The sequence below is a fragment of the Corynebacterium vitaeruminis genome (assembly GCF_001054325.1).
GTDB lineage: Bacteria > Actinomycetota > Actinomycetes > Mycobacteriales > Mycobacteriaceae > Corynebacterium > Corynebacterium vitaeruminis_A.
On the sequence record NZ_JVVM01000025.1, the window covers coordinates 1 to 57671 of the forward strand.

General features: G+C 55.7%; 53 protein-coding genes and 3 tRNA genes (1 of these 56 running past the window's edge). 43 read left to right on the forward strand and 13 right to left on the reverse strand.

Annotation, left to right across the window (positions count from 1 at the left end):
* On the reverse strand, positions 1–325 hold a 325-nt coding region (locus ADA16_RS11015), incomplete at its 3' end, for a transposase-like zinc-binding domain-containing protein (RefSeq protein ID WP_422647617.1).
* 421 nt (positions 326–746) lie between these two features.
* Here ADA16_RS11015 and ADA16_RS07465 point away from each other — a divergent pair.
* From ADA16_RS07465 to ADA16_RS07525, 13 genes are all read left to right on the forward strand, one after another.
* Positions 747–819, forward strand: a tRNA-Thr gene (locus ADA16_RS07465).
* A gap of 39 nt (positions 820–858) precedes the next feature.
* Positions 859–932 (forward strand) — tRNA-Met (locus ADA16_RS07470).
* A gap of 103 nt (positions 933–1035) precedes the next feature.
* A tRNA-Trp gene (locus ADA16_RS07475) sits at positions 1036–1108 on the forward strand.
* 468 nt (positions 1109–1576) lie between these two features.
* Positions 1577–1885, forward strand: a complete 309-nt coding sequence (gene secE / locus ADA16_RS07480; protein WP_048760585.1) for a preprotein translocase subunit SecE — start codon at positions 1577–1579, stop codon at positions 1883–1885.
* Between the two features lie 191 nt (positions 1886–2076).
* Complete coding sequence (gene nusG / locus ADA16_RS07485) at positions 2077–2952, forward strand: transcription termination/antitermination protein NusG (RefSeq protein ID WP_048760586.1); 876 nt, start codon at positions 2077–2079, stop codon at positions 2950–2952.
* A gap of 305 nt (positions 2953–3257) precedes the next feature.
* Positions 3258–3695: a 50S ribosomal protein L11 gene (rplK, locus tag ADA16_RS07490; RefSeq protein WP_048760588.1), complete on the forward strand. Its 438-nt coding sequence runs from the start codon at positions 3258–3260 to the stop codon at positions 3693–3695.
* Positions 3696–3799: 104 nt separating this feature from the next.
* A complete protein-coding gene (gene rplA / locus ADA16_RS07495; RefSeq protein WP_048760590.1) occupies positions 3800–4504 on the forward strand; it encodes a 50S ribosomal protein L1 in 705 nt (234 codons plus the stop codon).
* Positions 4505–4757: 253 nt separating this feature from the next.
* Positions 4758–5390, forward strand: coding sequence for a hypothetical protein (locus ADA16_RS07500; protein WP_048760592.1), 633 nt, complete (start codon positions 4758–4760; stop codon positions 5388–5390).
* 388 nt (positions 5391–5778) lie between these two features.
* Positions 5779–6291 (forward strand): 50S ribosomal protein L10, encoded by a 513-nt coding sequence (gene rplJ, locus ADA16_RS07505; protein WP_048760594.1) that lies wholly within the window; start codon positions 5779–5781, stop codon positions 6289–6291.
* Between the two features lie 124 nt (positions 6292–6415).
* Entirely contained in the window at positions 6416–6799 is a 384-nt protein-coding gene (gene rplL / locus ADA16_RS07510; RefSeq protein ID WP_048760596.1) for a 50S ribosomal protein L7/L12, read from the forward strand.
* 220 nt (positions 6800–7019) lie between these two features.
* Complete coding sequence (locus ADA16_RS07515; protein ID WP_048760598.1) at positions 7020–7985, forward strand: DUF3068 domain-containing protein; 966 nt, start codon at positions 7020–7022, stop codon at positions 7983–7985.
* A 435-nt stretch (positions 7986–8420) separates the two neighbouring features.
* Positions 8421–11909, forward strand: a complete 3489-nt coding sequence (locus ADA16_RS07520) for a DNA-directed RNA polymerase subunit beta (protein WP_048760599.1) — start codon at positions 8421–8423, stop codon at positions 11907–11909.
* A gap of 148 nt (positions 11910–12057) precedes the next feature.
* Entirely contained in the window at positions 12058–16029 is a 3972-nt protein-coding gene (locus tag ADA16_RS07525; protein ID WP_048760602.1) for a DNA-directed RNA polymerase subunit beta', read from the forward strand.
* A 238-nt stretch (positions 16030–16267) separates the two neighbouring features.
* Here ADA16_RS07525 and ADA16_RS07530 read toward each other — a convergent pair whose 3' ends face one another.
* On the reverse strand, positions 16268–16915 hold the full coding sequence (locus tag ADA16_RS07530; protein ID WP_048760604.1) for an SDR family oxidoreductase: 648 nt from the start codon (positions 16913–16915) through the stop codon (positions 16268–16270).
* A gap of 295 nt (positions 16916–17210) precedes the next feature.
* On the opposite strand from ADA16_RS07530, the gene ADA16_RS07535 reads away from it, so the two are divergent.
* The 27 genes from ADA16_RS07535 (at position 17211) to ADA16_RS07665 (ending at position 42886) form a co-directional block, all read left to right on the forward strand.
* Entirely contained in the window at positions 17211–18749 is a 1539-nt protein-coding gene (locus tag ADA16_RS07535; RefSeq protein ID WP_048760605.1) for an FAD-binding oxidoreductase, read from the forward strand.
* Positions 18750–18840: 91 nt separating this feature from the next.
* Positions 18841–20145, forward strand: a complete 1305-nt coding sequence (locus ADA16_RS07540) for a class I SAM-dependent methyltransferase (RefSeq protein ID WP_048760608.1) — start codon at positions 18841–18843, stop codon at positions 20143–20145.
* Positions 20146–20533: 388 nt separating this feature from the next.
* Positions 20534–20905: a 30S ribosomal protein S12 gene (gene rpsL / locus ADA16_RS07545; RefSeq protein ID WP_005509887.1), complete on the forward strand. Its 372-nt coding sequence runs from the start codon at positions 20534–20536 to the stop codon at positions 20903–20905.
* 3 nt (positions 20906–20908) lie between these two features.
* On the forward strand, positions 20909–21379 hold the full coding sequence (rpsG, locus tag ADA16_RS07550) for a 30S ribosomal protein S7 (protein WP_048760610.1): 471 nt from the start codon (positions 20909–20911) through the stop codon (positions 21377–21379).
* A 299-nt stretch (positions 21380–21678) separates the two neighbouring features.
* Positions 21679–23811: an elongation factor G gene (fusA, locus tag ADA16_RS07555; RefSeq protein WP_082150680.1), complete on the forward strand. Its 2133-nt coding sequence runs from the start codon at positions 21679–21681 to the stop codon at positions 23809–23811.
* Positions 23812–24307: 496 nt separating this feature from the next.
* Entirely contained in the window at positions 24308–25498 is a 1191-nt protein-coding gene (tuf, locus tag ADA16_RS07560) for an elongation factor Tu (protein ID WP_048760611.1), read from the forward strand.
* A gap of 701 nt (positions 25499–26199) precedes the next feature.
* Positions 26200–26505 (forward strand): 30S ribosomal protein S10, encoded by a 306-nt coding sequence (rpsJ, locus tag ADA16_RS07565; protein ID WP_003938093.1) that lies wholly within the window; start codon positions 26200–26202, stop codon positions 26503–26505.
* A gap of 31 nt (positions 26506–26536) precedes the next feature.
* Positions 26537–27193, forward strand: coding sequence for a 50S ribosomal protein L3 (gene rplC / locus ADA16_RS07570; RefSeq protein ID WP_048760613.1), 657 nt, complete (start codon positions 26537–26539; stop codon positions 27191–27193).
* Positions 27190–27837: a 50S ribosomal protein L4 gene (gene rplD / locus ADA16_RS07575; protein ID WP_048760615.1), complete on the forward strand. Its 648-nt coding sequence runs from the start codon at positions 27190–27192 to the stop codon at positions 27835–27837. Before rplC ends, rplD begins: the two co-directional genes overlap by 4 nt.
* On the forward strand, positions 27837–28142 hold the full coding sequence (gene rplW, locus ADA16_RS07580) for a 50S ribosomal protein L23 (RefSeq protein WP_048760617.1): 306 nt from the start codon (positions 27837–27839) through the stop codon (positions 28140–28142). The genes rplD and rplW overlap by 1 nt, the downstream gene beginning before the upstream one ends.
* A 37-nt stretch (positions 28143–28179) precedes the next feature.
* Positions 28180–29022 carry a 50S ribosomal protein L2 gene (gene rplB, locus ADA16_RS07585; RefSeq protein WP_048760619.1) on the forward strand — a complete coding sequence of 281 codons (843 nt, stop codon included), beginning with the start codon at positions 28180–28182 and terminating at the stop codon, positions 29020–29022.
* 14 nt (positions 29023–29036) lie between these two features.
* Complete coding sequence (gene rpsS, locus ADA16_RS07590) at positions 29037–29315, forward strand: 30S ribosomal protein S19 (protein ID WP_005509882.1); 279 nt, start codon at positions 29037–29039, stop codon at positions 29313–29315.
* A gap of 3 nt (positions 29316–29318) precedes the next feature.
* Positions 29319–29681: a 50S ribosomal protein L22 gene (gene rplV, locus ADA16_RS07595; protein ID WP_048760620.1), complete on the forward strand. Its 363-nt coding sequence runs from the start codon at positions 29319–29321 to the stop codon at positions 29679–29681.
* Positions 29681–30421, forward strand: coding sequence for a 30S ribosomal protein S3 (rpsC, locus tag ADA16_RS07600; protein WP_016422058.1), 741 nt, complete (start codon positions 29681–29683; stop codon positions 30419–30421). Before rplV ends, rpsC begins: the two co-directional genes overlap by 1 nt.
* A gap of 3 nt (positions 30422–30424) precedes the next feature.
* Positions 30425–30841, forward strand: coding sequence for a 50S ribosomal protein L16 (gene rplP / locus ADA16_RS07605; RefSeq protein ID WP_048760621.1), 417 nt, complete (start codon positions 30425–30427; stop codon positions 30839–30841).
* Positions 30841–31077 carry a 50S ribosomal protein L29 gene (gene rpmC, locus ADA16_RS07610; protein ID WP_005509851.1) on the forward strand — a complete coding sequence of 79 codons (237 nt, stop codon included), beginning with the start codon at positions 30841–30843 and terminating at the stop codon, positions 31075–31077. The genes rplP and rpmC overlap by 1 nt, the downstream gene beginning before the upstream one ends.
* Positions 31074–31352, forward strand: coding sequence for a 30S ribosomal protein S17 (gene rpsQ, locus ADA16_RS07615; RefSeq protein WP_048760623.1), 279 nt, complete (start codon positions 31074–31076; stop codon positions 31350–31352). Before rpmC ends, rpsQ begins: the two co-directional genes overlap by 4 nt.
* Before the next feature lie 260 nt (positions 31353–31612).
* Complete coding sequence (locus tag ADA16_RS07620) at positions 31613–32050, forward strand: hypothetical protein (RefSeq protein WP_048760625.1); 438 nt, start codon at positions 31613–31615, stop codon at positions 32048–32050.
* A 123-nt stretch (positions 32051–32173) separates the two neighbouring features.
* Positions 32174–33523 carry a magnesium transporter gene (gene mgtE / locus ADA16_RS07625; protein WP_048760627.1) on the forward strand — a complete coding sequence of 450 codons (1350 nt, stop codon included), beginning with the start codon at positions 32174–32176 and terminating at the stop codon, positions 33521–33523.
* Between the two features lie 176 nt (positions 33524–33699).
* Entirely contained in the window at positions 33700–34614 is a 915-nt protein-coding gene (locus ADA16_RS07630) for a hypothetical protein (protein ID WP_048760628.1), read from the forward strand.
* 310 nt (positions 34615–34924) lie between these two features.
* Positions 34925–35722: an RDD family protein gene (locus ADA16_RS07635; protein WP_048760630.1), complete on the forward strand. Its 798-nt coding sequence runs from the start codon at positions 34925–34927 to the stop codon at positions 35720–35722.
* A 42-nt stretch (positions 35723–35764) separates the two neighbouring features.
* Positions 35765–37804 (forward strand): hypothetical protein, encoded by a 2040-nt coding sequence (locus tag ADA16_RS07640; RefSeq protein WP_048760631.1) that lies wholly within the window; start codon positions 35765–35767, stop codon positions 37802–37804.
* Positions 37805–38214: 410 nt separating this feature from the next.
* Positions 38215–38667, forward strand: a complete 453-nt coding sequence (locus tag ADA16_RS07645) for a hypothetical protein (RefSeq protein ID WP_152680741.1) — start codon at positions 38215–38217, stop codon at positions 38665–38667.
* A 102-nt stretch (positions 38668–38769) separates the two neighbouring features.
* A complete protein-coding gene (locus ADA16_RS07650; protein ID WP_048760635.1) occupies positions 38770–39198 on the forward strand; it encodes a hypothetical protein in 429 nt (142 codons plus the stop codon).
* On the forward strand, positions 39198–39743 hold the full coding sequence (locus ADA16_RS07655) for an RNA polymerase sigma factor (RefSeq protein WP_048760637.1): 546 nt from the start codon (positions 39198–39200) through the stop codon (positions 39741–39743). Before ADA16_RS07650 ends, ADA16_RS07655 begins: the two co-directional genes overlap by 1 nt.
* Positions 39744–39753: 10 nt before the next feature.
* Positions 39754–41502: a GTPase domain-containing protein gene (locus tag ADA16_RS07660; protein ID WP_048760639.1), complete on the forward strand. Its 1749-nt coding sequence runs from the start codon at positions 39754–39756 to the stop codon at positions 41500–41502.
* Positions 41492–42886 carry a dynamin family protein gene (locus ADA16_RS07665; RefSeq protein ID WP_048760640.1) on the forward strand — a complete coding sequence of 465 codons (1395 nt, stop codon included), beginning with the start codon at positions 41492–41494 and terminating at the stop codon, positions 42884–42886. The genes ADA16_RS07660 and ADA16_RS07665 overlap by 11 nt, the downstream gene beginning before the upstream one ends.
* Here the strand turns inward: ADA16_RS07665 and ADA16_RS07670 are convergent.
* The 10 genes from ADA16_RS07670 to ADA16_RS07710 form a co-directional block, all read right to left on the reverse strand.
* Positions 42860–43372 carry a hypothetical protein gene (locus ADA16_RS07670; protein ID WP_048760642.1) on the reverse strand — a complete coding sequence of 171 codons (513 nt, stop codon included), beginning with the start codon at positions 43370–43372 and terminating at the stop codon, positions 42860–42862. The genes ADA16_RS07665 and ADA16_RS07670 overlap by 27 nt on opposite strands.
* Complete coding sequence (locus tag ADA16_RS07675; RefSeq protein WP_048760645.1) at positions 43369–43602, reverse strand: hypothetical protein; 234 nt, start codon at positions 43600–43602, stop codon at positions 43369–43371. The genes ADA16_RS07670 and ADA16_RS07675 overlap by 4 nt, the downstream gene beginning before the upstream one ends.
* A 236-nt stretch (positions 43603–43838) precedes the next feature.
* Positions 43839–45131 carry a hypothetical protein gene (locus ADA16_RS07680; protein WP_048760647.1) on the reverse strand — a complete coding sequence of 431 codons (1293 nt, stop codon included), beginning with the start codon at positions 45129–45131 and terminating at the stop codon, positions 43839–43841.
* 55 nt (positions 45132–45186) lie between these two features.
* On the reverse strand, positions 45187–46536 hold the full coding sequence (locus tag ADA16_RS07685) for a protein phosphatase 2C domain-containing protein (protein ID WP_048760648.1): 1350 nt from the start codon (positions 46534–46536) through the stop codon (positions 45187–45189).
* Between the two features lie 11 nt (positions 46537–46547).
* Entirely contained in the window at positions 46548–47234 is a 687-nt protein-coding gene (locus tag ADA16_RS07690; protein WP_048760650.1) for a vWA domain-containing protein, read from the reverse strand.
* A gap of 90 nt (positions 47235–47324) precedes the next feature.
* Positions 47325–47804 carry a hypothetical protein gene (locus tag ADA16_RS07695; protein ID WP_048760651.1) on the reverse strand — a complete coding sequence of 160 codons (480 nt, stop codon included), beginning with the start codon at positions 47802–47804 and terminating at the stop codon, positions 47325–47327.
* Positions 47805–48077: 273 nt separating this feature from the next.
* On the reverse strand, positions 48078–49268 hold the full coding sequence (locus ADA16_RS11145) for a hypothetical protein (RefSeq protein ID WP_152680743.1): 1191 nt from the start codon (positions 49266–49268) through the stop codon (positions 48078–48080).
* A gap of 293 nt (positions 49269–49561) precedes the next feature.
* A complete protein-coding gene (locus ADA16_RS07700) occupies positions 49562–51331 on the reverse strand; it encodes an Hsp70 family protein (protein ID WP_048760653.1) in 1770 nt (589 codons plus the stop codon).
* Positions 51332–51404: 73 nt separating this feature from the next.
* Positions 51405–53060: a hypothetical protein gene (locus tag ADA16_RS07705; protein ID WP_048760654.1), complete on the reverse strand. Its 1656-nt coding sequence runs from the start codon at positions 53058–53060 to the stop codon at positions 51405–51407.
* The gene (locus ADA16_RS07710; protein ID WP_152680744.1) at positions 53060–54322 is read right to left on the reverse strand and encodes a hypothetical protein; all 1263 of its coding nucleotides are present in this window, start codon (positions 54320–54322) and stop codon (positions 53060–53062) included. Before ADA16_RS07710 ends, ADA16_RS07705 begins: the two co-directional genes overlap by 1 nt.
* 239 nt (positions 54323–54561) lie before the next feature.
* Between ADA16_RS07710 and ADA16_RS07715 the strand changes: the two genes are divergently transcribed.
* Positions 54562–55449: a hypothetical protein gene (locus ADA16_RS07715; RefSeq protein ID WP_048760657.1), complete on the forward strand. Its 888-nt coding sequence runs from the start codon at positions 54562–54564 to the stop codon at positions 55447–55449.
* A gap of 74 nt (positions 55450–55523) precedes the next feature.
* Positions 55524–56180, forward strand: a complete 657-nt coding sequence (locus ADA16_RS07720) for a class I SAM-dependent methyltransferase (protein WP_082150682.1) — start codon at positions 55524–55526, stop codon at positions 56178–56180.
* Between the two features lie 24 nt (positions 56181–56204).
* Here ADA16_RS07720 and ADA16_RS07725 read toward each other — a convergent pair whose 3' ends face one another.
* Positions 56205–57101 (reverse strand): carbohydrate kinase family protein, encoded by an 897-nt coding sequence (locus ADA16_RS07725; RefSeq protein WP_048760658.1) that lies wholly within the window; start codon positions 57099–57101, stop codon positions 56205–56207.
* Between the two features lie 286 nt (positions 57102–57387).
* Between ADA16_RS07725 and ADA16_RS07730 the strand changes: the two genes are divergently transcribed.
* Positions 57388–57671, forward strand: partial view of a formate/nitrite transporter family protein gene (locus tag ADA16_RS07730; protein ID WP_048760660.1) — the beginning only. The gene runs 499 nt beyond the window's last position; only the first 284 of its 783 coding nucleotides appear in the window; it begins with the start codon at positions 57388–57390; its stop codon lies off the right edge, out of view.

Sequence of the window (57671 nt, forward strand, 5' to 3'; positions counted from 1 at the left end):
TGCCGTCGATGAAGATTTGGTCGTAGATGCGGTTGGGGTCTGGGGTATTGGGCACATCGATAAGCCACAACGAGGTGAACCGGCGGTCGAGCGTGCGCCGGGAGACGTTCAAGGTGTTGGCCACGTCGGTTAAAGAAGCAGTGCCGGTGACGTAGGCGTGAAACGCTTTGAAATCCCGGGTGTGGGTCTGATCGGGGCGGTGGCGTGTGGTGGAGGTTCCGCAGTCAGGGTTTTTACACCTCCATCTGGTTGTCCCTTTGGTTGTGGTGCCGTTTTTCTTCATTTGCCCAGCGCATACGGGGCATCGGGGTCTGTTATGAGTCACCCGGAAAGACAACCAAGACCCTGCTACCACATGCGGGTGCCATTCCGATGGATTGAACAAGAAACGGGCTTGAATAAGGTCTAGGACCCTATTCAAGCCTGTTTTATGCGTCCTGATCAGTAGATATCCTGAAAATCAGACACACTTTTTGTCACTTAACCCGGTTCGGGCTAGGGGCGGCCACCCATCGATGAGCTATTCACTTATGGTTCCGCTGAGGCTCATCGATAAGTGAATAGATCATCCATAAGTGCGAGCCAAAATGTCGGCAGACGTGACAAGAAATACCGCTGCCTACCTGCTGATTTGTGCTTAGCGGTGATTTCGGGTTAATCTTTGCAAGGCTTCACGGAGAGCACAGAGCGAAACGAACGGTCAATTATTGGCCCGCAGTTACGTGCTGAGTTCAACGGATGCTGATGCCCCCTTAGCTCAGTCGGCAGAGCGTTTCCATGGTAAGGAAAAGGTCGACAGTTCGATTCTGTCAGGGGGCTCTGTTCTTTTATACGGACTTATGTCCGGTAGAGAATAGGGGCGATGTAGCTCAGATGGTGAGAGCGCACGACTCATAATCGTGAGGTCGGGGGTTCGATCCCCCCCATCGCTACTACGGACAGTGATGTTCGTCGAACCCCGCCTTGATAACGCTGCAATGCAGTAAGGTGGGACATTGTCAGCTAAGGACTGGAAAGTTCTTTTGCTGGTGGTGAAGGGGCGTGGCTCAATTGGTAGAGCAGCGGTCTCCAAAACCGCAGGTTGCAGGTTCGAGTCCTGTCGCCCCTGCAAGTACCCGTCATCCAAGGCGTATGAAAATGCGGCTGGGTGGCGGGTTTTTCGTTTATGTTCGGCGGCGATGGGCCAATGCGAGTTACTGACTGCGGTTATGACAAAAATCGCCCGAAAAATGGCCTGAAAGTGTCATAAACTCGCACAGTTTCACATCTGCAGCCCAAGCTTGTAGCTCGAGCTTGCAGGCCGAGCTAGGGCGAAGGAGCAGTGAAGTGGCCGTCAGGGAGTATCGCCGCAAGGCCAACAGTGGAATCGAATCTCGAAGCCTGCGGTTCCCACGAGGGGCGTTTCTTCGATAAGGTGGATAACCGGCTAGAATTTACGCACTGAACCAGACTTGCTCTGCGCAGTGGGACTGAGCTTCGGAAGTCATCTCCGGAGTTCGTCCTTGAAGGATTCACGCTTGAGTTTCACTGTGCAGTATCTTTAGTTCTCATATGCACGAAGTAGCGAAGGAGCATCGTGGCTGAGGAAAACCAGACTTTCCAGGCAGCGGCTCGCCCGACCGGTAAGCGCCAGGCGACGGGCGCGCAGACCACCGTGGCGAAGAAGCCTGCGCGTGAGCAGGAGACCAACGAGCTTTCGACTCGTAACCCTGTGGTTTTCATCAAGCAGGTTGTTGACGAGCTGCGTAAGGTGATTTGGCCGACCGGCCGCCAGATGGTCACCTACAGCATCATCGTGATTCTGTTCCTGATTGCCATGATTGCTCTCGTGTGGGGCGTGGACACACTGGCCGGTCTGGGTGTCCGATCGGTGTTGGGCAAGTAATCGGTTATACTGTCTCGCAGTGATGCTTTTCATCCCGCCTCCGAGTTCCGGACGGCGGGATTATTCGTTAGCGCAGCTGGTGTCTGGCTGTGCGAAGTGATTGCGGATGGCATATTGGCTCTTAAGACTCTTTGAGTGAAGATGCCAATGTCGCGAACCGTTGATGTAGATACAAGAGGGGTTAGCACGACATGAACGATGGTCAGAATATTTTCTCCGACGCCCAGCCCGATGCCCAGTCCGCGGACGCTGCCGCAACTGAGCAGGATGTGCAGGACGCACAGGCTCAGGTAGAGACTCCGGCTGAGGACGCGGCCGCAGCTGACACTGCTGCAGCCGACACTGCTGCAGCCGATGCAGCTCCGGCTGAGGGGACCGCCGCTGACGCTGAGACGCAGGCAGCTGCCGACGCAGACGCTGAGTACCGTAAGCGCCTGCGCGAGTTCCAGCGTGAGCTCAAGCGTCGTCCGGGCGACTGGTACATCATCCAGTGCTACTCCGGCTACGAAAACAAGGTAAAGACCAACCTGGAGATGCGCGCCCAGACCATGGGTGTCGATGAGCAGATCCACGAAGTTATCGTTCCGGTTGAGGAAGTCGAAGAGCGCAAGGACGACGGCAAGAAGAAGATCGTCAAGCGCAAGCTGCTGCCGGGCTACGTTCTGGTCCGCATGAGCCTGGATGACCCGTCCTGGTCTGTCGTCCGCGACACCCCGGGTGTTACTTCCTTCGTCGGTAGCGAGGGGCAGCCGTCTAAGGTGAAGATTCGTGAGGTTGCTAAGTTCCTCATGCCGAAGGAGACCATCACTGCGGACGCCACTGAAGATGCGGCAAACGCCGACGGCGAGCTGGCTGTCGCAGCTGCCCCACAGGCGGAGAAGAAGACTGTCGCCATCGACTACGAGGTCGGCGAGTCCGTCACAATTCTCTCCGGCCCGTTCGCATCCGTGGCTGCGACCATCTCCGAGATTGACCCGGACACCGGTCGTATGAAGGCTCTGGTTTCCATCTTCGGTCGTGAGACCCCGGTCGAGCTGGGTATCGACGAAGTCGAGAAGCTGAACTAAGCCAGGCGCCAAGCTAAGCGTCGAGCAAAGGCACCAGCTAGCTCTCTCGAGCAACCAATCCGGTAACGGATTTTGATGCACGCCATACGCTGCGGTAACGTAGCCAGGCGTGCATTTTTGTGCCTTGAGCACAGATGCGCCAAGTAATTCGTATCCCCGGTGGCTGGCACCAACTCGATGACCAGCGCCAGCGGCTTTTATGGTCGAGGGCGCAAGGGTCGTCGTAAAGCGTCGGCATCCGGACGGGGTGAGTCGCCTTTTCATCGGGGCGGCGTGCCCCGGTAACTAGGAAGTAGGTTAATCCGATGGCTCCGAAGAAGAAGCTTTCTGCGATTATTAAGCTGCAGATCCAGGCTGGTCAGGCTAACCCGGCTCCGCCGGTTGGTCCGGCACTGGGTGCCCATGGTGTCAACATCATGGAGTTCTGCAAGGCTTACAATGCAGCAACTGAGAACCAGCGTGGCAACGTTGTCCCGGTTGAGATTTCCGTCTACGAAGACCGCTCCTTCACCTTCGTTCTGAAGACCCCGCCGGCAGCTAAGCTGCTGCTGAAGGCCGCTGGCATTCAGAAGGGTTCGGGCGTTCCGCACACCGACAAGGTCGGTTCTGTGACCTGGGAGCAGTGCAAGGAAATCGCTGAGATGAAGAAGCCGGACCTGAACGCCAACGACATCGAGATGGGTGCACGCATCATCGCCGGTACCGCTCGCTCCATGGGCATCACCGTCGAGGGCGCTAAGTAAACCGTCAGCGTCTCGCTGCACACCCTCAATAAAGTGGTAGGGCCAGCTTCGGCCCGCTAAACACCACAATCCAACCATTTCACTTAATTGAGATTGGACTTTTCATGAGCAAGAACTCTAAGGCATACCGCGCCGCCGCCGAGAAGATCGACGCCGGCCGCATCTACTCTCCGCTCGAGGCCGCTAACCTGGCCAAGGAGACCTCCTCCAAGAACTACGACGCCACCATCGACGTCGCCATCCGCCTGGGCGTTGACCCGCGCAAGGCTGACCAGCTGGTTCGCGGCACTGTCTCCCTGCCGAACGGCACCGGTAAGACCGTCCGCGTTGTCGTCTTCGCCGCTGGCGAGAACGCCACCAAGGCTGAAGAGGCCGGCGCTGACTTCGTTGGCACCGACGAGCTGATCGAGAAGATCCAGGGCGGCTGGACCGACTTCGACGCTGCTATCGCAACCCCGGATCAGATGGCCAAGGTTGGTCGCGTGGCTCGTATCCTCGGCCCGCGTGGTCTCATGCCGAACCCGAAGACCGGCACCGTTACCCCGGATGTCGCCAAGGCTGTCACCGAGATCAAGGGCGGTAAGATTTCCTTCCGCGTTGACAAGGCTGCAAACCTGCAGGCTGTTATCGGTAAGGCTTCCTTCGACGCCGAGAAGCTGGCCGAGAACTACGGCGCGCTTATCGACGAGCTGATGCGTCTCAAGCCGTCCGCTGCTAAGGGCAAGTACCTGAAGAAGATCACCGTCTCCGCCACCAATGGCCCGGGTATCCCGGTTGACACCAGCGTGATCAAGGACTACACCGCCTAAATCAGCATGAGCCGATAGGCGAGTGAGCTCTTCGCAAGTCGCTTGAGAGTGACTCGGAGCAAAGCTCTTGAAAACCGCTGCCTCGCGCACTTTTCCGAGTGTGTGAGGCGGCGGTTTTGCATTCTCACAAGGGATATTGATGGCGCGGTGGGGCTGGGGGCGCGGCAGACGTCGTAAAGCGAATTGCTAATACTGACAATTAATCGAGCCGAAACGGACTCACGGCCAAAGTTTGTTGCTTAAAATCGCGACTATGACGTTAATTTTGGAACCCGAAGAAGGGCTGGAGGCGCTTGGCGAGATTAATCGCCTGGCGCAGCTCGACGACGGTTCCGGAATTATTGAACCGGAGCTCATTTCGTATCTGGACTCGTTGGGCGATGATGCCTATGACATGCCCTGCCTGCGCATCGCGGGACAAACCCTGCTGGGTGAGGTGCTGACGGGCCTGGGAGAGGACGAGCGCGTAACTGAGGTGCTTCGCCGCAATATCCAGGATTCCGTGGTGCGCCCGGGTATGACTGAGGAGGAAGCTCTACATGCCCGGGCAGCGCAGGTCGTCGTTGTGCGGCTGCTGCGCGTCATCGCACGGATGGAGGCCGTGGAGCTCCGCAATGTTGTGGCGCAGCAGTGCCTGGCCCCGGAGATCCCGCCGGTAGTACGTGTGGCTCTGTCGCTCACCGTGGATATTCTTGACGCCGCGCGGTTGGACGCGCATCCCGACGACATGGTGCGCGTAGTACTCGACTACGCCGACCAGGTGCTCTGGCTTGCCGACGAGGACCTGAATGCGTACTTTGCCGAGCTTGAGAGGATTGTGCAGCAACGCGAGAAGGACCTGGAGTTCGGCCGCTTTGGAGAGCCTGGTGCAGCGCGGTTCGGGTAGGCGATTTGGTTAATTGCCTGGGTCTGGTATAGAGTTTCTTCACGAAGTTTGACCGGCTTTCCATTCGGTACCAACATCGAGTTGGGACGATCGAGCTGGTACTCAAGTTTCACCGAAGACCGTCGGTCATTCGCTTTGAAAGAAGCGGATTGAAGGTTTCATTGTAGGAATACAGTGAGCGGCCCACGCAGGAGGACTTGGAAGCGCTAGCGCAGTTGCACTTCACTTGCCAGCCAAGGGGTTGGCGGAGTTGAGGCGGAACGTGCCTAAAGAATTGTGCGCCCCATCCTTGTGCGAGGATTGGGGCGTTTGTTGTATTTGCGCGAGAAGAATCCTTCATTTGGCCGAGCGGAAAATTGCAAAGACCAGGAAGGAGGCGAGAGTACACATGGCAGTAAATGCTGAGAAGATTGCAGCTGTTGCAGCACTGAAGCAGGACGTCGAAGAGTCCAACGCTATCGTGCTGACTGAGTACCGCGGCCTGTCCGTTGCGGAAATCACGGAACTGCGTCGCGCCCTCGGTGCTGATGTTAAGTACTCCGTCGCCAAGAACACCATGATCAAGATCGCTGCCGACGAGGCAGGGATTGAGGGTCTTGATGAGCACCTGAACGGCCCGACTGCAGTCGCCTTCATCAAGGGCGAGGCTGTGGATGCGGCTAAGGCGATTAAGAAGTTCGCCGGTGACAACAAGAACCTCGTGATCAAGGGCGGCTACATGGACGGTGCTGCAATGGATGCAGCACAGTTCGAGGCTCTTGCGGATATGGATAACCGTGAGACCACGCTGGCAAAGCTGGCTGGTGCCTTCAACGGCGTTCTGGCGAACGTCGCTGGCCTGCTCGATGCTCCGACCTCCTCGGTTGCCCGCCTTGCTGCGGCACTCGAGGAAAAGAAGTAATCCCGAGCGGCTCGCGAACTACGCGAACTAAATCACGCGAAAAACTTTTAAATATCACTTTGACGGCTTCGACCCCAGGGATCTCTGAGGGGAGCAGCCGCACCACACTCATAGGAGAATATCCATGGCTAAGTACACCACTGAGGAACTGCTCGAGGCTTTCAAGGAAATGACCCTCGTTGAGCTCACCGAGTTCAAGAAGGCTTTCGAGGAAGAGTTCGACGTTACCGCTGCTGCTCCGGTTGCAGTTGCTGCTGCAGGCGCTGCTGGCGGCGAGGCTGCTGCTGAGGAGAAGGACGAGTTCGACGTCGTCCTCGAGGACGCTGGCGCTAAGAAGATTGGCGTTATTAAGGCTGTCCGCGAGATCGTCTCCGGCCTGGGCCTGAAGGAGGCTAAGGAGATGGTTGAGTCCGCTCCGAAGGCTGTCCTGGAGGGTGCTTCCAAGGACGACGCTGAGGCTGCAAAGGCCAAGCTGGAAGAGGCTGGCGCAAAGGTCTCCCTCAAGTAATTCAGTTACTTGCTTCGGCCCCGGTAGTGGCCTAAAGCTACCAATTCTTACCGCCAATTCTGGGTTTCGTCCTCGGGGTTGGCGGTATTTCTGTTATTGGGTGTCGCGGGCCCTTCAGCCCGCCGGTAAACCTCAATAATCCCGCCTGTCACAGGAAACTAAAACAAAACCAGCCCACTCATTAACTTGATTAAGCTGATTGGCCTGTAAAGTATCTACCATGCTCTCACGGCCGAGAATTCTGTCTATCCTTCTGCTGGGTCTAGGCACCGCATTGCTTGCAGCTGGCATCCTGCTGCCCAAGGTGCTCAATGTTGATCCCAAAATGCCACTTGACCTGCCGCCGGTGTCGTACACGCTGCGCGCGGAAGATGGCGTGTCCACAAGGATTACTGAAGAGGGCAAGCGGGAAGAGGTTCATTCTCCGCTGCAGCGACAACTCCACGGCGTGCTTATTGAACCCGCCGATGAAGAGAAGGTTTCACTTCGCGTTGGCGTGACTGAAATGCGGGAGCTTCCCCCTGAGGTTGTGGGCACTGACCCGCTGACCGAGCTCATCGAGGCCAATATCTGGACAGTGACCATCGACCGACTCACTGGCGAGGCGCTGGCTCCTGCAACGCTCGTTGACCGCATGGCCGGCGTTCCGCGGTCGGTGGCTTTCGAGGGGAATTGGGTGAAGCTTCCAGCCGACACGGAAGAAAAGGAATACCTGGTCTTTGATGACTTCCTTCACGATTCCGTACCGGCAAAGTTTGTTGGGGAAGAGGAGCGCGGTGGCAACCGCATTCTGCACTTCCGTCAGGATATTGAGAAGACGAATCTCGCCCAGAAGTACCGTTCTTACGTTTCTCAGCTAACCCAGGATGAGAAGTCGGGCTTCTTGCAGTACGAAGGCACCCGTGATTTGTGGGTCGAGCCGAAGTCAGGCTCGGTCATCGACATGGCCGAGGACATCCACCTTTGGTGGGAGACCCGCGACGGAGAGCCAATCATGGACTATCTGCGCTTCAATGGCAAGATGGACGAAGGCCTTTCCAATCAGCTTCTCTTCGGCGCGCTACAGAATTTCCAGCGCCCAGCGCTGGAGCCCTGGTCGATTGGTCTCATTACGTCTGGTTCGATCCTGGTGTTCATCGCAATCGTGGGTATCGTGCGTCCCTCGACCCGTCGTAAAGCAGAGTAACGCTTTACGACGGTCATAGCACCCAGACCTCATTGTTTACGGCGGTGGCGGAAGAATGCGACACGCCAGATTTGTCAAGTTGTACTAGACAACTTCCAGTTTTTGATATAGGCTAAATCGTTGCGCTGGAATTAGTGTATCTGTCGCCAGCTCTTTTATAGGTTGCGCGCGGGGCTCGGGGCTATTATGTAGCACCGTTTTTCGTGCATCTAGCTGTTAAAAGAGTTGCCGCGGCGCCGCTATTGGGGCTCGAGGGCTCGCCTTTTAAAGGCTGGTTTTGGAGGCCGAGTGGCGGGGGAATCACTTTCGTGTGTGACCAAAGGTTAGACGCAAAGTATCCCGGTGCGCAACAGAAATAATTCCTGCAACTTGAATCGCGTATAAACCAAGCGGGCGGGGCGCACCACCGGTTGCCGGTGTGCTCCACCGCGTGAGGTGCTGGAAGGACGCATCTTGGCAGTCTCCCGCCAGACCAAGGCAGTAACCGGTATTCCCGGAGCTTCGAAGAGGTACTCGTTTGCAAAGATTCAGGAGCCGATTGCGGTTCCTGGTCTGCTCGACCTGCAGCGTGAGTCTTTTGCATGGCTCATTGGCACGCCTGAGTGGCGCGCCCGTCGCCAGGAGGAGCTCGGAGAAGACGCTCGGGTTACCAGCGGTCTCGAAGATATTCTAGAAGAGCTCTCTCCGATCGAGGACTACTCCCAGAAGATGTCCCTGACGCTGTCGGACCCATGGTTCGACTCCGTTAAGAACACCGTGGATGAGTCCAAGGATAAGGACATCAACTACTCGGCTCCCCTCTACGTCACCGCGGAGTTCACCAACCGCGAGACCGGTGAGATCAAGAGCCAGACTGTCTTCATCGGTGACTTCCCGATGATGACGGACAAGGGTACGTTCATCGTCAACGGAACTGAGCGTGTCGTTGTTTCTCAGCTGGTGCGCTCTCCGGGCGTCTACTTCGATGAGACCATCGACAAGTCCACCGAGCGCCCGCTGCACTCGGTGAAGATTATTCCGTCGCGTGGTGCGTGGCTGGAGTTCGACGTCGACAAGCGGGACACCGTCGGCGTTCGTATCGACCGTAAGCGTCGCCAGCCGGTCACGGTTCTGCTGAAGGCTTTCGGCTGGACCACTGAGGAGATCAAGGAGCGCTTCGGCTTCTCCGAGATTATGATGGCCACCCTGGAAAAGGACGGCGTGGCAAACACTGACGAGGCTCTGCTGGAGATCTACCGCAAGCAGCGCCCGGGTGAGCCGCCGACGCGCGAGTCCGCGCTGGCTCTGTTGGAGAACAACTTCTTCAAGCCGAAGCGCTACGACCTGGCTAAGGTCGGTCGCTACAAGGCCAACCGCAAGCTGGGCCTGGGCGCTGACGCCTCCGGTGAGATGGTTCTGACCGAGCAGGATATTGCTACCACCATTGAATACCTTGTGCGCCTGCACGACGGCGAGAAGGTAATGACCTCGCCGGAAGGCGTCGAGATCCCGGTTGAGACCGACGATATCGACCACTTCGGTAACCGTCGTCTGCGTACCGTAGGCGAGCTGATCCAGAACCAGGTCCGCGTGGGTCTGTCCCGCATGGAGCGCGTGGTTCGTGAGCGCATGACCACTCAGGACGTGGAGTCGATCCAGCCGACCACCCTGATTAACGTGCGTCCGGTCTCCGCGGCTATCCGTGAGTTCTTCGGTACTTCCCAGCTGTCCCAGTTCATGGACCAGAACAATTCGCTGTCGGGCCTGACCCACAAGCGTCGTCTGTCCGCACTGGGCCCGGGTGGTCTAACCCGTGACCGTGCTGGTCTTGAGGTTCGAGACGTGCACCCGTCGCACTACGGCCGTATGTGCCCAATTGAGACCCCAGAGGGGCCGAACATTGGACTTATCGGTTCGCTGTCCTGCTACGCACGCGTGAACCCGTTCGGCTTCATTGAGACTCCGTACCGTCGCGTCCGCGATGGTGTCATCACCGACGAGGTTGACTACCTCACGGCTGATGAGGAAGACCGCTACGTCGTCGCACAGGCAAACACCCCAATCGACGAGAACGGCCACTTCGTTCAGGAGACCCTGTCTGTTCGTAAGAAGGGTGGTGACGTCGAGTCCGTCCGCGCCGATGAGGTCGATTACCTCGATGTTTCCCCGCGTCAGATGGTCTCTGTGGCTACCGCCATGATTCCGTTCCTCGAGCACGACGATGCTAACCGTGCTCTGATGGGCGCGAACATGCAGCGCCAGGCTGTGCCGCTGCTGCGTTCGGAGGCTCCATTCGTCGGTACCGGTATGGAGCAGCGTGCTGCTTACGACGCCGGCGACGTCATTGTCGCTTCGGCATCTGGTGTTGTTGAGACCGTGTCGGCTGACTTCATCACCATCATGGATGATGAGGGTCAGCGCCACACCTTCCTGCTGCGCAAGTTCGAGCGCACCAACCAGGGCACCTGCTACAACCAGAAGCCACTGGTTGACGAGGGTCAGCGCGTTGAGGCCGGCCAGGTCATCGCTGACGGTCCGGGTACCGATAACGGTGAAATGGCACTGGGTAAGAACTTGCTCGTGGCATTCATGCCGTGGGAAGGCCACAACTACGAGGACGCCATCATCCTGAACCAGCGAATGGTTGAGGAAGACATCCTGACCTCGATTCACATCGAGGAACACGAGATTGATGCCCGAGACACCAAGCTGGGTCCGGAGGAAATCACCCGGGACATCCCGAACGCATCCGAGGAGATGCTGAAGGATCTGGATGACCGCGGTATCGTCCGCATCGGTGCCGACGTTCGTGACGGTGACATCCTGGTCGCCAAGACCACCCCGAAGGGCGAGACTGAGCTGACTCCGGAGGAGCGCCTGCTGCGCGCTATCTTCGGTGAGAAGTCCCGTGAGGTCCGTGACACCTCCATGCGCGTTCCGCACGGTGAGTCCGGCAAGGTCATCGGCGTCCGCGTCTTCTCTCGTGAAGACGATGACGACTTGGCACCGGGTGTCAACGAGATGGTCCGCGTCTATGTTGCGCAGAAGCGCAAGATCCAGGACGGCGACAAGATGGCAGGTCGCCACGGTAACAAGGGTGTTATCGGCAAGATCCTGCCGCAGGAGGACATGCCGTTCCTGCCGGACGGCACCCCAGTTGACATCCTTCTGAACACCCACGGTGTTCCGCGTCGTATGAACATCGGCCAGGTTCTCGAGGTTCACCTCGGCTGGCTGGCGAAGGCCGGCTGGAGCATTGAGGGGGACCCGGATTGGGCTAAGCGCCTTCCGGCCGACCTGCACGACGTTCCGTCCGACTCCCTGGTTGCAACCCCGGTGTTCGACGGTGCTGAGAACGAGGAGCTCGCTGGTCTGCTCGAGTCGTCCCGCCCGAACCGTGATGGTGAGGTGCTGGTCAACGCGGACGGTAAGGCCACGCTGTTCGACGGCCGCTCTGGCGAGAAGTTCCCGTTCCCGGTCTCGGTGGGCTACATGTACATGCTGAAGCTGCACCACCTGGTCGACGAGAAGATTCACGCTCGTTCCACTGGCCCGTACTCCATGATTACCCAGCAGCCGCTGGGTGGTAAGGCACAGTTCGGTGGTCAGCGCTTCGGTGAGATGGAGGTGTGGGCAATGCAGGCATACGGCGCTGCCTACACCCTGCAGGAGCTTCTTACCATCAAGTCCGATGACGTGGTTGGCCGTGTCAAGGTCTACGAGGCAATTGTGAAGGGCGACAACATTCCGGATCCGGGTATTCCGGAGTCGTTCAAGGTGCTTCTGAAGGAACTGCAGTCGCTCTGCCTGAACGTTGAGGTCCTTTCGGCCGATGGCGTTCCGGTTGAGTTGGGCTCCTCTGATGATGAGGAACTCGACCACGCGACCGCTTCCCTCGGCATTAACCTGTCCCGCGATGAGCGTTCCGACGCTGACTCCGCATAGTTTCGCGCTTAACGACGAAACATTGCGTGAGTATCAGGGTCGGGAAGCCCTAACTCGCGAATAACCCAACACAGACGACAACGTACAAAAACCTCCGCAGAGAATTTGGTTTCCGCATTACTTCGATGCGGAGGGAAAGGGAAAACAGGTGCTCGACGTCAACAACTTTGACGAGCTCCGGATTGGGCTCGCTACCGCCGACGACATCCGCCGCTGGTCTCGCGGTGAGGTCAAGAAGCCCGAGACGATTAACTACCGTACGCTGAAGCCGGAAAAGGATGGCCTTTTCTGTGAGCGTATCTTCGGCCCGACCCGCGACTGGGAGTGTGCTTGTGGTAAGTACAAGCGCGTTCGCTTCAAGGGCATCATCTGTGAACGCTGTGGCGTTGAGGTGACCAAGTCGAAGGTTCGCCGTGAGCGCATGGGCCACATTGAGCTGGCCGCTCCGGTCACTCACATCTGGTACTTCAAGGGTGTACCGTCCCGCCTCGGCTACCTGCTCGACCTGGCTCCGAAGGATCTGGAAAAGATCATCTACTTCGCTGCCAACATCATCACCTCCGTGGATGAAGAGGCTCGCCACAACGACCAGGAAACCCTCGAAGCAGACATGCTCGTGGACAAGAAGCTGGTTGAGGACGATCGCGACCAGGAACTGGCCGAGCGTGCCCAGACCCTGGAAGAGGATCTGGCTGAGCTCGAGGCAGCCGGCGCCAAGGCTGATGCCCGCAAGAAGGTTCAGTCTGCAGCCGAGCGCGAAATGCGCCACATCCGTGAGCGTGCCCAGCGCGAGCTGGATCGTCTCGACGAGATTTGGAACACCTTCGTTAAGCTCGAGCCGAAGCAGATGATTATCGACGAGGGCATTTACACCGAGCTCGTCGACCGCTACGAGGACTACTTCACCGGCGGTATGGGCGCTGAGGCTATTCAGACCCTGATCCGCAACTTCGACCTGGCCAAGGAGGCCGAGGAGCTGCGCGAGATCATTCGCGACGGCAAGGGTCAGAAGAAGATGCGTGCCCTCAAGCGCCTGAAGGTTGTCACTGCATTCCTGCAGTCCGGCAACGATCCGGCCGCTATGGTTCTCGACTGCATCCCGGTGATTCCGCCGGAGCTGCGCCCGATGGTGCAGCTCGACGGTGGTCGCTTTGCGACCTCCGACTTGAACGACCTCTACCGTCGTGTCATCAACCGCAACAACCGTCTGAAGCGGATGATTGACCTCGGCGCTCCGGAGATTATCGTCAACAACGAGAAGCGCATGCTTCAGGAGTCCGTTGACGCACTGTTCGACAACGGTCGTCGCGGCCGTCCGGTCACTGGCCCGGGTAACCGCCCGCTGAAGTCCCTGAGCGACCTGCTCAAGGGTAAGCAGGGTCGTTTCCGTCAGAACCTGCTGGGTAAGCGTGTCGACTACTCTGGCCGTTCGGTTATTATCGTCGGCCCGCAGCTGAAGCTGCACCAGTGTGGTCTGCCGAAGCTGATGGCGCTCGAGCTGTTCAAGCCGTTCGTGATGAAGGAGCTCGTGGCCAAGAGCTACGCGCAGAACATCAAGAGCGCAAAGCGTATGGTTGAGCGTCAGCGTCCAGAGGTGTGGGACGTCCTCGAAGACGTCATTACCGGACACCCGGTGCTGCTGAACCGTGCACCTACGCTGCACCGCCTGGGTATTCAGGCCTTCGAGCCAGTGCTGGTTGAGGGTAAGGCTATTCAGCTGCACCCGCTGGCATGTGAAGCTTTCAACGCCGACTTCGACGGTGACCAGATGGCAGTTCACCTGCCACTGTCCGCAGAAGCACAGGCTGAGGCTCGCGTGCTGATGCTGTCCTCGAACAACATTCTGTCGCCGGCATCCGGTAAGCCGCTGGCTATGCCGCGTCTGGATATGGTCACGGGCCTGTACTTCCTGACGCTGGAGAAGCCGGAGCTTCCGGGTGGCCACCAGGATGCCACCGAAGACGCTCCGGAGCAGGGTATTTACACCAGCCCGGCCGAGGCCATCATGGCTTACGACCGCGGTGCAATCGGTCTGCAGAGCCCAATCAAGGTGCGCATCAGCCACCTGCGTCCACCGGCCGAAATTGAGGCTGAGCAGTTCGCGGACGGTTGGAACAAGGGTGACACCTGGCTGGCTTCGACCACCCTGGGTCGCGTCATGTTCAATGAGCTGCTGCCGTGGAATTACCCATACGTCGAAGGCGTTATGGCTAAGAAGCCGCAGGCTGCGATCATCAACGACTTGGCTGCCAAGTACCCGATGATTACGGTCGCTCAGACCGTCGACAAGCTCAAGGATGCTGGCTTCTACTGGGCTACCCGTTCTGGTGTCACCATTGCTATGTCTGACGTGCTGGTTCTTCCGAACAAGCGTGAGATCCTGAATGGCTACGAAGAGAAGGCTGCCACGGTGGAGAAGAAGTTCCGCCGCGGTAAGCTCTCGGCTGCTGAGCGTCACGAGTCGCTGGTGAACCTGTGGAAGGCCGCGACGGCTGAGGTCGGTGAAAAGGTCGAGGCTCTGTACCCGGATGACAACCCGATTCCGATGATTGTGAAGTCGGGTGCTGCCGGTAACATGGGCCAGATTCACTCGCTGGCCGGCATGAAGGGCATGGTTACCAACCCGCGTGGTGAGTACATCACCCGCCCAATTAAGACCTCCTTCCGCGAAGGCCTGTCCGTTCTCGAGTACTTCAACAACTCGCACGGTTCCCGTAAGGGTCTGGCCGATACCGCGCTTCGTACCGCTGACTCGGGTTACCTGACCCGTCGTCTGGTCGACGTTGCGCAGGACGTCATCGTTCGCGAAGAAGACTGTGGCACCCACGACGGTGTCGTTGTCGAGATTGGCGAGGATGTTCTGGACGCAACCGGCAACCCGACCGGTGAGATTCGTCGTGCGAAGTACGTCGAAACCGCTGCAATCGCTCGTGTGCTGGCAGCCGATGTCACCGACGCTGAGGGCAATGTCCTGATCGAGACTGACACCGACCTGAACGATGACCACATCACCCTGGCTCTGAGCCACGGTGTCAAGGAAGTTAAGGTCCGCTCGGTTCTGACCTGTTCCACCGCAACCGGTGTTTGTGCCAAGTGCTACGGTCGCTCGATGGCAACCGGCAAGCTGGTCGACATCGGAGAGGCTGTCGGTATTGTCGCCGCACAGTCCATTGGTGAGCCTGGTACCCAGCTGACCATGCGTACCTTCCACCAGGGTGGTGTCGGTGGCGACATTACCGGTGGTCTGCCGCGTGTCCAGGAGCTGTTCGAGGCCCGTGTGCCGAAGAACAAGGCTCCGCTGGTCCGCGAGAACGGCCGCGTGCGCCTGGAAGAGGACGAGCACTTCTACACGCTCACCCTCATCCCGGATGCAAACAGCGAGGACGAGGTTGTCTACGACAAGCTGTCCAAGCGTCAGGGGCTGGCTGAAATCACCGTCGATGGCCGTCGTCGTGCCATCCGCGATGGTGACCACCTGGTCAAGGGGCAGCAGCTGCTCAAGGGTGCTGCCGATCCGCACGAGGTCCTTGAAGTACTGGGCCGCCGTGGCGTCCAGCGTCACCTCATTGAGGAAGTCCAGTCGGTCTACCGTGACCAGGGTGTGGCCATTCACGACAAGCACATCGAGGTTATTGTCAGCCAGATGCTGCGTCGCGTGATTGTGTCCAAGCCGGGCGACTCCGACCTGCTGCCGGGTGCGCTGGTCGAGCGTTCCACGGTTATGGCCAAGAACCGAGAGATTGTTGCCTCTGGTGGCAGCGTCATCGAGGGTCGTCGTGTGCTGATGGGTATCACCAAGGCATCGCTGGCCACCGAGTCCTGGCTGTCCGCCGCCTCCTTCCAGGAGACAACGCGTGTGCTTACCGACGCCGCTATCAACAAGCGCTCGGATAAGCTCATCGGTCTGAAGGAGAACGTGATCATCGGTAAGCTGATCCCGGCTGGTACGGGTATCTCGCGCTACCGCAACATCACGGTTGAGCCGACTGAGGAAGCTGCCCGCCAGGCAGCCGCCCCATTCGCCTCCTTCGGTGAGGGTTTCTATGGCGCGGAGGACACCTACGGTATCGACCAGGTCGGTTCCGCAGTTCCGCTGGATGACATCGGAACCTTCGAGTAAAAATGAATAGCTTTGCGGCCGCGGCTGGGGAGCGGGAGAATTCCCCGGCTGCTGTCGGACAAAGCACCACGCCTGGCAGTTGGGGCTTAGTGCGCTAGCTGTCAGGTGGCAACCGGAAAAATCCTCCGGCACAGTAGTGGCTTACTAGCAGCTTGCTAGTTCGTCACGGTCGTGCCGGAGGATTTTGCTTTGTACGAAGTCGCTGGCAGTCCGTGGCTACACTGACCGCCGCAGCCGTTTACGCTTTTAGTGCCTCCGAAATCGGGGCGTTGCCCTCGTTGAAGTTGATCATCCGACCAACGGTGGCGTCGTTGAATACAGTCTGAGCGATGACGTTGGCGACGGTCGCGCGAGCGACCTTGCCTGCCTTAGTTGCAGCAGTGTCGATGGAATCCTGTCCCTTATCAAGGGTAAGCGTGCTTGGGCCGAGAATGGTCCATTCGAGGTCTGAGGCGCGCAGAGCTTCGTCGGCTGCGGCCTTGGATTCGGCATAGGCGAAGAAGCTGTGATCCTTTGGAACACCGTGATCCGGACCAGCGCCAAAGTAGGACACCATGACGTAGCGCTTAACGCCAGCCTTCTCGGCCGCACCGATTGAAGTAATAGCGGCATCGCGGTCGATAGCGTAAGTCCGTTCTGGCGAACCACCGCCAGCGCCGGCAGACCAAATTACGGCATCGTGACCGCTGAGTAGGTCTGCAAACTGCTCTGTCGAGAGATTGGTGATGTCGTAAACGGCTGGTGTGGCACCGAGAGCTTCGATATCGGGAACCTGGTCGGGGTTACGAATAACCGAAGTGACTTCGTAGCCTTCGTTGATAAGTAGGGGAGTAGCGATTTGTGCTACCTTGCCGTGGCCGCCAATGACAATAACCTTCTTAGACATGTCCCCACCTATACGCCGACAATGGGGTGTAGGCAATGAATCAGTATTCGCCCGCAGTGAACATGACGAAATTCTGTTTCATACCGCATTCGGTCGCCACCCCTTTTAAAGGGTAAGACGACTGGACACTAAGGCTACCCATAGCAAGTTATAGATATAGAGGTAAATCCCCTTTTCAGGCGATGAATTGCTCTCCACGGAGAACGGAAAGTTTGGTGACTTCCCACGAAGATGCGAAAAACTATTCGTCAACTTGCATAGAAGTCACCCAAGACCTGCGGTTACGGTAGCTTTCATGGCTCATCAACAGATTCCTGGTGTTGGCACTGTCCCTCGTCTAGCCGGAAAGCTCACTGCCGCGGCAGCGAAGCTGGCACCGGGGCGAGGAATTGACCAGGTCTGTGTTGAACCGGTGGGCTGGTATGCGCATGAGCAGGGCGTGCAGAAACTCCTGGAGAGTTTTCAATCTATTCCCGTCGATAAGCGAGTGCGGTTGGCGAAGCGAACATCGAACCTTTTTCGGACCCGCAGTGAAACCGATATCCCTGGCCTTGATGTCAGTGGTCTCGGTGGGGTAGTAGCCGTTGATCCTGTTGCAAAGACTGCGGATGTGCAGGGAATGTGCACGTACGAAGACTTGGTGGATGCCACCTTGCGCTATGAGCTCATGCCCTTTGTAATCCCTGAACTGAAGACGATTACGCTCGGCGGAGCTGTCACAGGCATGGGCGTAGAGTCCACAGCGTTTCGCAATGGTCTGCCGCATGAGTCGGTTCTGGAAATGGATATTCTGACCGGCACTGGCGAGATTGTGACCTGCTCTCGCACTGAGAATGTGGACCTGTTCCGTGGCTTTCCTAATTCGTATGGGTCGCTCGGATACGTCGTGAGACTGAAGATCGAACTGGAAGAGGTACTGCCGTACGTTGAACTCCGGCACGTGCGATGCCACTCCACAACAGAGGCGGCTGAAAACCTCGCAGCCGTTGTCGCCGAGAAGGAATACCAAGGCGAACCCGTTGATTTTCTTGATGGTGTGGCGTTTTCGCCGGAAGAAATCTACCTTGTGCTCGGCCGTAAGACGGAGGAAGAAGGTCCTGTCTCGGACTACACCCGGGACAAGGTTTACTACCGCTCGCTCCAGCATCCATCGGGAATTACCCGAGATCGTCTCACCATTCGCGATTACATCTGGCGCTGGGACGTTGACTGGTTCTGGTGCTCCAGGGCTTTTGGGACCCAGAATCCAACAGTGCGGGCTATGTGGCCGCGAGAGCTCAAGCGTTCGTCTTTCTATTGGAAGCTGGTTGGCCTCGATAAGAAATATGACCTTGAGAACAAGATGAAGGCTCGGAAGGGGCTGCCAGCTAACGAGCGCGTCGTTCAAGATATCGAAGTCACTGTCGACCGACTGGCTGAGTTTTTGGATTGGTTCTTCGAAGCTTGCGATATTCAGCCCGTGTGGATGTGCCCAATCCACCTTCGGGAAGGTTCAGAGGATCTGATTGGTAGCGGTGACAAATTGGCCGATAGCGACAGCCCGTGGCCCCTCTATCCGCTTGATCCCGAGACCACCTGGGTCAACGTGGGGTTCTGGTCAGCAGTGCCAATCAATTTGGTGCCCGGCGATTCGCGTCCCGGTGCCTTTAACCGGGTCATCGAGGAAAAGGTCAGTGAATTGGGTGGTCATAAGTCACTGTATTCCGAAGCTTTCTACTCTTCGGAGCAGTTTGAAGAGCTCTATGGAGGCGGTCTGCCCGACGAGCTCAAGGAAATCTACGATCCCAACTCGCGGTTCCCGCGCCTTTATGACAAGACCGTTGCTGGCGCTTAACTCAATCGCAGTGCCGAGTGTTTAACCCTGCGCTGACGTCTAAATCAAAAACAGATCACTTAGCCACATCTTTCACAGATAAGGACTCATCATGGCGTTTACTCCAATGACTGTTGCAGAGATCTTCGAGGCCTTCATCGATACTTCGGAAAAGCCACTGCCGCTGCGTTTGACTGCTTTCGACGGTTCGGCTGCAGGTCCGGCGGATGCGAAAGTTGGCATCAATGTACGCTCGCGCGACGCTTTGAATTACATCGTGACCCACCTGCGTGACGATGTCGGCTTTGGACGCGCATTCGTTACCGGTGAACTGGAACTGACCCGCGTGAGCCTCGGGCACCCCATCGAGGCCTTCGGGGCGTTGATGGACTTGCATGATCAATTCGAGGTTCCACCTGCTGCAACTTTGGCAAAGGTCGTCCGCTCGTTACGAGCGATGGGGCTGCCATATGTTCCTGAAATCCCGGAGATCGAGCGCACCGCATGGTGGAAGAAGCGCCTGCACAACGGTTTGGCTCGCCATTCTAAGGAACGCGACGCAGAGTCAATCTCTTCGCATTACGACGTGAGTAATGAATTTTATGAGTTCCTACTCGGCCCGTCGATGACGTACACCTGTGCGTACTATCCGAATGAAGACTCCACGCTTGAAGAGGCTCAAGAGAACAAGTATCGCCTGGTGTTCGATAAGTTGCGTCTGAAGGAAGGCGACCGGCTTCTCGACGTCGGCTGCGGTTGGGGTGGCATGGTCCTCTATGCAGCTAGGCGCGGAGTGAAGGCGATTGGTGTGACTCTCTCCGAACAGCAGGCAGAGTGGGCACAGGCAAAGATCAAGGAAGAAGGTCTCGAGGATCTGGCTGAGGTGCGCTTCCAGGATTACCGAGATGTCGCCGAGCAGAACTTCGATGCCATCTCTGCGATTGGCATCCTGGAGCATATTGGCGTTAAGAACTACCCGAGCTTCTTTGGTTTCCTTTACGGAAAGCTGAAGGAGGGCGGTTTGATGCTCAACCATTGCATTACTTACTGGGATAATCACCGCACCCGCAAGGGCACCTTCATTGATCGCTACATCTTCCCGGACGGCGAGCTCACTGGCGTTGGCACAATCATGCATGCCATGCAGGACCAGGGATTCGAGATGGTCGATCAGCAGAACCTTCGCTTTGACTATGCTCGCACTCTCAACGACTGGTGCGAAAACCTGGAGAACGACTGGGATAAGGCAGTTGAGCTCGTCGGGGAACAGACGGCGAAGTTGTGGGGCATGTACATGGCCGGCTCGGAATACAATTTCCGTGGCAACGCCATCCAGCTGCATCAGGTGCTAGGAGTCAAGTTGCTTCCTGACGGCTCCCGCGGCGATGTCCCCGAGCGACAGTGGTGGGAGGATTAGAGGCTCCAGTGGCGCAAGAGGTTATGGGGTGAGGCGCGCCGCGCCTTACGACGAAAATTTGGTCGCAAACCGGAGTTGCACTCAAAGTGGCTGAAATTTTTGCGCTGTTACCAGGGTGTTTGGAGTAAATCCGCAGCTCGCGTACTGTTATACAACGATCCCAGAAAAGAATTGGGAACTTGAAACATTACCCAGTAGGCCAGCGAGAGCGGCTGACTGGGTTTCGCACGTTCAAAATCCCTCCATTTCTCGCGTTCAGTCGATGGGCTCACCACTGGATGAGTAATAACTTTTCTTGTGATGTATTCACACGGAAGGTGGTTACTCCGCTGCGGTTGGCATCGGGCGTGAGAATCTCCAGCGAGGATTGAAGACAGAAAGAGGCTTCATGCCCACTATTCAGCAGCTGGTCCGCAAGGGCCGCCATGACAAGAAGGCTAAGGTTGCAACCGCAGCTCTGAAGGGTTCCCCTCAGCGCCGCGGCGTTTGCACCCGTGTTTACACCACCACCCCGAAGAAGCCGAACTCGGCTCTTCGTAAGGTCGCTCGTGTTCGCCTGACCTCCGGTATCGAGGTTTCGGCTTACATTCCGGGTGAGGGCCACAACCTGCAGGAGCACTCCATGGTGCTCGTTCGCGGTGGTCGTGTTAAGGACCTCCCGGGTGTCCGCTACAAGATCGTCCGTGGTTCCCTCGACACCCAGGGTGTCAAGGACCGCAAGCAGGCTCGTTCCCGCTACGGCGCAAAGAAGGAGAAGTAAGCCATGCCACGTAAGGGCCCAGTACAGAAGCGTCCTGTCGTCAACGACCCGGTCTACGGCTCCCCTCTGGTGTCGCAGCTGGTCAACAAGGTTCTGGTCGACGGTAAGAAGTCGACCGCAGAGCGCATCGTCTACGGTGCTCTCGAGCTGTGCGAAGAGAAGACCGGTACTGACCCGGTGCTGACTCTGAAGCGCGCTATCGAGAACGTCAAGCCGGCTCTCGAGGTTCGTTCCCGTCGTGTCGGTGGCGCCACCTACCAGGTTCCGGTCGAGGTTCGTCCGGGCCGCGGCACCACCCTCGCACTGCGCTGGCTGCTGATGTTCTCCCGTCAGCGCCGTGAGAACACCATGACCGAGCGTCTCGCTAACGAGATCCTCGATGCATCCAACGGCCTGGGTGCATCCGTCAAGCGTCGTGAGGACACTCACAAGATGGCGGAAGCAAACCGCGCATTCGCTCACTACCGCTGGTAATCGCTTATCGACGGGGGCCGCGAGTGGTCGCCGTCGTAAAGCAGCTGCCGGTATGGCAATGGCGCGCGTCGGTCGCGGTCCACAGATCTTTAAGGGTCACTTAATAGGGGCCAGCCCGACGCTCACACCCGATGTCTTGCGTAAAATTTACGCAATAGGTGTACGTCACGGCGCGACTTCGCGCCAAGACGGTGGCATTATAGATAAAGCAAACCCGACCGACGGCGGATTTGACGGCCAATTGCAATCCCGTAATTGAGTCTCACCGCCAAACCGATTTGAAACGAGTGGGGAATCAAGTGGCTGAAGGTGCACTTCCCGTTAAGAAGGACCTCCACAAGGTCCGCAACATCGGCATCATGGCGCACATCGATGCTGGTAAGACGACTACGACCGAGCGCATCCTGTACTACACGGGTATTAACCGCAAGGTCGGCGAGACTCACGATGGTGGCGCTACCACCGACTGGATGGAGCAGGAGAAGGAGCGCGGTATCACCATTACCTCCGCTGCTGTGACCTGTTTCTGGAACGACAACCAGATCAACATCATCGATACCCCGGGTCACGTCGACTTCACCGTTGAGGTTGAGCGTTCCCTGCGTGTGCTCGACGGTGCTATCGCAGTCTTCGACGGTAAGGAAGGTGTCGAGCCGCAGTCCGAGCAGGTTTGGCGTCAGGCTCAGAAGTACGACGTCCCGCGTATTTGCTTCGTCAACAAGATGGACAAGCTGGGCGCTGACTTCTACTACACCGTGGGCACCATCGTCGATCGCCTCGGCGCTAAGCCGTTGGTTATGCAGCTGCCGATTGGTGCTGAGGATGACTTCGACGGCGTTGTTGACCTGCTGGAGATGAAGGCTCTCATGTGGCCGGGCAAGGTCGAGATCGGCACCCCGCCGCAGGTTGAGGAGATTCCGGCTGACCTGGTCGACAAGGCTAACGAGTACCGCGAGAAGCTCATTGAAACCGTCGCTGAGTCCGACGAAGAGCTCATGGAGAAGTACTTCGGCGGCGAAGAGCTGACCATGGATGAGATCAAGGGCGCTATCCGCAAGATGGTCCTGAACTCTGAGGTCTACCCGGTCTACTGTGGTACCGCCTACAAGAACAAGGGTGTTGAGCCGCTGCTCGACGCTGTCATCGACTTCCTGCCGACTCCGCTGGACATCGGTGAGGTTCACGGTCACCAGATGGGTGACGAGACCGTCGAGATGGTTCGCAAGCCGGCCAAGGATGAGCCGTTCTCTGCTCTCGCATTCAAGATTGCTGCTCACCCGTTCTTCGGTAAGCTGACCTTCGTTCGCGTCTACTCCGGTCGTGTGGAGCCGGGCCAGCAGGTTCTGAACTCCACCAAGGACAAGAAGGAGCGCGTCGGTAAGCTGTTCCAGATGCACGCCAACAAGGAAAACCCTGTTGACGAGGCAGTGGCAGGTAACATTTACGCCTTCATCGGTCTGAAGGACACCACCACTGGTGACACCCTCTGTGCACAGGACGCTCCGGTTGTTTTGGAGTCCATGACGTTCCCGGATCCGGTTATCTCCGTCGCTATTGAGCCGAAGTCCAAGGCTGACCAGGAGAAGCTGGGTACCGCAATTCAGCGTCTGGCTGAAGAGGATCCGACCTTCACCGTTCACCTGGATGAGGAAACGGGCCAGACGGTCATCGGCGGTATGGGTGAGCTTCACCTCGACGTCCTGGTTGACCGTATGAAGCGCGAGTTCAAGGTCGAGGCAAACATTGGTAACCCGCAGGTTGCCTACCGCGAGACCATCCGCAAGCCGGTCGAGAAGTTCGAATACACCCACAAGAAGCAGACCGGTGGTTCGGGTCAGTTCGCCCGCGTCATCATCGCTCTGGAGCCGTACTCCCCGTCTGCCGACGAGGTTGAAGAGGGCGAGTCCACCGCCTACAAGTTCGTCAACGAGGTCACCGGTGGCCGCGTTCCGAAGGAATACATCCCGTCTGTCGACGCTGGTATTCAGGACGCAATGCAGTACGGTACCCTCGCTGGCTACCCGCTGGTGAACATCCAGGCAACCCTGCTCGACGGTGCTTACCACGAGGTCGACTCCTCTGAGATGGCCTTCAAGATTGCCGGTCAGCAGGCTCTGAAGGAAGCTGTCCAGAAGGCAAAGCCGGTGCTGCTCGAGCCGATGATGGCCGTAGAGGTCATTACTCCGGAAGAGTACATGGGTGAGGTCATCGGTGACATCAACTCCCGTCGTGGCCAGGTCAACTCCATGGAAGACCGCACCGGTGTCAAGGCTGTCAAGGCGCTGGTTCCGCTGTCCGAGATGTTCGGTTACGTCGGTGACCTGCGTTCGAAGACTCAGGGTCGCGCTAACTACACCATGATCTTTGACTCCTACGCTGAGGTACCGTCCTCCGTGGCTGAGGAGATCATCGCAGCCCGTACTGGCGCTTAATAGCGCCTTTAGGGTGGGGTCGCGCTCTGAGCCGCGACTTCACCTGGTGCTGCTAGCGTCGCCCGTTATAGATAACGGCGACGCGCAGAGCTGTGTAACAGCAGATTCCCCTGAACCTGGACTGTGCTTTCGCAATGCCTGATGGATTGGTCGTGTTAGCACAGCCGAGCTCTTGGGGGTAACTGCTCGCAATTCATATCGTTAAGTTGATTTAGTTTCTCGTTCGCGCCCGCAGTATTTACGCAGGTAGATGACGATGTGAGTTGCTGGCCGTTACCCACCCTTAACTAGGGGGTTGGTCTGGTTTGGAAAAGTCCAGTATCCTGCCCTAGTATCGAGTAACTGGCACAGTGAAAGAATAGTGCTCATTTGCGCGCGCATTGCGTTTCCTTTAGCTGACAGCTTGAAGGTGTCGCAGGCTGCGAAGGCGGATTGAGTGACCACAAAATTGTGGCTGCGAGAGTCGTGGCCACCTAGACCTCCAGGAGGACTAAAAGTGGCAAAGGCGAAGTTCGAGCGTACGAAGCCGCACGTCAACATCGGTACCATTGGTCACGTTGACCACGGTAAGACCACCACTACCGCCGCTATCACCAAGGTTCTGGCTGACAAGTACCCGGAACTGAACGAGTCGTTCGCTTACGATGCCATCGATAAGGCACCGGAAGAGAAGGAACGTGGCATTACCATCAACGTTTCCCACGTTGAGTACCAGACGGAGAAGCGCCACTACGCTCACGTCGATGCCCCGGGCCACGCCGACTACATCAAGAACATGATTACCGGTGCTGCTCAGATGGACGGCGCCATCCTGGTTGTCGCTGCTACTGACGGCCCGATGCCGCAGACCCGCGAGCACGTTCTGCTGGCTCGCCAGGTTGGCGTTCCGTACATCCTCGTTGCACTGAACAAGTGCGACATGGTCGACGACGAAGAGATCATTGAGCTCGTCGAGATGGAGGTCCGCGAGCTTCTGGCTGAGCAGGACTACGACGAGGAAGCTCCGATTGTCCACATCTCCGCTCTGAAGGCTCTTGAGGGCGAAGAGAAGTGGGTCAACTCCATCCTCGAGCTGATGGATGCCTGCGACGAGAACATCCCGGATCCGGTTCGCGAGACCGACAAGCCGTTCCTGATGCCGATTGAGGACATCTTCACCATTACCGGTCGCGGTACTGTTGCTACCGGTCGTGTTGAGCGCGGCGTTCTGAACGTTAACGATGAGGTCGAGATTCTGGGCATCAAGGAGAAGTCCCAGAAGACCACCGTTACTGGTATCGAGATGTTCCGCAAGCTGCTGGATTCCGCTGAGGCTGGCGACAACTGTGGTCTGCTGCTCCGCGGTATCAAGCGCGAGGACATCGAGCGCGGTCAGATTGTTGCTAAGCCGGGCGCTTACACCCCGCACACCGAGTTCGAGGGCTCCGTCTACATCCTGGCCAAGGATGAGGGCGGCCGTCACACCCCGTTCTTCGACAACTACCGTCCGCAGTTCTACTTCCGCACCACCGACGTCACCGGCGTCGTTTCCCTGCCGGAGGGCACCGAGATGGTTATGCCGGGCGACAACGTTGACATGGCTGTCAAGCTGATCCAGCCGGTCGCAATGGACGAGGGCCTGCGTTTCGCTATCCGTGAGGGTGGCCGCACCGTCGGCGCTGGCCGCGTCACCAAGATCGTTAAGTAAGGTCTTTTCCCCTACAGGGAATGCCTTAACTAGGTCGTAGAAGAATCCCGACTCCGCGTAAGCGGTAGTCGGGATTTTTCGTCTTTGTGGGGCATTTCGCGGTCGCCAGTGAACAATACGTGTGGTCACCTCATAGCCGGGGTAGGGCTCAGCGCGACGGCCGTCGTTAAGCGGGCGGTGCTGTAATGAGTGTGATGTGCGCTGCACTTTGGGGCGTGATTTTACATTCGCGGTGTGGACGTGTTTTAATACGGAGGTTGCTTTAACAAAGGCGTTTGTGCCAGTTGTTGTATCAGGCCCAGCAGGGAACCAGTGCAAAATTGGATATGACGCCTATGGTAAGGCGAGCATGACCACGTAGGGAAGTAAATTCCCAATCGTGCCTCACGGGAGAATCGGGCGACACGCCCGACCGCGGGGGTCGGAGGTGGCATGGCAAATTAACAGCGGCAGTAGGCAAAATAAAGAGCCCCACGAGGGGGACTTGTTTTCCACTGGGATTTGAGTGCAGATGCGTTGTCGTCCGCTCGGGTCATGGCCAAAGTTGATTTGCCATGACGATCGAAGACGAAATCGCTTTGAAGTAATGCACAACCCAGTTTTGATTTCTGGCGCTGGCCATAGTTGCTGACGGCGTCGAGAAACATTGACAGGGTCGACGCCCCTTTAGTTGGGGCGCGCCGACCGAGGAGAGGACAAGCGTGGCCGGACAGAAGATCCGCATCAGGCTCAAGGCCTACGACCACGAGGCTATCGACGCTTCTGCGCGAAAGATCGTGGAGACCGTTACCCGCACGGGTGCACGTGTCGTTGGCCCGGTGCCGTTGCCAACCGAAAAGAACGTTTACTGCGTTATCCGTTCGCCGCACAAGTACAAGGACTCGCGCGAGCACTTCGAGATGCGCACTCACAAGCGTCTGATCGACATTCTCGATCCAACGCCGAAGACCGTCGATGCACTTATGCGCATTGACCTTCCGGCAAGTGTCGATGTGAACATTCAGTGATCCTGGACTTTTGGTAGCGGAGACAAGATAAATGAGTGAAAACGAGATCAAGGGCATCCTGGGCACGAAGCTCGGTATGACTCAGATCTTCGACGAGGAGAACCGCGTTGTTCCGGTTACCGTCGTTGAGGCTGGGCCGTGCGTAGTGACTCAGGTGCGCACTAAGGAAACCGACGGCTACGACGCCGTCCAGATTGCATACGGCGAAATTGACCCGCGTAAGGTCAACAAGCCGGAGGCCGGCCACTTCAAGAAGGCCGGCGTGACCCCGCGTCGTCACAGCGTTGAGATTCGCACCCCGGACGCGTCCTCTTACGAGGTCGGCCAGACCGTTGGTGTCGATATCTTCGGCGAGATTGAGTACGTCGACGTCACTGGCACCTCCAAGGGCCACGGCTTTGCCGGTGGTATGAAGCGCCACGGCTTTGCTGGCCAGGGTGCTGCTCACGGTAACCAGGCTGCTCACCGTCGTGTTGGTGGCATTGGCGCCTGCGCCACGCCAGGACGCGTGTTCAAGGGCAAGCGCATGGCAGGCCGCATGGGTAACGACCGGGTCACGACCCAGAACCTGAAGATCCAGAAGGTTGACGCTGACGCGAACCTGCTGCTCATCAAGGGCGCAGTTCCGGGTGCACGCGGCGGCCTGCTGGTTGTTAAGACTGCCACGAAGGGTGGTGCTCACGCATGACCAACCTCAAGCTAGACGTACACACCGCTGAAGGCGGCGTGAACGGTTCGGTTGAGCTTCCTGCTTCCGTGTTTGACGCGGAGGTGTCCATCGCCCTGATGCACCAGGTTGTTGTCGCACAGCGTGCAGCAGCTCGCCAGGGCACCCACAAGGTCAAGGGTCGCGGCGAGGTTCGCGGCGGTGGCCGCAAGCCGTGGCGCCAGAAGGGTACCGGTCGCGCCCGTCAGGGTTCGATTCGTGCTCCGCAGTGGACCGGCGGTGGCATTGTCCACGGTCCGGTGCCGCGCGACTACAGCCAGCGCACCCCGAAGAAGATGGTTGCAGCTGCTCTGCGCGGCGCACTCTCTGACCGTGCTCGCCACGACCGCATCCACGTTGTCGAGGAACTGGTCCCAGGCCAGACCCCGTCCACCAAGGCTGCTCGCACTTTCGTCGAGCGTTTGACCGAGCGCCGCAACGTGCTCGTCGTTCTGCCTCGCGAGGACATCAACTCGTGGAAGTCGGTTCGTAACCTGCCAGGTGTCCACATCCTGTCCCAGGATCAGCTGAACACCTACGACGTTCTGAAGGCCGATGACGTTATCTTCGCCGTCCAGGCACTGAATGACTTCATCGCTCGCACCGCCGGTAAGGAGGAGAAGTAATGGCTACCATCGCAGATCCCCGCGACATCATCGTTGCACCGGTAGTGTCTGAGAAGTCCTACGGACTGATGGAGCAGGGCGTGTACACGTTCCTGGTCCACACCGACGCTAACAAGACCCAGATCAAGATCGCGGTCCAGGAGATTTTCGGTGTCAAGGTCGCTTCCGTCAACACCCTCAACCGTGAGGGCAAGCGCAAGCGTTCCCGCACCGGCTACGGCAAGCGCAAGGACACCAAGCGCGCCTACGTGACTCTCGCGGCCGGCAGCGATCCCATCGACATCTTCGGCGGTTCGGCAGCCTAGCCGCTAGCCGACGAGGAAGTTAAGGAAGAGCAAAAGTATGGCTATTCGTAAGTACAAGCCGACTACGCCGGGTCGCCGCCAGAGCTCCGTCTCCGAGTTCAGCGAGGTTACTCGCTCGACTCCTGAGAAGTCTCTGCTGCGCCCGCTGTCGAAGACCGGTGGCCGTAACGTTCACGGTCACATCACCACTCGCCACAAGGGTGGCGGACACAAGCGCCAGTACCGTGTCATCGACTTCCGTCGTAATGACAAGGACGGCATTCCGGCAAAGGTCGCTCACATCGAGTACGACCCGAACCGTACCGCCAACATCGCACTGCTGCACTACGCAGACGGTGAGAAGCGCTACATCATCGCCCCGAAGAACCTGAAGCAGGGTGCCATCGTTGAGTCCGGCGCAAACGCCGACATCAAGGTTGGTAACAACCTGCCGCTGCGAAACATCCCGACCGGTTCCACCATTCACTGCGTGGAGCTCAAGCCGGGTGCTGGTGCACAGCTGGCACGTTCCGCTGGCGCTTCTATTCAGCTTCTGGGTAAGGAAGGCAAGTACGCAGTCCTGCGTATGCCGTCTTCCGAGATTCGTCGCGTCGACGCACGTTGCCGTGCAACCGTCGGTGAGGTCGGAAACCAGGATCAGATCAACATCCGCTGGGGCAAGGCCGGCCGTATGCGCTGGAAGGGCTGGCGACCGACTGTCCGCGGTGTTGTCATGAACCCGGTTGACCACCCGCACGGTGGTGGTGAGGGTAAGACCTCCGGTGGTCGCCACCCGGTGTCCCCGTGGGGCAAGAAGGAAGTTCGCACCCGTAAGCCGAACCGCCCGAGCGACCAGCTGATCGTTCGCCGCCGTCGTACCAACAAGAATAAGAAGCGCTAAGGAGGGAACTGAGAATGCCACGCAGCCTTAAGAAGGGCCCGTTCGTCGATGAGCACCTCCTCGCGAAGGTCGATGCACAGAACGAGAAGGGCACCAAGCAGGTCATCAAGACCTGGTCTCGCCGCTCCACGATTCTCCCCGATTTCATCGGCCACACCTTCGCCGTTCACGACGGTCGCAAGCACGTGCCGGTGTTCGTGGATGACTCTATGGTCGGCCACAAGTTGGGCGAATTCGCCCCGACCAAGACCTTCAAGGGTCACGTCAAGGATGATAAGAAGGGACGTCGATAAGCCATGAGCAACGACATTACTTCTGCACGCGCAACCGCGCGCTTCGTCCGCGTTACTCCGATGAAGGCACGTCGCGTCCTGGACACCGTTCGCGGTAAGTCCGTCGACGAGGCACTGAACATCCTGGAGTACGCTCCGCAGGGTGCTGCCGATCCGGTTGCCAAGGTTGTTGCGTCTGCAGCTGCAAACGCTGAGAACAACTTCGGCCTGGACCGTCGTACTCTGGTCATCTCCGAGGCTTACGCCAACGAGGGACCGACCATGAAGCGCTTCCGCCCGCGTGCGCAGGGCCGTGCTTTCCACGTCCGCAAGCACACCAGCCACATCACCGTGGTCGTCGAGAGCCAGAAGGAAGGTGACCGATAGTGGGACAGAAGATCCATCCACACGGTCTTCGCCTCGGTATTTCCAGCGACTGGAAGTCCCGCTGGTACGCCGACAAGCAGTACGCTGACTACCTGGCCGAGGACATCAAGATCCGCGATCTGCTGTCCACCGGTCTTGAGCGCGCCGGCATCTCCGATGTTGTCATCGAGCGCACCCGTGACCGCGTGCGTGTGGACATCCACACCGCTCGCCCGGGCATCGTCATCGGTCGCCGTGGCTCCGAGGCTGACCGCATCCGCGGCCAGCTCGAGAAGCTCACCGGCAAGCAGGTTCAGCTGAACATCCTCGAGGTCAAGAATATTGACGCGGATGCCAAGCTGGTCGCTCAGTCCATCGCTGAGCAGCTCGCCAACCGTGTCGCTTTCCGCCGTGCAATGCGCAAGGCTATTCAGTCTGCAATGCGCCAGCCGCACGTCAAGGGCATCAAGGTTGTCTGCTCCGGTCGTCTCGGCGGTGCCGAGATGGGCCGCACCGAGCGCTACCACGAGGGTCGCGTTCCGCTGCACACCCTGCGTGCGGAGATCGACTACGGCACCCACGAGGCTCACACCACCTTCGGCCGCATCGGCGTCAAGGTGTGGATCTACAAGGGTGACGTGATCGGTGGCCGTCGCGAGTCCGAGATCAACGCCGGCAACGACCGCCAGCGTCGCGGCAACGACCGCCCGCGTCGCGGTGGCAAGCGTCGTCAGCGTGCATCTGAGAAGAAGGAGGGCTAATTCATGCTCATCCCGAAGCGCGTTAAGTTCCGTCGCCAGCACCGCCCGACCCGTTCTGGTATGTCCAAGGGCGGCAACAAGGTGACCTTCGGTGACTACGGTCTCCAGGCTCTCGAGCCGGCCTACATCACCAACCGTCAGATTGAGGCAGCGCGTATTGCCATCAACCGCCACGTCAAGCGTGGTGGTAAGGTCTGGATCCAGATTTTCCCGGACCGTCCGCTGACCCAGAAGCCTCTGGGTGTTCGTATGGGTTCCGGTAAGGGCCCGGTCGAGAAGTGGATCGCAAACGTCAAGCCGGGTCGCATCATGTTCGAGATGTCTTACCCGGACGAGGCAGTTGCTGTCGAGGCACTGAAGCGCGCAGGCGCTAAGCTGCCGATTAAGACCCGAATCGTTCGGAAGGAGGATCAGTACTGATGTCGAACGGCATTCCCGCCCACGAGCTTCGCTCGCTGGATAACGATGACCTGGTTGCCAAGCTCAAGGAGTCTAAGGAGGAGCTGTTCAACCTCCGTTTCCAGAGCGCTACCGGTCAGCTGACCAACAACCGCCGTCTCCGCACTGTCCGCAAGGATATTGCTCGCATTTACACCGTTATGCGCGAGCGCGAGCTCGGCCTGTCTGCTGCACCAACCGATGGTGATGCAGCATGAGTGAGGAAAACATGAACACCACCGAGGCTGGCGCACGTAAGGTGCGCACCGGTTACGTCGTGTCCGACAAGATGCAGAAGACCATCGTTGTCGAGCTCGAGGACCGCAAGCAGCACGCCCTGTACGGCAAGATCATGCGCACGAACTCTAAGGTCAAGGCGCACGACGAGAACGAAGAGGCTGGCGTGGGCGACCGCGTCCGCATCGAAGAGTGCCGTCCGCTCTCCAAGGACAAGCACTACCGCCTGCTCGAGATCGTCGAGAAGGCTAAGTAAGACCCGATAGCTGAGCACTCAGCTAGGGCTTTACGACGAGAACCCCGCCGCGGGAAACACGCAAGTGTTTTCTGTGGCGGGGTTTTCTGTTTGTGCCTGATGCAGATGGCTTTCGGGAATCTGGTGCGCCTTCTTCGGAACTTTTCCACCGCGCAAGCCCTCTAATACGTGAACACCGGCTACAAGAGACTTGCTTCAATGCGATTGGAAGCGATATTTGGTCCGTCGGTGGTTGATTATCACGTTGACCAGGAGGCGCAGTGGAAAGCCAGTTACCGCTCAAGAACGATTTCATCGATTTGCTGCTCAAGCAAACCGCTGAGGATGAGGGACTGACCTTAGAAGAGTATATCTTTAGGCATATTCGGCAATATGAGGATCAAACCGGTGAAGAACTTCAAGCTCTGTTCGTAGCCGGGGAATTGGATAGTGAAGAACTAGAAGAGCTGTTATTGACCAGCCATTTGGCGACTCATGAAGTAAACGAGGTGACCGAACAGTACTACTACGAACTCCGAAAGGGGATGACTATCGGAGTTCTATCCGTTGTGTCTCTCGTGGTCGGCATAATCTTTGGGGTTATCGCCGTAGTGTGCGCTTACAACGACGCTTATGGGGCTAGTCTGACCTGCGGAGCAATTGGTGTGATTTTGGCTTGTGTGCGTCTTGGGACGATTATATGGGCGAGCACGGATTAGTTGCATTCTGTAAGGTAATGCAGCGTTATTAATGGAATGAGCCACCGAATCAAGTCAGGGTCGATGAGATTGCGTCTCTGATAGCATTGCTGAGGATTTGTGCTTCGTGAGGGGAGAAATTCGGTGACTGCTAACGTGACCAGGATTGATGATCGAGATCTCGAGTCCGCACTTCGCTCACATGATGTGGCGACCCTGTCGCGGCTTTTAGCTGATATTGAGCCGAAGGCCGCAGCCCGAAAGATGCGCCGCCTCAGCCATGAGGACCGTGCGCTGTTCTACCGCACACTGCCGAAAGATACTGCGGTTGAAACCTTCGATGAGCTGGACTCGGCTCTGCAGGCGCACCTGATTGAAAGCCTCCGAGATCCCGAAGTCACCGCAGTCTTTGCGGAGATGGAACCGGACGACCGAGCTGAGTTGCTCGATGAGCTACCAGCCTCGGTTGCTTCAAAGCTGCTGGCAGATCTGCCGGATGACGAGCGCGAACTCACCAACATTGTCCTCGGCTACCCCGACGGGTCCATTGGCCGTCGTATGAGCCCGGAGCTGGTATCGCTTCACGACGACATGACGGTGGGGAAAGCCCTCGACACCGTCTACAAGCATCTGGATGATGCGGAATCTATCTACACCTTGCCGGTGTCGAACCGGAATCGCCGACTGGTGGGCGTGGTAAGTCTTCGTGATTTGATGCGCGCCGACCGTGATATCCATGTGTCGGCAATTTTGAGGAAGGCTGACTACGCAGAGGCCACCGAGTCCGAAGAGAAGGTGGCTCGCATGTGCGCCGATCGTAAGCGCTTAGCTCTACCGATTGTCGATAGCGAGCATCGTGTTATCGGTCTGCTCACGGTGGACGACGCACTCCGGATTCTGGAGGAAGCAGACTCCGAGGACCAAGCTCGTATTTCCGGTTCTGAGCCACTGCGCTTGCCGTACCTTGCTACGCCAATCTTTGAGATTGTTCGCTCTCGTGTGGTCTGGTTGCTCGTGCTGGCAATCGGTGCGACATTGACCGTGCAAGTCCTGGAAACCTTCGAAGAGACTCTGTCTCAGATGGTCGTTCTCTCAGTGTTCGTACCGCTGCTGATTGGTACAGGTGGCAATACCGGTAACCAGGCTGCAACTACGATTACGCGTGCGTTGGCGCTGGGGGATGTCCAACCGCGAGATATATTCAAGGTCATTCTCCGAGAGGTGAGGGTCGGTGCGTTCCTCGGCCTGTTGCTTGGTTCTCTAGGCCTACTATTGGCTGGATTGTTCTATGGTTGGGACATCGGCCTCGTTATCGGCCTGACGCTGCTGGGTATTTGTACCCTCGCGGCAACCGTCGGTGGCATCATGCCGCTGATTGGTAAGAAGTTCGGCATTGACCCAGCCGTCTTCGCTAACCCGTTTATTACGACGCTTGTTGATGCCTCCGGCCTGATCATCTACTTCCTGATCGCTAAGTCGGTACTGGGGATCTAGGCATTCACTTGATTCTTGCGGGGGGGGGGCTTTCTGGAGAGACAACCAGTTAAGGCTTAATTCCTAATTGGGCAAAGTCGGGAACATTTCTGTGCTCGTCCTCCTCTAATACATGAACCCCATGTGTTTTTGTGTGCGGCAAAGATTGCCGTGACTTGAAGAGGAGGCCTTCCCAAATGAGCGGGATTGATTTATACGCAGTTTTTGCGATGGATCCCAGCCAGCCCGGAGCTGTTGTAGCTAACAAAATTCAACAGCAGATTAACAGTACCAACCCTCAAAGTTGGGATGCCGAAAAGAAAGAACTTGCAGATTATGCAGTTGCAATCTTCGGAGATGAGAACAAAAAGCAGCGCTATGACCAGGCATTGCAGAGTCCCTTTTCGCCGCCGGAAGTAACGACGGATTTCTTAGCGGATTTGGCGGCAACGAGAGACTCCCAGGGGCTAACTGCTTTAGGACAGGGAGGTGTTGATGCTCCGCGTGGGCACAGTGCTGTCGGTAACATGACTGCGACCGTGCCTTCGGAGTCCCACAACAGCGTGATTACGCGGACAGTCACCACGACGTTTGCACCGGTGCAACCACTAGCGCCGGAAGCAACGCTTAAAGACGTGTGGGTACGTACACCAAAGACTATTCAGGCCGCTATCGTGACGTTGGCTGGATTAGCAGTTTTCTTGATCGGTGAGGGAGTCTTTACCTTTGTTCAAAGTCTCGAGTATTCTGAATCGCCCTGGCTCGGGTTCATGTACCTGGTAACAAATTCGTTTTCTCTGGTAGCAATTCTGGGAACAATTGCTCTGACCTTGGTGAGTGGATTCACAGTCGCTGGAATGTATCGTCGACTTAAAGTTTCCCTTTTGATGGCAGCAGCACTGGTACCCGGTCTTAATCTGATTAACGACATCGTGCACTTTGTCAGAAACGAATTTACCTGGGTTGGTGGCTACTTCGAACTCAATTACTGGTGGGAACTCACTTGCTATCTGGTTTTGTCAATCCTCGCTCTGATCCTATGCCTGCTTCCACAGTCGCTGGCGTGGTATCGCGGCATGACGCTGGTTAAGACAACATCTCAGGGCTCCTAGCCTGAAACAATCCCGCCTTTGGTTAAAGGCGGGATTCGTCGTTTCTCCGCCCCTTTTAGCATCGCCAACGTGCAGCGACAACGCATGTGGGCCAGTTTCATCCTTTTTGCGTCTGGCTTTGAAATCCAGAGCAGAAAAAGTTTTTAGCGTTCGTCAGGAACATTTTGACCCGCGGCGTCCTCTAAGGAGTGAAAGTCGCAAGGAATTGAGGAATCAACAAGGGCAAGGATTGTTTCCAAGTTCACTTCTCTTGTCTTCTTCCGCGACTTAGATCCTTACGTCACCCCCTCCCAAGGAAAGAGAACCTCTAATGAATCAGCAGAATCCCAATAACCCGGTTCGCCGCACCGTTCAGCCACGCAGAGCCGGAGGCCAGGCAGGAGTTTCCGGTGGCCAGCCACAGGCCAACACACAGTTTGGTTTCGGGGCTCCTCAACAGCAGCAACCTCAGCTGTCGCAGCAGCAGCCCCTGTACGGCCAGGAAAACCCGTACATTATGCCCACACAGCCTGTCGCTGATCAGCAGCCGTACCAGTCCGTATCCGCTACTGGTCAACTATCTGAACAGCCCCATCATTTTCAGCAGTCGGTGGCACAGCCGGGCATGGCGCAGGTTGCTCCAGTAACACTGCACGAACAGCAGTGGGCAGATCCGACTTATACAAATGCCTCCCTGGGACAAAGGGCTGGTGCCTACCTCATCGATGCGCTAATCATCAGTCTTATTCAGTTCGTGATTTACGTGATTTTTGTAGGCGGAGGCAGTGCCGCGGGCAGTGATGAGGCAGTAATTGGAGGCATGATTATTAGTGCAATTCTTATGTTCATCCTTGGCTTCGCCTACAAAGTTTGTCTAGAGGGCGCCATGGGGCAGACTCTCGGAAAGAAAATCCTTGGCCTACGTTTGATTACTACGGATGGTCGACCAATGGGATTTGGCCACGCGGTAAAGCGCAACATCAACCTTTTCTATTCTTTGGTGCCATTTATCGGAAGCTTTGCAGCGGGCATTGCGTACGTTGTGCGCTTCTTCTCCGTGATGAATTCGCCGTACAACCAGGGGTACCACGACCGCTGGGGAAATACTCGCCTGATTAAGGAGCACTAAAGAGAACCTGCAGCCATATTCGTAACTATTTCGAGTTCTCCTATGATGTCTTTTGTTGCGCCGACCTCAGCAGAGTTGGCCCAGAAAATTAGTGACGGTGTCACGCGTAATTATCAATCGCAGGTGTCTAAATTCGAGGCTGAGATCAACAAAGCGAAAACTCAGGTCTCGAATTATCAATCTCATATCGGAGCTCTCTGCGATCAGCGTGATGAAGTTTCTTCGGAGCTGCAGGGGTTCCATGATGAATTGGATGCTGTTGCTTCTAAGCGCGCCTCCTACTCCGGTCGGCTAGCAGCAGCACGTCGTCAAGCTGAAGATGCGCGGGACCGGGTATCGTCTGCGCGATTGGCCAAGCAGCAAGCCGAATACGAGTTTCACCAGGCTGAAAACCGACTGCACTCTTTGCAAAAGCCGGTTGATGATGGTCGATTCAAATTGGAGATGCAGCGCTGGGAAAGCCGGATTGATGATATCGACGGGCAGATTCAAGATGCGACGCGAAAGCTTAAAGACGCGCAGCAGTATTCCGAGGACCTCGATCGGCAGATTCGTGACTATGACGGCAATGACTACTTTGAGCGACAGCGGTTAGCTGATGCTCACCGGCAATCGGTAGAAGATGAATATCGTCATCAGCAGCGAATCGACAGCCTTGAAGATTCCAAACTGCAGTTTCCCAAACCGATTGATGATGGTCGCTTTGACCGTGAAACAGCGCAATACAATGCTGATAAAGATCAATGCGAAAGAGCACGCAAGCAAGCGAAAGCGCTGCTTTCCGACGCTGAGAGTGCTTTACAGTCAGCTGAGTCTGACTTTCGTCTTGCCAACAGCGATGTAGATGAGTTGCTGGCAGAACCAGCGCAGTTGGATGCAGAAGAGGCGCGTTTACCAGACCTTATTGATGGAAAGGAATACGAGCTCAGCGAGGTTAACTCTGACATCACAAGCGCACAGCAACAGTTGAGCGCTTGGAACCAGACGCTTCAACAGGCGACAGCGAAAAAGGCTCAGATTGAGTCTGCTCGCGATTCGGAGGCTAGGGCAAAAGCAAAGGCTTTCAAGCAATCTAGGCATGGCCAAGTTGTAAGTTCCTGGCGCCGCATTACAGATAATTATGCGCAGAATAGGCAAGTTTGGGAGAAGTGCGTCAGCAATGTGGCGCAAGCCGAGGACAAAAAATGGGAAAATTTAGCGTTACCCGAATATGTAAAAGCGCACAATGACCTCAAGGCTCAGAAAACGACTAATGAGAGTTTTCGCGCGCGTGCGCACGGCGACGTGCAGTCTCAGCAGCGTCGAATCGCCGATATTGTCGGCACACACCTAGCAGGCGACCGGAGTAACCACTGGGCGCTGTATTCGCCAGACACTGGTCGGCATACCGTGTTCGATCAGGCGCAATCGCAAGCTGACATTGAGAACTACATCGCAGGTTTCGGGTCGAATCCCTCTTGGGGAAACGTTCAACTAGTTTCCGTTCGTACCAAACCCTTCACGACCTTTTGGATTCTGCTTGCAATCACGGTGTTGAGTGTTCTCACCCGACTGCTTGTAGGTGATGTGCTCGGCCTTACGACGATGACAGTGTGGATCTGCGGCCTGGCTGCATTTGGAAACCTAATTTACCGAGGAATCACAAAATCTCAGGGAAAAAATGTGGAATGGGTTGGTGAGCAAAAGGACTGGTCTGTTATTGCAGCGGAGCTGCATAGAGCAATTAGTTCAGCTAACCAGTTTGACCAACGAGCGGTTCAGATTACCGCGAAATCCCGGCAGGTCATTCAAAGTAATAAACAAGCTGTGGCTCGTAAACGAGCACAGATTACGGTTGCAGATGTTGAACCGCATGTTCACCGTGCAGTACCGCAGTTTTGTGTCTTTCCGCGCAGGGACAGCGATGCGATAGCGAATTATTGCCGTCAGGTGGTCAAAGATTTCGTTGCTCAGGGAAATTCGAATGCTCAGCTAAACCTGCAGACCTCGAAGTATCCGCTTCCGCCGAAGGTGAACTACTCCGGCAACGATAATTACGTGCAAGCCGCGATTAGCCAGTACGACTCACAAAAAATACGGTAAAGGAGACCAAGACGATGGATCCAATGAAATCTCAACCGCCTCGGCGAAAAGGTTCTTCCGAAGGCGGTGGCTTTAATTCCAACAACGGCGGCAATCCTGTGCGTCGGACACAGAAGCCCCGTCGTCAGCAGAGTGCCATGAATGAGCCGATAGGCTCAGAGACCCCACGCGAATCAGGAACGGAATCCTCTCCACAGACAGGTCAAGTGCCGGCATGGGGGGAAATTCTCGATTCTGAGAACTCAACGCAAGACTTTGGTTCTTCGTTTGAGGAAACGACGCAATTTCCTCCTGGGAACTCAGCGAGTTTTGACGATGCGCCGAGGGAGCGGTATGACGCTAGCCCAAATATTCCTAATGCGCCAAAGAAGAGTTCTTCGACGTCAGCCGTCATTTTAAGCATTGTGGCCGTGCTGGTGCTTTTCGGTGTCATCGTTGGCGGTTGGGCCGCCTGGAACAGCAAGCAAGAAGACAATCGGGCTGAAGAAACTACGGCTTCGGCTTCCGCCGAGCCCAGTTCCACCTCAACGCGGACTAGCGATTACTACACGCCTACGTCGACCTATACGACAACAGAAACCAGTACAACTGTTGAAAGCACTACGGCAACTGAGGAATCGGTTGATTCGGGTTACAGCTCAGAGCCGAATTACACTGAACCCGAAGAACAGTTCCCGTCTCCTCCGTATTCACCGCCGTCGAACTACACCTGGATCCTCAACGGCCCATATGGAACCGGTACGTCGTCGAACTGCATCCAGATTGCAGACAGTGAATACCAAAGTGGTGGCTCGGATGACTACACGGAGTGCTTTGAGATGAGCGATGGCTGGTACTACTACTCCCTGCGCGGTGCCGGTTAATTGGTACCAGTTGCCCAATGTGTGAGTCGCAGGATGGTCGCGTGGAGCATGCCTTGGGATGCTAATATGCGACTAGTCCGACCAAAATAAGGAGTAGCTTTCGTGAGCGCTACTGATGGAGCAGATAGTCCCAAACCCTGGGATAATGAGGCCGTCGAGCCTGTGCTGCCAGATTTGCTGGGAGACACGCAAAACGTGCTTTCTGACGACGTTTTTGAACAAATCCTGGCTGCTGCCATGGAACCTGACTCCAACTTGGCGGATGAGTCCCTGATCCCAGCCGATGATGATCCTGAGTTGACCGAAGATGGTCATTTCGTCAACCCCGAAGAGGCTGAGCTGTTTCTTGATGCTGCAGCGGATGCTGAGGACGATGACGAAGAAGAAGCCGAGATGGAAGTCGAAGATGACGACGATGATCATCGTGATGCCTCCGACGACGGTGGCGACGACGACCATGACTTCGACTTTGATGACCTGTACTCCGGTGATGACAACTCGGACGATGATTTCGGCGGGGTGCTGTCATAATGGAAACAAAGGTTTTGGAACGGGAACTGGTTCAGCGTGCCCAGAATGGCGATCAAGCAGCTTTCGCTGAGCTCATCAGGCTGTACAAAGACAGCGTTTTTAGCGTCTGCTTGCGTATGTGCAGCAACTACCACGACGCTGAAGATGCTTTTAGCATCGCTGTAGCATCGGCATATAAATATTTGGACAGGTTTCGGGGCAGTTCCTCTTTCAAAACTTGGTTCACCAAAATCGCGCTCAATGCCTGCAAGAAACAAGGCCAAAAGATTCAGAAGCGCACAGAGATGGTGCAGCTCGATTCAGAAGCGGGTGCGAATATGCGTTCTACTGGAAGCGATATCGATACCCGGGTTGCAGTAGTTGACCAAGTTCAAACTGCGTTGGATCAACTGAAGCCAAACTTCCGTGAGGTCTTGATTCTCCGTGAATTGGCTGGCTATACCTATGAGGAAATCGCGGCCAAACAGCGTATTCCGCTTGCAACCGTTAAGAGCCGATTGAATAGAGCACGAAAGCAGATGCTCGAGCTGCTCAAGGAAGAGTAAGGCAGTTTTTATGGCACCGACGACTGCTGATGCAAGTTCTAGTGCAAGTGTCGGTATCAGTGAGGATGCCGCTTTAATTCGCAAAGTGGTTGAGTACTTTGATGCCGTCGACAAGCGAGAAGAAGCCAGACTCCTCGAAACTCCGCTACAAGGTAACCGAGAAGCCACGGTAGTCGCTGTTATCGGCGAAGTCGGATGCGGTAAGACGATGCTGGTGGATGCGCTTTCTGGAAATACGCCAACCGTTCTTTCCGAAAGCGAAAAAGATTTTAGTTTTGGGTTCTTTGAAGGTGAGAATTCCAGTCAGGATAGCGCCGCGCTAGGGGAGGGGACAATCCGCAGCGGCGAGTCGTTGGCAGATAACAGCTTTATTGACTGCCCTGGTTTTAATGGTGCGGACTCGGAGATTTCAAAAGCTGCGATTGCCCTTACCCGTAACGCCGGTGTCGTGGTGTTTGTGCTGGAGGCAACGACTACGATTACCGAACCAGAACTTGTCACGCTGAGAGAAATCGCGGCTTGCACACCAGGACTTGTGGTGGCGATAACCAAAAAAGATAAAAATCTGTTGGGCTGGCGAGAGGTCGAAAAAGTTACCCGTCAGCAGATTCAGCAGCACCTGGGAGAACTGGTTTCCGAGGTGCCTGTAATTAGCGTATCTTCGCTGCGATATCTTTCTGCTCTCAGTGGCAATCCTTTTCTTCTCGACGAGGTTGTAACCGAAGCGGGGATTCCTCGGTTACAAGAGGCGATTGTTCAGGCCCGTGGACGGCTGCAGAATAATGCGTATACCCCAATTATGCGGCAAGCATTGGTCCTGCTTAACAGCGAATATGTCGAACTGGAGAAGGAGATTTCGGCAGATAGCACAGCAATGCTAAACAGCCTGGAAAAGAAAAAGTCGGAGCTAGAACACCTGACCTCCGACCGCCGTCGAGGACAACAGATTCTTACATCAGGGTTGTCTCAGGCTAGAAGTGAAGCCGTAAGCATGGCTGAGACTCGTTTGGTAGAGATCCGAGAGAAGTGGCACGCTTACTTCGCAGCAACTCCGCCACGTTATATTCGAGCCCACCGGGATGCGATTTTCTTTCAAATCGAATCGGAGCTGACCGAATTATTCGAGGACTCCATCCGCTACTTCATGGCTCGGTCGCGCGAGGCCTATGTAGGCGTTACAGATGGAGTCGCTGATTGGCACAGCGTAATCGATGCACTCAACGAAGTTGCCGTGAGCATTTCCGTCTCCAACAAACCGGAAAGCGAGCAGCCGGTAACCAAAGTCGTGGACCCATCGCTGGTGTCGCTGACTATCGCTGGTGGCTTCGGACTCACTCACGTTTTAGGTTTTGTACCGGGGCTCGGTGCAGCAATTGTTGGCAGTGGCGGTACGGCATTGCCATTCGTTGCAATGGCTGGTCTGTGGCTGGGGGTGAACGTTTATCATCGATCGTCTAAAACTGGGCGCGTCGAACTAGCAAAATGGCTAGATCAAGTAATTTTGCAGGTGCGCAGACAGCTCAATCAAGGAATAGAGACGGTTTACAATGAGTTGCGTCCGCTCCTAATCAACCAGTTCAACGACAACCTTGAGCTGCGAATTCGGCGTACTAAGCAACAGATTCAGCAGACGAAACAGGACTGTCAGTCGGCGCTTGGAGATAGGCAAGTCGCTCGGCAGGAAGCAAAGAAGAAGTCCGCTTATGTTGCCAGGCTTCGTGGTGATTTACTGAGTCGGGTGGATGCCAATGCAGAGTAATGCATATGTCGATTCTGCAGCTAAACAGTTGATTGCCGCCGTCGATTCTATGCTTCGTGAGCTGATTGATCGCGCTGGTGAATATGGCGATGAGCAGCAGAGAATTACCACTGTTGCCAATGAGTGTCGTCAGCTAATGCAGACTCCGCCAACGATTCTGGTGAGTGGACGAATGAAGGCTGGAAAATCGACACTCATTAATGCTTTAGTGCGCCAGAAAATTGCCGAAACTGCAATCCTCGAGTGTACGAATGCCGTTACCGTGTACACCAAGGGTGCGCCAGAGCGAATCGAGAATGTTCCGTTAGCCAGTCGAGGCGCCCTCCATAGTGCGCAGAGTGCCCAAAGTGTGGCCGATTTGGATGGGCGCGTGAAAGTTCACTATCTCCCATCACAGGCATTGTCGCAGCTAAACTTCGTCGATACGCCCGGTCTTGGAACGGTTGATGCGGAAAATCATCAAATTGTCGATGGACTGCGCGAGTTGACCCGGGTGCCGTGGAACCAACATGGCACCGCCATTGATGGGTTGATCTATGTGTTCGATTCCACCTTGCGTGACGACGAGATTGCGCATATCCGCTCCCTAGGTTTTACCACTCTGTCATCGGTGGGAGTGCTTTCGCGCGCAGATGATTTCGGTGCAGGCGCCTTTGGGCCAAGTGATCCAATCGAAGCAGCTAGGAACAGAGCCACTGAACTGTCGAACGACTACTCTCGCTATTTTTCTTCGGTATTAGCAGTTTCCGGTCTGATGGCGGAAAGCGCGGAGACAGGTGCAATCACCGAGCCGCTGGCTCGAGTACTCAGCAGCCTTGACACGGTGGCTCGTGACACATTGATGCATGAGTTAGAGACTGAATTTCCCAATTGTGTGAGTGCTAGCACCCGCAATAACCTGCTAGAAGTGCTGGGTTCCTATGGAGTTCTAGAGGGACGAAAGAGCGCCGGCGGTGGAGCTGTACAGCTGCAGAGCTTCTTACGTCAAGCCTCGGGAATCGACGCCTTGGCAACCCAACTGGGCGAAAGTATTACTTTTGCAACCACACTGAGCCGCTGTAGCTATGTGCAGGAAAAACTAAAAGACCTGGCATTTTCTTGTGATGCCGCCGAGGTACTCGACTATTGGGAAGAGCATTTGACTGCGCAGCAACGGCTAGCGGTAACCATTTACCACTTGCTGACTCAGAGCCCCGGTAGTCGCGTATCTACGGAAGGAGTATCTCTGGCGGAAGAGACACTCCAGATGGGAGCAGTGGAGGATGCTTCACGTGCTGCCGAGATACATGCCCTGGCCAGCAGGAAGCTTCTGGGGTTGGTTTCGCCTTTGGAGGAAAAGCTCCTAGGAGCCGTGTGCTCATTCACTGAGCTCATTGCTCCGTAGAATCTCTTCGGCGGATGCTCGTACTTGAGTAATCTTTTCAGCGATGACGTCTTCTGGAAGTCCAAAAAGGATGGACAGTTCAGAGTTGCTCAGAGGGGAATACTGCTCCAGCGCTAGCAGAGTTAGATCTTCAGGTTCCATGTAGGCACGCAGGGCATTCACTCGACACAGAGAATCGTGGCCGCTCGGCGAAAAACGACCTTGAGTTCTTGCTTCTTTCGCAGTAAGAACTCCTAAACCCGTCTGTGCAAGTGCAAAGTAGATCTCACGGCGCAGTAGGGCATCGTAGGAGACCTCCGCTGTCTCGGCTAACGTGGAGACAGATTTCCACGCATTTCCGAGACCGTGAGTGAGAATAGTTCTGGCAAGATGACGGCTGCCGCCGAACACAAGCGCAATTGACCACAGGTTATCTTTTTCGGCTAGGGCACTTCTTTGGAACCGTCTCGCGACAAGTTGTCTGTTGAATTCATAGCGGGCAGTCATTTCGAGTCCTCAGCGAAGTTGTTTTCTGATGAGTGACCTAAATCAGCTGCGAGAGTTGCAGAATTGAGGCGACCTTCACCAGGAATTTGTGGCAGGCAACCGGACTGATCCACGACATCCGTTCCAAAAATTGTCAGCATAATGTCATCAACGAGGTTTTCAGAGTCTGCTTCACCATCAATTTCCGCCATTAGCGATGCGATAGCTGTGTTCTCTTTTTCAGTGCTCATGTTCTACTCCTTCCCTTTTTCTGGAGAAACTAAGCGCGAGAATTCTGAGACATGGTGTTCAAATGATGAGTTTGTTCCAAAGGCTCTCGATAGGGCGATATTCAGTACTTCTTCTGTGCAAGGAGTTACTGGGAGTACTTCCACTTCCGCGTCCCACGCCACATCCGCCATTGACAGCGGGAAGCGATGTTCTGTTTCGCGCCTGAGACCGACCAGCTCAAGGTATTTCAATGACCTCATTGTGAACTGTCCTTAGACTCGTCCATGCGAACCAAGAGCCAGCAGAGGTTCGTGATAAACACGATGAGCATGAAGGCGCCGGAGCCCGGATGACCCCCGACAAAGTTCAAAAGACACATTAGACCTGCCAAAATGGTCCAGGTGATTGGCCAGCCAAGACCCTTCTTTTCTGTCGAGTTGGCGTCGCCATTAGCAGGTTGGGTGGCAGTAGCAGGAGTGGCATTTGTTGGTGCCGGAGCCGTGGTTTGTGCGGTTGCTGGAGTATTACTAACCGCGTTAGTCGAGACAGCCGACGGCACAGGCCCTCCCTGTTTACGTCGTGAAATAGTCTTCGTAGCTGTAGAAGTGCCCGCCGAGTTCTTTGTCGACGCAGCGTGTGTTTTGGTGGACGCGACTTCTGCTACCTCGGTGGATGCTTTGCTCTTCCCTTGGCTAATCGCACCGAGCCAATCACGCGGAGTAGGCCTGTCTGAGCTGGAAGCGGTGAGCGCGCGCCGAGTGAGGGAGCGAACGGAGCTCACGGTTCCCGCAGGTAGGTCATTCGGGTTGCGAGTGGACTGATCGGAAGCCAGCAGACGCAGTGCAAGCAGGCCAAACTTGTATGCATCGCTTTCTTTTGTCTGCGGTTTTTCTCCATTTGGCACGTCCCAGCCCGGTGTCTGCACATCGGGTCCCTCAGATGGGCCGATACTCATGGAGTCGCAGTCCAGTAAGTACACATGCGGACCGGGAGCGTTGTGGCAGAAGAGCAGATTCTTAACCGAAATGTCTCCGACACGAACCTCAGCGCCATGAAGAACGCGAAGCAGGTTCGCAAAATCTTCCAGAAATTCGTAGCGCTGACGTTCGCTTACCTTCAGCCCGATGCTCTGCTCAAATTCAGGGCCATTCAGCAGATACTGCAATTCCGCTGCGCGTTTTGTGGTGCTTGTCGACGTTGGAGAAAGAAGCTGGAAGAAACGATCCGGAATTAACGGCATGATTATGCCGACGGTCTTTCCGTCATCACGCACTAAATGAGTTGGCCATGCCGCTTGATTGAGCAGCCACTCTTTGCGATCTGGGGCGACCTCTCCGAGTTTGTTAATGAACTTGACCAGTTTCTCCAGATGGGCCTCGTTGACCTTGTCAGGTGACTTGTACTTTTTAAAAGCACAGGGACGAGATGAGAATCGCGTAGAACCGAGCTTGTAGACGACTCCTTCGCCACCAGATCCAAGTTTTTCTAGGTCGGAAGGCAGTTCACTCAGTTCAACTACAGGAGTAGTAGTCGCTTCGGGTGCACTCATTAAAAGGGTTCCTTTGAAAAGTGTGGTGTAACAATCTGAATGAGGCTAGAGACGGCTAACTGTCTGGAACTCCGATGTGAGCTGGCCAAATCGCAACCAGGGTGCGGTCGTCGTCAAAGCCGGCCTTGGAGAAGTCCACTAGGTGACAAAATTCAGTAATCGATGGCACACGCTTGTAAAGGCGTTTGACAAAGAGGTCAGACAACGGGCCGCCACCGCCGCCGAGGGGGTCACCAATGCCGTCGGTGCCGAAGAGCACCGTTTCGTCACCAGTGGTTTCGAAATAGACGGCATCCAAGTTTTCTGGCACTAGTGGCAGTGGGTTCACGGCTGATGAGCTAATTGCAGAATCGCTTTCTTCCTTGCCGCCTTCAATCAACTCCACACCATTAGCGGTGACTGTCCACGAACCGGAGTCGCCGATTGACAGGACATGCCCGCGGAGCCCGTTGTCACACTTGGAAATAGCAGCGCAGACCAGTGTGGAAGCGAAGTCCATTGGGTCTTCGCCAGCTTCTTTTGCAGCAGTCTGAATGCTGTAGGAAGCTCCCTTCGCCAGCGAAATCCATTCCTGTTGGCTCAGGTTGTCCTTGTACATCTTCTTCAGCCATCCGATGGCGTAGCGCGCTGCGATTGCAGAGCCTCGGTGGCTTTGTGGGGCAGCTGAAACTCCATCGGCGACTGCTACGAAGAGGGTGTTGCCATCGTCGGAAAGCAGAGTATGCACGGAGTCCTGGCGAGGTGCGCCGTTGTATCGATGCATGCGTCCGCGCAAGCTGACAGAGCGCATCGCAAACTGCTTAGAGCGCCAGCCATCGATGACGGTGTCGGGGACTTGGCGGCCAGTACCGAATTTTGTGTCAACGATGATGGGATCGACTTCGGCGCCGGCATCACCGACAACCAGCGGCGCGAGACCATCGTCATGCGAAGTGGCGGTGATTTCCGTGCTGAAGGCGCGGTTTGTTGCCGATGTGGGCTTTGGCTTGGGGCTGGGTGTTGGATTGGAGGCGTTAGCCGGAGCTCCGGAGTTTTCGGCTGCCGATTGAGGTAGCCGGGAGGAACTAGCAGGGCCAGCGTGGTAATCCGAGTAACCGCGTTCCGGCATGATGCGCGTGTCGAGGCCGGGAGTTTCGTAATTGTGGGGGACACCAGTGTGGAAGTCTCGGCGCGGAGAACTGGGATTCGAATAGGGCGCGGCAGTGGAAGGTCGGCTGTCGAGGCGACGCGAGGAGGGGTAGTCCCTGCTCTGACCGGTATTCAAGTCTTCGACCGCACGCGGATCGTTAAAGGGATGGAGTAAATCTCTCGGACGGACGCGAACGAGTTCTCCGAGGACACGTGAGGCCAGGCTCTTCTGAGGTGGATTGTGAAGGTAACGCTCGTGCTGGGAGTAGTTTGTCATCGCAGTTTTCCTTACAGCTCGTCCATGTCGATCTTGACGAAGTCATCGGGAATATCAGTAATGATTTCCGGTGAACCATTGGCGACGGAAGTGCCAGAGCTGATGACGGACTGAGTAAGCGAAGACATGAACTCAGACAACATGGCACCGGTGTCTGCGCCCTGCGCTGCCTGGAATGCCCAGCCGTTCTTGCTGGCCATTTGTCCGATAATCTGCGCATCCGATTCACCGATACCGAATGCCAAGATATTTGGGTGGTGTGGTGCGTTCTGAAGGTCGCTCAGCGCTTCCTGCCAGAGATCATCGGACATGGGGTAGCCGTCGGTAAGCAGGAAGACTGCGGGACGGTTGACGCGGTAACCTTCGGCCTTGAGCTGCGCTACGTCGTCTGGGATTTGGGCGTTGAGCAGGTCAAACGCAGTAGAGAAATATGTTGCGTACCGTGCGGAAAGCGTTGGCATCTGCTCAACATGGCGCAAGTCAGCGTTGCTGAGGTACAGGCGTGCCTCGTTGTCGAAGCCAATCACAGAGAAACGAACATTTGCGGCAGCAAAAGGCGCCATTCGAATCTCGTTAAGCAGGGATTGGAGGCCGGAGTTGAGCTCAGCGATGTCCGGCCCCATTGAGCCAGATTCGTCAGCGACGAAATAAATCGGCAGGATATTTCCGCGGGGTTCCATGTTCATTCCGGTAGTCATGAGAAGTCCTTTTTCGAGGTGGAGCGAGTGGCGAATAAGTAGTAGGGGGGGGAATTGGGAAGAGAGAAAGCTACGCTTTTACTCCGGGGGTTACTCGGAGTTTGAATTGGGCTTTAGCTTGCTCTTTGCAGACTGCGACGATTGCGATTCAGACTCTGACGTCGAAGTTTTCGGCTGGCTTTGCTCTTGGTTAGTTTCCGAACCTTGGGTGTAAGAGGAGTCTTGCTCGTAGGAGCTGCCATTTACGTCATTGCTTGATGGCTGTTCGTTCACGCCATAGCCCGTTTCGTCCGAATTCGATGAGGGCTCGTCTGTCGATTCAGAATCATCTTCCGATGGAGTCTCGCTTTGCTCTGAGGAAGTTGGAGTGGACGAAGTCTGGGATGGCGTAGTGGGGTTCTGATCTTCATCGGCTGAGCCTGATAGTGAAGAAAAGATGTTGATGAGCAGCACCAACACGATCACGATGCCAATAAGCCATGCAATAAATACGGCAATGGTGCGAGCTCGCGGGTCTTGCGTTGGGCCTCGGCCACGCGGGGGCGTGAGGTTCGGGGACGTGCGAACCATGCGGTTCCCTCCTGGAAATAAGGTCGGCGTTTCAATGTGTCTGACCTATAGAGGAGGGAGGAGGCAAAAAAAGTTCCCGGCTTCGTCAAAAAATTTCAGTTTAGAAAGATTTCGGGCCATGAGGATAGGCTTGCGAAGCTAAACATATGAGTGGTGTGCGCCGACGGAGCCAATGGAAGGCTGTGGGCGGCGCATAGAGCTTAAAAAGACGACTGGAAACCGTCATTCGACGCCAGATTTAATCAGCGCGGGAGTAAAACTAGTTTTCTCATTCTAGTCATTGAAGGCAATGCGGTCGATATTTCGTGCAAGCTGCGAAAGTGTAGGTAGTGCATCCGGGTAGAGTGGCCCATGTATTGGGGCAGATAGGATGAGGCAGTTTCCTTCGTCTGCTTTTGTTCTCTTTTCAAGTTTTTTGGATTTTGAATCGCAGCGGTAAAGGTTGATTGATGGATATTTAGAATGTTCGAACGTCAGACGAGAGTCTCCTTCAGAAAGTGGCTGGCTTTCGCCAGGGATATAAGAGAAGAACTCCCAATTTGGAAGATGCTCATATTTTAGATCGGTGGCACCGACAAGGTTGGATGAGGGGAGATTAAAATCGCTGTCGGGACTTGTTGTAATTAAACTAATTGGAATTGCGTCGTGTAGATCTGGAGGGAGAAAACTATTCTTGAGGATTTCTCCAGATTCGAACTTTAGCCAACAAGTGACGCTCTTCTTATCAGATTCGACGCGGTAAAGTGGAGTGTCTGTGGGTAAAGATAGTGGTTTCAGAACATCAATGGGAATACGTTCAAAGTTACCGACTAAGCCAATTTCTTCCTGCTGGACAATTGAGGTACTAAGAATATATGAACGGCAGTCGAGTGTATTTCTGTTACGAAATGTCGGTTGAGGAGTAGTAAGGGTATTTGTGAGAGCAGGTGCTTTGTTATTAAGATACTTCTTCTCTGCTTCTATAGACACGCCTAATGGGTGTGCGATTGCGTTAACAAAGTTCTTCAGGAACTTTATTGAAGTTTGTTCCTGGATAGGGGATACGTCTTCTTGGGGGAATCGTATGATGGCAGTCAAGCATCCCATTTGAGGATCTATAAGGCGGGCGGCGAACACCATTGACAACGGGTCGCTGATAGCCTGCTTAAATATTTGCCATTCTTGCCCGGGTAGAGGGGAAAATTCGTCCAGAATTGTTTTATCAGTTGACCGGATATTCGGGTCGTGTGGTGGGCATGAACGTAATGTGCTGATGCTAAATGAGCGGTAATCTAAAGGTAACTTAAGGGACCTAAGTGAGTTTCTGTCGATGGTAGCATCTTCTCGTTTGCTGTGATCCAGTCCGGCGATATCTCCGGTTGAAATATGAGATACAAAGCAATCGGAGTTACCGTCAGGGCCTCTGGTCGGTTTAAAAGCGTCTACCGACGATTCGTGAGAGATTATTCCAGGAATATTCTGCATAATCCGCAAGGGTACGGAATCACGTAAAGTGGAGCAATCGAATTTTCCGTTCCGGACGAGAAAAGGGAAACTATCTGAATGCGCGTCTCTAGCAGGATTAGCAGGGTCGAAGGAATTTTTCTCGTTAGACTTATTGGGGAGTGATGCATAAGTTACAACGACGACAATGATGCATATTATGGCGAAGGACAAGACTGCCCTAGATCGATGAGGGGGATGGTTTCTTTTGTTGTTTTTAACAAGTATTTTCAATGAAAATCTCTTAATCGCTACGAGGTAGTTTATTGGAGGGACTAAGGTCGCTGAGGCTGTAATTCCTCGTCAAGAGCAGCTGCGACATCTTGAAGCACATTTTTCTCAATCATCTCGTCAGAAGTCGACTCGACGATAAGCCAGCCGAAATCACGTACATAGACGAAAACCTGAGCAGGTTCGAGGTAGTTAATGGCGCCTTTTTCCTTTTCGTACCAATTCTCGATTCGGGAATCAGCAGAAGGATTAACAGTAGACACGGACATCGAGGTCCCGGCGGGAGTGAAAGTTCTAATAGAAAGAGAACCCTCCGGGGTGCCGTCTGTGCCGCTGAATCGGCATTCAGAAGTGCCTGCAAAACCGGAAATATCAGGGTCTGCCTGTGGAAAACCCGCAATGCTGTCCAATTCATTTTTCACTGCATCAACCATTGGTTCGCAGGAGAAATAGCCATCTTTGAAAGCCGGCGCATCAGGCTTTAGCTCAGTCGCTTTGAGATCGCCGATGGACACATTGGGATACGTGTGAAGGGTTGCAGAGGCATCGCTTTCCGACGAGACTGCGGGGTCTGCAGCCTGCCCGGCGGAGTCATCAGAACTATTGCCGACAAAGTAGAACATACCGGCGGCTATCACGAGGCCTGCCACCACTGCACCAATGCGTGTAGCTGCTTTTTGCGAGAGTGATCGCTTTTTGGGGCTGGCGTTGTCAGCGTTTCCAGCTGGTTGGTGCAGTGCGCTCCCCTTGGCAGGTTTGCTCGCCTGCGCAAGCAGTGTTTTTCCGTATTCGGCCGCCCCTAGAGCTACCGCCGTAATGGGCTCTTCAATGGGCAGAACCTCCATCGACTGCTGCACAACCCGGGAGATAGCGGGGGTTCGAACCGTACCGCCTACGAGCAGGCCGCTGAGCATTCCTGGCGCTTCACCGAGCAAACTGGTCTTGTCAGTAATCAGGGAGCGAACCCGCTCAATGTCGTCCGCAATAGCCTCTTCGAACTCGTCACGGGTAATGAGAAGCTCTTCGCCGTCGACAGTGAAGCTGGCATCAGGGGATTCCGAGAGCGCCTCACGAACTTTCTTCGCCTGAGATTGGAACTCTAGCTGCCCCTCGGCTGAGTCAAGTTCCTCGGGCAGCTCCCCAAACTCATCGATAGTCCGGGCTTCCATGAGACCAATCATGGCGAGATCGAAATTGTTTCCGCCGACTGTGTTCTCGCCGCCGTCGGCAAGCACCCGTGGTGATGCGGTATCCATATCTACGACCGCAACGTCGCAGGTGCCACCACCGACATCGAGGACGAAAAGCTTACCCGTGCGATGTCGTTGCGAGACAGAGTGAGCGGCAGCAATTGGCTCGGAGACCAACTCAATCGTGTCTTCGTCGAAGCCAGCGGACTTGGCCGCATCAATAAGTACTGTGCGTGCCGACGAAGGCCACGCTGCAGGGTGAGTCAGGATGAGCTTCGTTGGGTAATCGGGGAGAGAAGAATCCCTATTTCCCAAATACATCAGTGCGGAACGGCGCACCTTCTCAATGATTGTGGCGAAGAGTTCCACAGCGCGCTGGTTATCTGAGCCCACGAAGCGCTTCGGGGAGTGTGCGAAAGCACTCGGCGCATCGGCTGCGTGATCAATTGCCTGCTGACCGGTGTAAACCGTATTGCTAGTGAGGAACACCGCTGCAGGCATCCAGGATTTGGCATCATTGCCCGTGCCATAGCCGAGGGGGACGATACTTGCGGGGCCGCCATCGATGGCTGCTGCAGCGACAACGCTGGAATTACCGATATCGAGAGCGAGTAGCCAAGACATAAAGGACGTAACTTTCACATAAGTAGGACTGACAGACTGGGAAGGTGCAACACTTAGTCAGCGGCGAGCGTTATTAGTTTGCTGCGAGTAGCGGGTCAACGCGCTCAGCAAGCTGTATGAGATTCGAGATTGTGGCGTTGCTGAGGGAATTCGGGGTTAGCTTCGAATAAAACCTTTGCTCCTCGGCTAGGGCTTCGGGGTCAGGCCCGTTTTGGCGCACCTCTTCGGGGTCCTGTTCTTCCGGCGGATTGTCGAGGTAAAAGGTAGCGATATCAAAAGGCGTCAGATAGTTAGTGGGAATCGACATGATCAGGCAGGCAGATCTTTCGTTGTTTGCCCCCTCGGTGCCGTTTTCGGCGTCTTTGCCGTCACTGGTGTCGTTCCCATTCGATTGGCAACGGTAGACACTCAGCGTTGGAGTCTCGGCTTTTTCCAGCTCTAGCGTTGGCTGAGGATTCTCCTCGCTGCCGGAAACCGATGCGCTTTCACCTGGAATGTAGACGAAGTAGTGCCAATCAGCCAGAGTATCGCCTGAATCGGGAGCAACATCCTTCAACGACATCGAGTTTGGTAGACGGAGCTTGCTGTTGGCGCTAGTTGTGGTGACAGTAACCGGGACAGAGCCATAGGTTTCAAATTCCACCGGCGAGAATGTGTTCATGCCCCCGAGATTGGAATTGAACCAGCAGGTAACACTCTGCTTGTCAGCAGCGACTTTGAACAGCGGAGTATCGCCTCCAGCTTCAGGGCTGGAATTGTAATCTCCGGGAATGCGATGGAAGTCGGAGACAAGACCAGTTTCGTGCTGATGGGTCAGAGAGGAATTGAGTACGTACTGACGGCAGTCGAGGCCGTGGTTCGTTACGAAAGTTGACCGCTCGATTGCAAGATTCTGATTCTTAGAGGTCTGTTTTCCGGGGCTCTTAGCCGCCGCAATCGAGGTAGAAAGCGGTTCAGCCGCAGCATCGACAAACTTGGCCAGAAGATCGCGGGAGGACTTCACCTGGTCCGGTGAAATGGTTCCTTCCGGGAACAATACCTTGGCAGTTAGGCACCCAAGCTGCGGGTCCGACAGTCGTGCAGCGACGGCTGCAATGCCGGCCTCATCTGGGGCAAGGTTGAGGACTTCCCACTTCTGATCGGATTGCGGCGTGAGCGACTCAGTCAGTTCGGAGCTTTGCTCGGTCTCTGGCGGAGCGCATGTAGAGCTGGACTCAATGACAAAGGACCGATAGTCCATCGGTAATTCGAGGTACAGCAACATGTCGTGGGTGCTGGTTGCGGCCTCGGTACTGGTGTCGTTAATTCCCCCGACATCACCCGTGGCTACGAATGTCATTGGGCAGACGGTCGTGTCATCAGCTCGCCTTTCGACGGCTAGTTGACGTTGTCCCTGAGCCTTGCCCAGTGTGCCGGGAATTTGTTGGCGCACGCTAATCGGAATTGTTTCGTCCAAAGTCGTGCAATCAAATTTTCCGTCGCGGACAAGGAAGCTTGTCGGCTTTGTGTCGACATTAGAAGCTGCGTCCGCAGAGGTATCGGCAGGGGCACCGGCTTCTGATTCTTGAGATTCTGAGCGCTGCCACCAGAAAATAGCTGTTGCTACGAGGGCGACAAGCACCACGGCAGCCGTAATAACCAGAGCCTTCTTCTTTGGCGCTGACTCACTCGGTTTACTCGATTGCTGCTCTGTGGTGGTGCTGGTTTGCTGACTGTCAGGAGTGTTCATTACTTCTGTTCCTTGTCGTTCGTAGCGGGCTGATCAAGGGACTTCTCCAGAGCAGAAAGCAACCCAGCAACTGGTGAAATCTTTGCTAGTACTTTCTGTAAATCGGGCAGATTGCCCTGGTCACTATAAGACCGAACAACAATGCAGCCCTTAGCTTCATCCTTGTGCAACAGATTCAGAGAGATCTCACCCTGGTGCTTACCGTCTGAGGCATACTGAGCTGGCCGTGGGTCAACGAAGTACGACCACTCCGGCAGCTTTTTCAATGCGACTCCGCTGTTCGCAGTGCAGACAGGATGTTCCGGGTCGGCCACAGTAATGATGTCAACCTCGTCGAAGTTGTGCGAGAAGCCGCATAGCTCAGTGCCGGGCATGGAGGACTCACCACTGCCAGCGTCCTGGGGTGAGCTCATTCCAGCCTTAGCTCCTGGCAGTCTGGGGATTTCAAGGCCAATCTCTTTAGCCGCTTTCATCGTGGCCGTATCCATAAATGCCCGACAGCTGTAGTGGCCATCGCGGTAGAAGGTGAGAGACGGCTTTTGAGAAGTGTTCGCGGATTTCTTTGCGTCTGCAGTTTTGTTTGCAGTCTTTGCCTTCACACTGCGATCCAGAATTGGAGCAATCTTTTTGGCAACGTCCTTGGCTTTCTTCGCCGCCACAGCATCCGCCTCTGGGGTCGTGTCCGCCTCCACATGGACATCGCGCATAGCGGCTACAAGAAGAAAACCGCGCTCCTCGTCGCTGTAAAAAGAACCATAGCCCTGAATTTCCGCATCGTCGTTTTTAATGGGAACTTCGTGAACCCAGCCGAACGCATCGGGTTCTGCATCTTCCGGTTTTCCATTCCACGGAGTGGTTTTGGACATGATGAAGTAGGTGAACTGCACGCCGTCTTCTACCGAAACAGCACGTTCACAAATTATTCGTCCGTCTGCACCTGTTGAAACGGACTTATCAGTGAGGTGATTGAATCCCGGAATATACGCAATTCCCGACTCGACCAACTGCGTTAAAGATGCCTGGTCAAAAATAGTAGAACAGTCGAACTTTCCATCACGAATCATGAAGGCTGAATCAGCGATGGCGGATGGTTCCTCAGCCGTTAAGGCCGAATTGCTCTCATCGACGTCGTTAGGCGTGACGTGCATAACTTGCATCACGACGACGGCCGCGACCATGCAGACAGCGAGAATTAATGAAGACTCGGCCAGTGTTCGCCGAGCAAAACGGCTACTCAGTTGAGATTTTGATGACTGTGCCATTTCGTGCTCTCGTACAAAATTCCTATTTCGTAGTTACGGAGTGCGGTAACTAAGATTTTCTCACTTTATTATGGCACTTACTCGCTGATAAATGTTTTTCAACTACTGCGGGAACTTTTTCCCTTCTGCAGACCTCTAATGGGGTGAAACACTATGCAGCGGGTTCTTGTGATGATCCGCTGCCACTAGCTCTCGCCAGCAGTTTAGGAACTGACTGCGGGGTATATAGAGGAGGAAAGTTGCAGGACAACGAGCCGGTGCGCCGGCAGGGGCCGCGTCGTAAAGCAGGCTCTGAGGGGATCCCCGAAGAGCAAGAACGGAAGCCACGTAATGAGCAAACCACGGCGCCAGCTGTGGACGCTGATGCGGCGAAACGCGATGCGCCGAGGAAGAAGGCCGACGGCGCCGGTGGTGTGGCCCGTGCTGATTCGAAATCGTCGAACTCCAAGGTCATCCTTGGTGCGGTAAGCGGTCTTTCTCTTGTCATCATTCTCGCTGTGGTGTTAATCGCGGGAATGAACCGGGATGAGAGAGTTGAGATGACGGATAAACATGCCGAAGATACATCTTCGAGCTCTGCCCAGAATCCTTCCAACATTAATGAGGCAGAGCTCCATGTAGACCTTTACTGTAGAGACTTGCCGGAATCTCGCTATGAGGAGGGGCCGAATACAATTTACGACCGATGCATCAAGCTAGTTTTCGGTGAAATCGACGAGGACGCGCAGCGCTTTATAGAAGCATCGAAATATCCCCAGCTCGGAAAGGTTGATTATCGCGCTATCCAAGCGGTTCTCGGTGATGCAGAAGACTTCATGAGAGAGCAGGGCTATGCAACCACAGAGCCGAATGTCATCACTAATAGCAGTAATTATGTGCGCGACCCGCTAATTCTGATCGATCTGTCTTTCGCTTACTGTTTCAACGTCGGAATCGACAACGACTACGCCGAGCGCGATATCACCACCACCTGCGTTGATCTGGTTAAGGAAGCGATTATGGACAACGAGTCAACTTTCGATTCAATTGTTGACGAAAAAGGTGACATAGGGGTTGAAGACGTAGAAGCTGTGCTCGGTGAGCCAGTTAACTTCTTGGCTGAACACGGTTACACACCGGTCGGCTAGTCACAGATATGAAGAGGTAAACTCGGCGACTGGTCTGAAGAGCACTGCCACAATCGTTTTCTTCCTGCGCCATAATGGTGGCCATGAGCAATGGCACCCACAATCACCGCACTTGGAAAGAAATAATTGCCGCCGATCCGCAGCATTCTCGTCGCTACGCCAACCGGTGGCGAGGGTTCGTTCGCGAGGGCCGCGATATCGATGGCGAGGCGCGGCTGGTGGATGCGATGGCGCCGCGGCACGCTCGGATTCTGGATGCCGGCTGTGGGCAGGGTCGCGTGGGCGGTTACCTGGCGAAGGCAGGACACCAGGTCGTTGGTGTCGACGTCGACCCCTATCTCATCGATGAGGCGAAGCGACAGTTCCCGGATGCGACGTGGCTGGTAGGGGACTTGGCGCAATTGTCGCACGTGCTTGACGACGGCCTGGAGAACACACCTCACGATGACACGGCAGCTGCCTTCGATGTCATCATCTGCCCTGGTAATGTCCTGACTTTCGTAGCGCCAGAAGACCGCGCGAAGGTACTGCAGGGCTTCGCAGCGGCACTGAATCCGGAGGCCGGTCGTGCCATTGTCGGCTTCGGTGCCGGCCGCGGCTGGGACTTTGCAGATTTTGAAACCACGGCGCAGGAGGCTGGACTCACCGTGATTCAGCGTTACTCCACGTGGGATCTGCGGCCCTTTGACGCTGAGTCGCAGTTCCTGGTCGCAGTGCTTGAGAGGGGCTAACTCAAGCGGGCAAAGTAGCGCCGACTAGGAATCCTTAGCCAGCAGTTCGGCGACCTCGGTTTTCGTCGGCGGCTGCGCCCCCTTGCGGGACACAGTGATGGCAGCCGCGGCAGTCGCATAGTGCAAAATCTCGCGCCACTGATCTGTTGATACGGAAGTCAGGTCAGTCACTGTTAGGCCACGCTCGTCAATTTTTGCTAACAGTGCGCCCATAATTGTGTCCCCAGCACCGATGGTGTCAACGACGTCCGCATCGACGGCTGGTACATCGATGCGGTTGCCGTCGGCAAGCAAAGTAAGCCCATCGCAACCTCGCGTGATGACGGCGACCGGAACTGTAGCCAGCGCCTCTTCGCCGAGGAACTCGACTTCCTCATCCGAAAGCTTCAACAAACTGACGTAAGGGAGCAGGCCCATAAGGAAGTCTCGGTGTGCATCTGTTGCATATATTGGGCGAATATTTGGATCCAGCGCGATCAGGGTGCCGTTGGCGGCGAACTGCTTGAGCAATTCCGCGTACCGGCTGGCGCCTGGTTCCAACGCCAGTGAGAGTGTTCCGAAGCATGCGATATTTGCATCGATGAGTTTCGGCTCCACTAGCGGGGTGGCCGTCCCTTCAGTGTAGAAAGTGTACGTCGCGGACCGATCTTCATGGATGGTGGTCACAGCCAAAATGGTTGGCTCTGGGCCACGCTGGATGTAAGAGGTATCGACCCCTTCGTTTTCTAAGTGTTTGACCAGCTCATTTCCGAAACCATCCGTAGATAGACGGGACTGGAAAATAACGTCTGCACCGAGGTGGGAGGCCGTGACTGCAACGTTGTAGGGACCTCCACCGAGCGCTGGCACGTGGTTGTTGAGGCTGCCAGGAGATACCGGGACTAGGTCGACCAGACCTTCGCCGCAAACACAAATAGCCATGGCGTCAATAATATCGAGAAGTATGAGCTATCGGCCGAATTATCATCTGGCACCTCCACAGGGGCGACTGAATGACCCGAATGGCCTTGCTGGAAACGCTGGGTTCAGTTGTCTTCCTGAGTAACTCCACCGACCTTCGACGGTGAATCGCAGTTCCTGGTTGCAGCGCCTAGGTGGGGGTAGTGCACTGTGTCCGTCGTAAAGCGGTTGCACTTCCGCGCCGGGCGGTCGTTATTCTTTTATGCGAATAACTGCAATTAACGGCACGTGGGGAAAGGCTTCAGCGGTGACACTATACGAAACGCTGGATGTAGCTGGTGATAAGAAACAGGAACTGCTGACGCAGGACTACGGACGTTTTGCGGTTCGAGCGATTCTGGCAGGTATGTATCTGACGCTCGGGACGGCATTTGCGGCGGTGGCTGGGCAAGTTGCCGAGGGTGTTGCACCGGGGACTGGGGGACTGGTCTTCGCGTGTTTGTTCGGGCTTGGATTGTTCGCCATCGTGGTGCTTGGCGCGGAGCTGGCAACTGGCAGCATGATGTTTGTGTCCTGGTCCGCCGCGCGCGG

What these genes read in the sequence shown, in the direction of transcription:
- rplL (WP_048760596.1), top strand. Translation starts at nt 6,416, where the DNA reads ATGGCTAAGTACACCACTGAGGAACTGCTCGAGGCTTTCAAGGAAATG.
- ADA16_RS07700 (WP_048760653.1), bottom strand. Translation starts at nt 51,331, where the DNA reads ATGTCTTGGCTACTCGCTCTCGATATCGGTAATTCCAGCGTTGTCGCT.
- rplP (WP_048760621.1), top strand. Translation starts at nt 30,425, where the DNA reads ATGCTCATCCCGAAGCGCGTTAAGTTCCGTCGCCAGCACCGCCCGACC.
- ADA16_RS07635 (WP_048760630.1), top strand. Translation starts at nt 34,925, where the DNA reads ATGAATCAGCAGAATCCCAATAACCCGGTTCGCCGCACCGTTCAGCCA.
- ADA16_RS07535 (WP_048760605.1), top strand. Translation starts at nt 17,211, where the DNA reads ATGGCTCATCAACAGATTCCTGGTGTTGGCACTGTCCCTCGTCTAGCC.
- ADA16_RS07655 (WP_048760637.1), top strand. Translation starts at nt 39,198, where the DNA reads ATGGAAACAAAGGTTTTGGAACGGGAACTGGTTCAGCGTGCCCAGAAT.
- ADA16_RS07670 (WP_048760642.1), bottom strand. Translation starts at nt 43,372, where the DNA reads ATGACTGCCCGCTATGAATTCAACAGACAACTTGTCGCGAGACGGTTC.
- ADA16_RS07640 (WP_048760631.1), top strand. Translation starts at nt 35,765, where the DNA reads ATGATGTCTTTTGTTGCGCCGACCTCAGCAGAGTTGGCCCAGAAAATT.
- rplK (WP_048760588.1), top strand. Translation starts at nt 3,258, where the DNA reads ATGGCTCCGAAGAAGAAGCTTTCTGCGATTATTAAGCTGCAGATCCAG.
- ADA16_RS07720 (WP_082150682.1), top strand. Translation starts at nt 55,524, where the DNA reads ATGGTGGCCATGAGCAATGGCACCCACAATCACCGCACTTGGAAAGAA.
- rplC (WP_048760613.1), top strand. Translation starts at nt 26,537, where the DNA reads ATGAGTGAAAACGAGATCAAGGGCATCCTGGGCACGAAGCTCGGTATG.
- rplW (WP_048760617.1), top strand. Translation starts at nt 27,837, where the DNA reads ATGGCTACCATCGCAGATCCCCGCGACATCATCGTTGCACCGGTAGTG.
- ADA16_RS07685 (WP_048760648.1), bottom strand. Translation starts at nt 46,536, where the DNA reads ATGACAAACTACTCCCAGCACGAGCGTTACCTTCACAATCCACCTCAG.
- ADA16_RS07530 (WP_048760604.1), bottom strand. Translation starts at nt 16,915, where the DNA reads ATGTCTAAGAAGGTTATTGTCATTGGCGGCCACGGCAAGGTAGCACAA.
- ADA16_RS07500 (WP_048760592.1), top strand. Translation starts at nt 4,758, where the DNA reads ATGACGTTAATTTTGGAACCCGAAGAAGGGCTGGAGGCGCTTGGCGAG.
- rplA (WP_048760590.1), top strand. Translation starts at nt 3,800, where the DNA reads ATGAGCAAGAACTCTAAGGCATACCGCGCCGCCGCCGAGAAGATCGAC.
- rplV (WP_048760620.1), top strand. Translation starts at nt 29,319, where the DNA reads ATGAGCAACGACATTACTTCTGCACGCGCAACCGCGCGCTTCGTCCGC.
- ADA16_RS07540 (WP_048760608.1), top strand. Translation starts at nt 18,841, where the DNA reads ATGGCGTTTACTCCAATGACTGTTGCAGAGATCTTCGAGGCCTTCATC.
- ADA16_RS07675 (WP_048760645.1), bottom strand. Translation starts at nt 43,602, where the DNA reads ATGAGCACTGAAAAAGAGAACACAGCTATCGCATCGCTAATGGCGGAA.
- ADA16_RS07690 (WP_048760650.1), bottom strand. Translation starts at nt 47,234, where the DNA reads ATGACTACCGGAATGAACATGGAACCCCGCGGAAATATCCTGCCGATT.
- rplD (WP_048760615.1), top strand. Translation starts at nt 27,190, where the DNA reads ATGACCAACCTCAAGCTAGACGTACACACCGCTGAAGGCGGCGTGAAC.
- ADA16_RS07695 (WP_048760651.1), bottom strand. Translation starts at nt 47,804, where the DNA reads ATGGTTCGCACGTCCCCGAACCTCACGCCCCCGCGTGGCCGAGGCCCA.
- ADA16_RS07725 (WP_048760658.1), bottom strand. Translation starts at nt 57,101, where the DNA reads ATGGCTATTTGTGTTTGCGGCGAAGGTCTGGTCGACCTAGTCCCGGTA.
- ADA16_RS07630 (WP_048760628.1), top strand. Translation starts at nt 33,700, where the DNA reads ATGAGCGGGATTGATTTATACGCAGTTTTTGCGATGGATCCCAGCCAG.
- ADA16_RS07660 (WP_048760639.1), top strand. Translation starts at nt 39,754, where the DNA reads ATGGCACCGACGACTGCTGATGCAAGTTCTAGTGCAAGTGTCGGTATC.
- ADA16_RS07680 (WP_048760647.1), bottom strand. Translation starts at nt 45,131, where the DNA reads ATGAGTGCACCCGAAGCGACTACTACTCCTGTAGTTGAACTGAGTGAA.
- ADA16_RS07710 (WP_152680744.1), bottom strand. Translation starts at nt 54,322, where the DNA reads ATGGCACAGTCATCAAAATCTCAACTGAGTAGCCGTTTTGCTCGGCGA.
- rpsS (WP_005509882.1), top strand. Translation starts at nt 29,037, where the DNA reads ATGCCACGCAGCCTTAAGAAGGGCCCGTTCGTCGATGAGCACCTCCTC.
- ADA16_RS07515 (WP_048760598.1), top strand. Translation starts at nt 7,020, where the DNA reads ATGCTCTCACGGCCGAGAATTCTGTCTATCCTTCTGCTGGGTCTAGGC.
- rpsG (WP_048760610.1), top strand. Translation starts at nt 20,909, where the DNA reads ATGCCACGTAAGGGCCCAGTACAGAAGCGTCCTGTCGTCAACGACCCG.
- ADA16_RS07705 (WP_048760654.1), bottom strand. Translation starts at nt 53,060, where the DNA reads ATGAACACTCCTGACAGTCAGCAAACCAGCACCACCACAGAGCAGCAA.
- ADA16_RS07665 (WP_048760640.1), top strand. Translation starts at nt 41,492, where the DNA reads ATGCAGAGTAATGCATATGTCGATTCTGCAGCTAAACAGTTGATTGCC.
- ADA16_RS11145 (WP_152680743.1), bottom strand. Translation starts at nt 49,268, where the DNA reads ATGCAGAATATTCCTGGAATAATCTCTCACGAATCGTCGGTAGACGCT.
- rpsQ (WP_048760623.1), top strand. Translation starts at nt 31,074, where the DNA reads ATGAGTGAGGAAAACATGAACACCACCGAGGCTGGCGCACGTAAGGTG.
- rplB (WP_048760619.1), top strand. Translation starts at nt 28,180, where the DNA reads ATGGCTATTCGTAAGTACAAGCCGACTACGCCGGGTCGCCGCCAGAGC.
- rplJ (WP_048760594.1), top strand. Translation starts at nt 5,779, where the DNA reads ATGGCAGTAAATGCTGAGAAGATTGCAGCTGTTGCAGCACTGAAGCAG.
- nusG (WP_048760586.1), top strand. Translation starts at nt 2,077, where the DNA reads ATGAACGATGGTCAGAATATTTTCTCCGACGCCCAGCCCGATGCCCAG.
- rpsL (WP_005509887.1), top strand. Translation starts at nt 20,534, where the DNA reads ATGCCCACTATTCAGCAGCTGGTCCGCAAGGGCCGCCATGACAAGAAG.
- rpmC (WP_005509851.1), top strand. Translation starts at nt 30,841, where the DNA reads ATGTCGAACGGCATTCCCGCCCACGAGCTTCGCTCGCTGGATAACGAT.